General features: G+C 42.8%; 48 protein-coding genes and 1 tRNA gene (2 of these 49 running past the window's edge). 23 read left to right on the top strand and 26 right to left on the bottom strand.

Annotated elements, in window-relative coordinates; translation table 11 throughout:
- From HEQ19_18230 to HEQ19_31165, 5 genes are all read left to right on the top strand, one after another.
- Window positions 1–1017, top strand: partial view of a Rid family detoxifying hydrolase gene (locus tag HEQ19_18230; protein WYM01141.1) — the 3' portion only. 114 nt of this gene lie to the left of the window's left edge; the window shows 1017 of its 1131 coding nt (coding positions 115–1131); its start codon lies off the left edge, out of view; the stop codon is at window positions 1015–1017.
- 1025 nt (window positions 1018–2042) lie between these two features.
- A complete protein-coding gene (locus HEQ19_18225; GenBank protein ID WYM01140.1) occupies window positions 2043–3017 on the top strand; it encodes a phosphate/phosphite/phosphonate ABC transporter substrate-binding protein in 975 nt (324 codons plus the stop codon).
- 236 nt (window positions 3018–3253) lie between these two features.
- Window positions 3254–3982 (top strand): ATP-binding cassette domain-containing protein, encoded by a 729-nt coding sequence (locus tag HEQ19_18220; GenBank protein WYM01139.1) that lies wholly within the window; start codon window positions 3254–3256, stop codon window positions 3980–3982.
- Window positions 3983–3985: 3 nt separating this feature from the next.
- Window positions 3986–4780, top strand: coding sequence for a phosphonate ABC transporter, permease protein PhnE (gene phnE / locus HEQ19_18215; GenBank protein ID WYM01138.1), 795 nt, complete (start codon window positions 3986–3988; stop codon window positions 4778–4780).
- Between the two features lie 4 nt (window positions 4781–4784).
- The gene (locus HEQ19_31165) at window positions 4785–5366 is read left to right on the top strand and encodes a hypothetical protein (protein WZI66953.1); all 582 of its coding nucleotides are present in this window, start codon (window positions 4785–4787) and stop codon (window positions 5364–5366) included.
- Between the two features lie 70 nt (window positions 5367–5436).
- On the opposite strand, the gene HEQ19_18205 is transcribed toward HEQ19_31165, so the two are convergent.
- Window positions 5437–6051 carry a (2Fe-2S) ferredoxin domain-containing protein gene (locus HEQ19_18205; protein WYM01137.1) on the bottom strand — a complete coding sequence of 205 codons (615 nt, stop codon included), beginning with the start codon at window positions 6049–6051 and terminating at the stop codon, window positions 5437–5439.
- Window positions 6052–6103: 52 nt separating this feature from the next.
- Window positions 6104–6340, bottom strand: a complete 237-nt coding sequence (locus HEQ19_18200; protein ID WYM01136.1) for an Asr1405/Asl0597 family protein — start codon at window positions 6338–6340, stop codon at window positions 6104–6106.
- Between the two features lie 457 nt (window positions 6341–6797).
- Between HEQ19_18200 and HEQ19_18195 the strand changes: the two genes are divergently transcribed.
- The 8 genes from HEQ19_18195 (at window position 6798) to HEQ19_18160 (ending at window position 17175) form a co-directional block, all read left to right on the top strand.
- Window positions 6798–7352, top strand: a complete 555-nt coding sequence (locus HEQ19_18195) for a Dps family protein (protein ID WYM01135.1) — start codon at window positions 6798–6800, stop codon at window positions 7350–7352.
- A gap of 516 nt (window positions 7353–7868) precedes the next feature.
- Window positions 7869–11138 (top strand): carbamoyl-phosphate synthase large subunit, encoded by a 3270-nt coding sequence (carB, locus tag HEQ19_18190; protein WYM01134.1) that lies wholly within the window; start codon window positions 7869–7871, stop codon window positions 11136–11138.
- Between the two features lie 393 nt (window positions 11139–11531).
- Window positions 11532–12839 (top strand): NF041680 family putative transposase, encoded by a 1308-nt coding sequence (locus HEQ19_18185; protein WYM03489.1) that lies wholly within the window; start codon window positions 11532–11534, stop codon window positions 12837–12839.
- Between the two features lie 653 nt (window positions 12840–13492).
- Window positions 13493–14449, top strand: coding sequence for an RNA polymerase sigma factor, RpoD/SigA family (locus tag HEQ19_18180; GenBank protein WYM01133.1), 957 nt, complete (start codon window positions 13493–13495; stop codon window positions 14447–14449).
- A gap of 243 nt (window positions 14450–14692) precedes the next feature.
- The gene (locus HEQ19_18175; GenBank protein ID WYM01132.1) at window positions 14693–15058 is read left to right on the top strand and encodes a DUF760 domain-containing protein; all 366 of its coding nucleotides are present in this window, start codon (window positions 14693–14695) and stop codon (window positions 15056–15058) included.
- Window positions 15059–15159: 101 nt separating this feature from the next.
- On the top strand, window positions 15160–15588 hold the full coding sequence (mutT, locus tag HEQ19_18170; protein ID WYM01131.1) for an 8-oxo-dGTP diphosphatase MutT: 429 nt from the start codon (window positions 15160–15162) through the stop codon (window positions 15586–15588).
- Window positions 15589–15931: 343 nt separating this feature from the next.
- The gene (locus HEQ19_18165; protein ID WYM01130.1) at window positions 15932–16396 is read left to right on the top strand and encodes a CBS domain-containing protein; all 465 of its coding nucleotides are present in this window, start codon (window positions 15932–15934) and stop codon (window positions 16394–16396) included.
- Window positions 16397–16506: 110 nt separating this feature from the next.
- A complete protein-coding gene (locus HEQ19_18160) occupies window positions 16507–17175 on the top strand; it encodes a HEAT repeat domain-containing protein (GenBank protein WYM01129.1) in 669 nt (222 codons plus the stop codon).
- A gap of 451 nt (window positions 17176–17626) precedes the next feature.
- Here HEQ19_18160 and HEQ19_18155 read toward each other — a convergent pair whose 3' ends face one another.
- From HEQ19_18155 to HEQ19_18140, 4 genes are all read right to left on the bottom strand, one after another.
- Window positions 17627–18367, bottom strand: coding sequence for a PEP-CTERM sorting domain-containing protein (locus tag HEQ19_18155; protein ID WYM01128.1), 741 nt, complete (start codon window positions 18365–18367; stop codon window positions 17627–17629).
- A gap of 766 nt (window positions 18368–19133) precedes the next feature.
- Window positions 19134–19646: a DUF456 family protein gene (locus HEQ19_18150; GenBank protein WYM01127.1), complete on the bottom strand. Its 513-nt coding sequence runs from the start codon at window positions 19644–19646 to the stop codon at window positions 19134–19136.
- A 20-nt stretch (window positions 19647–19666) separates the two neighbouring features.
- Window positions 19667–20305 carry a cofactor assembly of complex C subunit B gene (locus HEQ19_18145; protein WYM01126.1) on the bottom strand — a complete coding sequence of 213 codons (639 nt, stop codon included), beginning with the start codon at window positions 20303–20305 and terminating at the stop codon, window positions 19667–19669.
- Between the two features lie 429 nt (window positions 20306–20734).
- Window positions 20735–21466: a response regulator transcription factor gene (locus tag HEQ19_18140; GenBank protein ID WYM01125.1), complete on the bottom strand. Its 732-nt coding sequence runs from the start codon at window positions 21464–21466 to the stop codon at window positions 20735–20737.
- A gap of 170 nt (window positions 21467–21636) precedes the next feature.
- Between HEQ19_18140 and radA the strand changes: the two genes are divergently transcribed.
- Window positions 21637–23163, top strand: coding sequence for a DNA repair protein RadA (gene radA, locus HEQ19_18135; protein ID WYM01124.1), 1527 nt, complete (start codon window positions 21637–21639; stop codon window positions 23161–23163).
- 137 nt (window positions 23164–23300) lie between these two features.
- Window positions 23301–24050 (top strand): Uma2 family endonuclease, encoded by a 750-nt coding sequence (locus tag HEQ19_18130; protein WYM01123.1) that lies wholly within the window; start codon window positions 23301–23303, stop codon window positions 24048–24050.
- Between the two features lie 188 nt (window positions 24051–24238).
- Here HEQ19_18130 and HEQ19_18125 read toward each other — a convergent pair whose 3' ends face one another.
- A complete protein-coding gene (locus tag HEQ19_18125) occupies window positions 24239–25918 on the bottom strand; it encodes a DUF1565 domain-containing protein (protein WYM01122.1) in 1680 nt (559 codons plus the stop codon).
- Window positions 25919–26664: 746 nt separating this feature from the next.
- Between HEQ19_18125 and HEQ19_18120 the strand changes: the two genes are divergently transcribed.
- Window positions 26665–27321: a PEP-CTERM sorting domain-containing protein gene (locus tag HEQ19_18120; GenBank protein WYM01121.1), complete on the top strand. Its 657-nt coding sequence runs from the start codon at window positions 26665–26667 to the stop codon at window positions 27319–27321.
- A gap of 78 nt (window positions 27322–27399) precedes the next feature.
- Here the strand turns inward: HEQ19_18120 and HEQ19_18115 are convergent, their stop codons facing one another.
- From HEQ19_18115 to HEQ19_18075, 8 genes are all read right to left on the bottom strand, one after another.
- Window positions 27400–27618: a hypothetical protein gene (locus HEQ19_18115; protein WYM01120.1), complete on the bottom strand. Its 219-nt coding sequence runs from the start codon at window positions 27616–27618 to the stop codon at window positions 27400–27402.
- A gap of 6 nt (window positions 27619–27624) precedes the next feature.
- The gene (locus HEQ19_18110) at window positions 27625–28236 is read right to left on the bottom strand and encodes a low-complexity tail membrane protein (GenBank protein ID WYM01119.1); all 612 of its coding nucleotides are present in this window, start codon (window positions 28234–28236) and stop codon (window positions 27625–27627) included.
- A gap of 124 nt (window positions 28237–28360) precedes the next feature.
- Complete coding sequence (locus tag HEQ19_18105; protein ID WYM01118.1) at window positions 28361–29587, bottom strand: transposase; 1227 nt, start codon at window positions 29585–29587, stop codon at window positions 28361–28363.
- 211 nt (window positions 29588–29798) lie between these two features.
- Window positions 29799–32966: a translation initiation factor IF-2 gene (gene infB / locus HEQ19_18100; protein WYM01117.1), complete on the bottom strand. Its 3168-nt coding sequence runs from the start codon at window positions 32964–32966 to the stop codon at window positions 29799–29801.
- A gap of 465 nt (window positions 32967–33431) precedes the next feature.
- The gene (locus tag HEQ19_18090) at window positions 33432–33701 is read right to left on the bottom strand and encodes a YlxR family protein (protein WYM01116.1); all 270 of its coding nucleotides are present in this window, start codon (window positions 33699–33701) and stop codon (window positions 33432–33434) included.
- Between the two features lie 148 nt (window positions 33702–33849).
- On the bottom strand, window positions 33850–35166 hold the full coding sequence (gene nusA, locus HEQ19_18085; GenBank protein WYM03488.2) for a transcription termination factor NusA: 1317 nt from the start codon (window positions 35164–35166) through the stop codon (window positions 33850–33852).
- A 182-nt stretch (window positions 35167–35348) separates the two neighbouring features.
- Window positions 35349–35810 (bottom strand): ribosome maturation factor RimP, encoded by a 462-nt coding sequence (gene rimP, locus HEQ19_18080; GenBank protein ID WYM01115.1) that lies wholly within the window; start codon window positions 35808–35810, stop codon window positions 35349–35351.
- Between the two features lie 265 nt (window positions 35811–36075).
- Window positions 36076–37497, bottom strand: coding sequence for a hypothetical protein (locus HEQ19_18075; protein WYM01114.1), 1422 nt, complete (start codon window positions 37495–37497; stop codon window positions 36076–36078).
- 329 nt (window positions 37498–37826) lie between these two features.
- Between HEQ19_18075 and HEQ19_18070 the strand changes: the two genes are divergently transcribed.
- Window positions 37827–38501: a peptidoglycan-binding protein gene (locus HEQ19_18070; GenBank protein WYM01113.1), complete on the top strand. Its 675-nt coding sequence runs from the start codon at window positions 37827–37829 to the stop codon at window positions 38499–38501.
- A gap of 13 nt (window positions 38502–38514) precedes the next feature.
- Here the strand turns inward: HEQ19_18070 and HEQ19_18065 are convergent, their stop codons facing one another.
- Complete coding sequence (locus tag HEQ19_18065; GenBank protein WYM01112.1) at window positions 38515–39663, bottom strand: transposase; 1149 nt, start codon at window positions 39661–39663, stop codon at window positions 38515–38517.
- 315 nt (window positions 39664–39978) lie between these two features.
- Window positions 39979–40236, bottom strand: coding sequence for a DUF3493 domain-containing protein (locus HEQ19_18060; GenBank protein ID WYM01111.1), 258 nt, complete (start codon window positions 40234–40236; stop codon window positions 39979–39981).
- Between the two features lie 33 nt (window positions 40237–40269).
- On the opposite strand from HEQ19_18060, the gene HEQ19_18055 reads away from it, so the two are divergent.
- Window positions 40270–40341 (top strand) — tRNA-Thr (locus HEQ19_18055).
- Window positions 40342–40347: 6 nt separating this feature from the next.
- Here HEQ19_18055 and HEQ19_18050 read toward each other — a convergent pair.
- The 3 genes from HEQ19_18050 to HEQ19_18040 form a co-directional block, all read right to left on the bottom strand.
- Entirely contained in the window at window positions 40348–41385 is a 1038-nt protein-coding gene (locus HEQ19_18050) for an SGNH/GDSL hydrolase family protein (protein WYM01110.1), read from the bottom strand.
- 194 nt (window positions 41386–41579) lie between these two features.
- A complete protein-coding gene (locus HEQ19_18045; protein WYM01109.1) occupies window positions 41580–42977 on the bottom strand; it encodes an S-layer homology domain-containing protein in 1398 nt (465 codons plus the stop codon).
- A gap of 285 nt (window positions 42978–43262) precedes the next feature.
- Entirely contained in the window at window positions 43263–43673 is a 411-nt protein-coding gene (locus tag HEQ19_18040; GenBank protein WYM01108.1) for a hypothetical protein, read from the bottom strand.
- A 306-nt stretch (window positions 43674–43979) separates the two neighbouring features.
- Here HEQ19_18040 and hslO point away from each other — a divergent pair, with 306 nt between their 5' ends.
- Together hslO and HEQ19_18030 are read left to right on the top strand one after the other, a co-directional pair.
- Window positions 43980–44885, top strand: a complete 906-nt coding sequence (gene hslO, locus HEQ19_18035) for an Hsp33 family molecular chaperone HslO (GenBank protein WYM01107.1) — start codon at window positions 43980–43982, stop codon at window positions 44883–44885.
- A gap of 361 nt (window positions 44886–45246) precedes the next feature.
- Window positions 45247–47307 (top strand): chromosome segregation ATPase, encoded by a 2061-nt coding sequence (locus HEQ19_18030; GenBank protein WYM01106.1) that lies wholly within the window; start codon window positions 45247–45249, stop codon window positions 47305–47307.
- 186 nt (window positions 47308–47493) lie between these two features.
- Here HEQ19_18030 and HEQ19_18025 read toward each other — a convergent pair whose 3' ends face one another.
- The 3 genes from HEQ19_18025 to HEQ19_18015 all read right to left on the bottom strand — a co-directional run bounded on the left by HEQ19_18025 (window position 47494) and on the right by HEQ19_18015 (window position 50012).
- On the bottom strand, window positions 47494–48177 hold the full coding sequence (locus HEQ19_18025) for a hypothetical protein (GenBank protein ID WYM01105.1): 684 nt from the start codon (window positions 48175–48177) through the stop codon (window positions 47494–47496).
- Entirely contained in the window at window positions 48177–48713 is a 537-nt protein-coding gene (locus HEQ19_18020) for a hypothetical protein (protein WYM01104.1), read from the bottom strand. Before HEQ19_18020 ends, HEQ19_18025 begins: the two co-directional genes overlap by 1 nt.
- Window positions 48714–49211: 498 nt before the next feature.
- Complete coding sequence (locus HEQ19_18015; GenBank protein WYM01103.1) at window positions 49212–50012, bottom strand: PEP-CTERM sorting domain-containing protein; 801 nt, start codon at window positions 50010–50012, stop codon at window positions 49212–49214.
- 1221 nt (window positions 50013–51233) lie between these two features.
- Between HEQ19_18015 and HEQ19_18010 the strand changes: the two genes are divergently transcribed.
- On the top strand, window positions 51234–52292 hold the full coding sequence (locus tag HEQ19_18010) for an S-layer homology domain-containing protein (protein ID WYM01102.1): 1059 nt from the start codon (window positions 51234–51236) through the stop codon (window positions 52290–52292).
- A 141-nt stretch (window positions 52293–52433) separates the two neighbouring features.
- On the opposite strand, the gene HEQ19_18005 is transcribed toward HEQ19_18010, so the two are convergent.
- Together HEQ19_18005 and HEQ19_18000 are read right to left on the bottom strand one after the other, a co-directional pair.
- Window positions 52434–52874: a CAAD domain-containing protein gene (locus tag HEQ19_18005; protein WYM01101.1), complete on the bottom strand. Its 441-nt coding sequence runs from the start codon at window positions 52872–52874 to the stop codon at window positions 52434–52436.
- A gap of 1114 nt (window positions 52875–53988) precedes the next feature.
- Complete coding sequence (locus HEQ19_18000; GenBank protein WYM01100.1) at window positions 53989–54444, bottom strand: pentapeptide repeat-containing protein; 456 nt, start codon at window positions 54442–54444, stop codon at window positions 53989–53991.
- 533 nt (window positions 54445–54977) lie between these two features.
- On the opposite strand from HEQ19_18000, the gene HEQ19_17995 reads away from it, so the two are divergent.
- Together HEQ19_17995 and HEQ19_17990 are read left to right on the top strand one after the other, a co-directional pair.
- Window positions 54978–55397, top strand: a complete 420-nt coding sequence (locus tag HEQ19_17995; GenBank protein WYM01099.1) for a DUF2358 domain-containing protein — start codon at window positions 54978–54980, stop codon at window positions 55395–55397.
- A gap of 7 nt (window positions 55398–55404) precedes the next feature.
- Window positions 55405–56319: a M48 family metallopeptidase gene (locus HEQ19_17990; protein WYM01098.1), complete on the top strand. Its 915-nt coding sequence runs from the start codon at window positions 55405–55407 to the stop codon at window positions 56317–56319.
- A 532-nt stretch (window positions 56320–56851) separates the two neighbouring features.
- On the opposite strand, the gene HEQ19_17985 is transcribed toward HEQ19_17990, so the two are convergent.
- Window positions 56852–57671, bottom strand: the 3' portion of a protein-coding gene (locus HEQ19_17985) for a transposase (GenBank protein WYM01097.1). Its footprint extends 584 nt past the window's final position; the window shows 820 of its 1404 coding nt (coding positions 585–1404); its start codon lies beyond the right edge, outside the window; its stop codon occupies window positions 56852–56854.

The following is a 57671-nucleotide window of genomic DNA, read 5'->3' as shown; positions in this document are numbered from 1 at the left end:
AGAGCCAGTTTGAATGGAGCAGACTTGAGTGAAGCAAGGCTAATAAAAGCTAGCCTATGGGAAACAAGCCTCTCTAGGGCATCCCTAATATCTACAAATTTGGTCGGTATCAAGGGTGGATCAATAAATTTGAGTTGGGCAGATCTCAGCGATGGGGACTTAAGTTATGCAAATCTAACTAATGCAAATCTGACGGGGGCAGATTTGACGGGAGCAAATTTAACGCAGGTAAATTTAACTGATGCTAATCTGACTGGGGCAAATCTTCAGAAAGCTAGACTTCGGGGAGTCAGTTTAGAGAATTGTAATTTGTCAAGGTTAAATTTAGCTGAGACAGATTTAGTTGGGGTTTACCTGGCAAATGCAAATCTCACAAACGCTAATTTAGCTGGAGCAAATGCAGAAAGAGCCTGTTTTTCAAATGCCAACCTAATTAACGCAAACCTTGATGGTGCAAACCTGAAGAAGGCAAATTTAACCGGGGCAAATATTTACGGCGCAAATTTGAAAAATGCTGACCTAACTGGTGCGATAATGCCTAATGGACAAGTTTACAAGCCGATCGCCTCTCAGGTGGAAGTCGGTAAACAGGAAGCATCGTTAGAAAAAGTGATATCTATGACTCGTGAAGTAATTAATACTGATAAAGCACCCGCTCCCGTCGGTCCATATAACCAAGCGATCGCCGCTTCTGGTAAGTTATTGTTCGTCGCTGGACAAATTCCCATCGATCCTCGCCTTGGTGATGTTGTCTACACTGATGATGTGGTAAAGCAAACCGAGCAGGTATTGGCTAACCTGCAGGCGATTTTAGAGGCAGGTGGAGCGACCTTTGCTGATGTAGTCAAGACGACCGTATTTTTAGCTGACCTGAAAGATTTTGCAGCGGTGAATGCAGTTTATGCCAAGTATTTCCCCGAAACTACAGCGCCGGCGCGTGCGTGTGTACAGGTATCGCGTTTACCTAAAGATGTGTTGGTAGAAATAGACGCGATCGCGGTGATTGGTAATAGTTAGGAAGCAATATTAATACAATACAAAATTATATCGTCCCATGTAGGGGCACGGCACTGCCGTGCCCTTACGAGTGTATTGGACTCAACCGATAACCCCTATGATGACAAAATTATATCGTCCCATGTAGGGGCACGGCACTGCCGTGCCCTTACGAGCGCTTTAGGGCACGGCATTGCCGTGCCCTTACGAGCGCTTTAGGGCACGGCATTGCCGTGCCCCTACTAATATATTGGTATCATGGCTAACTTGGAATAGTATCAACATTTGAGGCTGAAGTTTGAGCCTTTTAAGTATAAATTATAAAATTTGCTGGTAAATTTTCGCAAAATTACCAGGAAACATTGTTTAAATGTATTGGCTACCCATGTCTACCAACACAACACAACAGCTATGAGCAGCAACCTTGGAATTCCCATCAAGCAGCCTGTGTCCTTATTCAGCAAGCGTCTTAATGTGGTTCTTGCGTACTTAGCGTGCTTAATTATTAATTAAAGTCTATAAATTTGCTTTAAAAGTAAGGCTTACAGGCGTTCATAATTTAATTTTTAGCAATATGATATAAAATACAGAAAATAATGGCTATTATCTTAGCTCTGCAAGGGTTTCAAGCTGATTTTTTAATAAATTCAGCACGCTAAGTACGGAAGAGCCGTCATTCATCGATGACTTGGTGCATGAGGACAGACAGTCGGGAAGGGAGTAGTACTCTGTCAAGATAAAAATGATGGACTGTAGTGCGGGCATCTTGCCCGCGTGAGCGAGACGCTCACACTACCAAAAATCCCTCAAAACAAAATTGACAGACTAGTAGTCAGCGCCAGAGATTTGCTGAATTTGGTGATTCCTCAATAATTAACCCAACCGAAGAATCTACAGTACCATAGACTCCACTCTATGCTACCCATAGACTAATTGCTACAGGCTTCATATTGACTTTTATTCCTAAAACCTCTAGATTCATTTACGGAACTAATTGCAAATAATTTGCAAAAGGTTTGAGAAGAGTTCCCTATGGAGAGTTACAAATGAGTGTGAGCAAAAAAGGTTTATTCGGTGCTGGCGCGGCATTTGTAGCGCTTACTGGTATGGTTTTCAGCACCTTGGGGGGAATACAGGCGACTATTGCCAATGCTAACTCCAGTCAACAGACACCCCGCTTACTTGCCCAAAAACTGAAAACTTTAACAATAGTTTTTCCCAATCGTGCTGACTCCACAGATTTGCAAACTAAGGCAGATGCTGTAGCAGCGTTTGTATCCAAAGAATTGGGAATCCCCGTAAAAGCCCAGGTAGGCGATGATACCGCCGCCGTCGAAGCCTTGAGAGCAAATCGGGCTGACGTGGCTTTCTTAAGTAGCCGTCCGGCTTTGAAAGCTGAACAATTGGCGAATGCTCGTTTGTATCTGGCTGAGGTACGGGATAATTATTCTGGCAGATACACCTATAACTCAGTATTTGTTGTCCCCAACAAAAGCAACCTCAAAAGCAAAAATACGGCTAAAGCTACCCTAGAACAACTCCGGGGCAAAAAAATTGCATTTACTTCCCCCACATCAGGCTCAGGGTTTATTTTCCCGGTGAGTGAGTTGGTGAAACAGGGATTTGTCCCCAACCGCGATCGCTTGGATGGCTTCTTTAATCAAGTTACATACGGTGGCAATTACAGCAAAGCATTACAAGCAGTTCTCCGTGGTCAAGCGGATGTAGCCACCGTGTCAGAATATGCTTTATTTGCTCCATATATTACACCAGAAGAAAAGAATCAGTTACGAGTGCTGCATAAAATATCTGGTGTACCCGCCCACGGTATAGCCATTGATGACGACGTTCCCGCCCCTGATAGAGAAAAAATCATCCAAGCTCTACAGAAGTTAAATCAGGCACAAAATAACCAACTCCTACGTAATTTGTATAACTCCACAGAATTGGTGCGAGTCGATCACAATCGTCACTTAGCACCCATCAGTGATGCACTCAAACTCGCAGGAATCGAACCGTAATTTCAAAACTCCTCACTCCTCACTCCTACTCCCTTCCCGGTCTAAGATTACCTATAATTTTCCTTCTTCTCTGCGAGACGCTCCGCGAATGCGCCTTTGCGCCTACCCTGCGGGAACGGCTCCGCCGAATGCGTGAGCTAAAAATTATTTCCCTACGGGACGCTCCGCGAACGGTAATCTTCCAGGGGGAAGGGAGTAACTCAAAACTTTTACCTTCTAACAGTGATCACCCAGGAATGAAAGATTGTGTAATTGATTGTCACAACCTAGAGACAGCTTATACTGCATCTCTAAATCGTCCCATCCTCAATGGGATTAATTGTCAGATTAAGCAGGGTGAGTTTGTAGTTTTGCTGGGACTTAATGGCGCGGGTAAATCGACATTATTGCGATCGCTTGTTGGATTAGTCCCACTCAAACGTGGAGAAATTAACATTCATGGTGTGACGATGACTAAGCGCACACTTCCCCACATCAGGCGTGATATTGGGATGTTATTTCAGGGTGGTGGATTAATTCGCCAATTGTCAGCGATAGAAAATGTCCTGTGTGGAAGGCTAGGTGTGAGGAAAAATTGGCAAACTCTATTTGGATTTCCGCAGCGCGATCGCCTTTTAGCCCTAGAGTTATTAGAGCAATTGGGTTTAAGAGAGCAAGCATACGAGAAAACTGGTCATCTGAGTGGTGGACAGCAGCAACGGGTGGCGATCGCCCGCGCTTTAATCCAATCCCCCCAGATTCTCTTAGCCGATGAACCCATCACCGGCTTGGATATCATCGCTTCTCAACAGGTAATGCAAACTTTAGCCGAATTGCACTCGCAGCAAGGCATGACTATTGTTACAGTTTTGCACGATTTGTGTCTAGCTGCTGAATATGCCCAACGTGCGATCGTCTTAGATGCGGGACGCATTATTTATGATGGCCCTTGTAACAACTTGCAAGCCCAATTTTCTCAAGTATAAATCATGAATTACATCTTTAATTCAAAACTCCGACGCTATTACCCTTGGTTAACTCCCCTCATCATCCTGTTGATGTTAGTTCTGGTTTATACTTGGGCACTGCAAGGTTTAAAGGTCGATTTTGAAACCCTGAAAACTAGCTGGCCTTACATCACCGATTTTATTTCCCGGCTATTTCCTCCAGATCCAACAGTTTTAGATATCGCCATTAAAGCCTTAATTGAAACTGTGCAAATGTCTTTATGGGGAACCACCATCGGCGCAATTATTTCCTTACCAATTGCAGTTGCTAGCGCCAGCAATGTTGCACCCAAATGGCTACAATGGTTAGCGAATTTGCTGCAAAATGCAGTCCGTTCCGTTCCCTCAATTATTCTGGGGTTAATTTTCGTCGCTGCTACCGGACTAGGCGCACCTGCAGGAACTTTAGCTTTAGGAATTTACACTATTGGTTATCTTGCTAAGTTTTACCAACAAGCAATTGAAGCCGTTGATTCTCGTTCGATAGAATCTTTAGAAGTTACAGGAGCATCAAGGTTACAAATTGCCCAATACGGAATTTTACCACAAGTAATGCCCTTGGGATTAGGTTACACCTTCTGGATGTTTGAGTACAATATCCGTGCGGCTTCGGTGCTGGGTGTAGTCGGCGCAGGTGGTATTGGCTTCCAGTTGAAAAGTTATATTGATGGTTTTGAATATACCAAAGCTACAACCATGATGTTGGTATTATTGGTAGTTGTTACCGTAATTGACGCCTTCAGTAGTCAATTACGCCGGCGACTTGATGCAATGTAAATCGGTGCAAATAAACCCTACTCGAAAGGGTTGTCATTTGTCATTTGTCATTTGTCATTTGTCATTTGTCATTTGTCATTTGTCATTACTCATTACTCATTACTCATTACTCATTACTCATTACTCATTACTCATTACTCATTACTCATTACTCATTACTCATTACTCATTACTCATTACTCATTACTCATTACTCATTACTCATTACTCATTACTCATTACTCATTACTCATTACTCATTACTCATTACTCATTACTCATTACTCATTACTCATTACTCATTACTCATTACTCATTACTCATTACTCATTACTCATTACTCATTACTCATTACTCATTACTCATTGTCATTTGTCATTACTCATTACTCATTACTCATTACTCATTACTCATTACTCATTACTCATTGTCATTTGTCATTACTCATTACTCATTACTCATTACTCATTACTCATTACTCATTACTCATTACTCATTGTCATTTGTCATTACTCATTACTCATTGTCATTTGTCATTACTCATTACTCATTACTCATTACTCATTACTCATTACTCATTACTCATTACTCATTGTTACCTTCTTAACATATTCTCTTATTAAAAAGTAAAAATTCAACTAGGTTTTGATACCTAAATTGGCTGCAGGTATCACCATTTAGCTGCATTTATCTGGCTGATCAAAATATTTATCTATGAGTGCAGGGACTTGTGCTGCTTGAATCCGGTTATAACGGGTTTTATCTGGCATTACTAAGTTAGGGCCTGCTTTACAGTTTTTCATACAACCAGTACCTTTGATAGTTACTTGGTCTTCTAAACCGCGATCGCTCAATGTGGCCTCCAAGGCCTGACAAAGTGTTTTACCTCCACGGTTCATGCAATCAGACTTTTGACAAACTAAAATCGTAGCTTTAGTTTTAGCTGACTGTACTATGACGTTATTAATTGGTGAAAGTTCCTGTGCTGGAGTGATCAAGTTTGTAGATCCTCTGTCCCAGTCTCCCGTAGCCGCCATTACACGTTCGGCGACTAATTTAACTTCATCTTTTTTCCGGTCATATTTTTTTGTTCCCACCACTTGCAGCCATGTGCCTTTTGGTAAGCGCCAGTCAAAAGCTATCCGTAAATCTTTAGCGAGTTTAACGTAACATTCACCTTCAGCAGTGGCTAACAGCAAGCCTTTGAGCTTATAGCCGTCTTTAATCACAAAATCGAGAAACCGTCCCTCAAGGCAGAATTCTGCTACTTCTTTATTCTGTAATTCACTCATAATTTTCACTTATTTGTTACTCAAAATGAAACAGCGGGGTAGGATCTGTCAATTAAAACTGTTGGTAGCGATGTTGCCAACAATACTTAAGATTCTGAATTAAGTCTTGACGCGAAGCTGTAAATTGTCGTATCACACTCCAAAGCTGAATAGCCGCGATTGGATGGCAAATCTCAACTCTCAATGGCTGGTTAGTTTCACACCAACAAGGAATATTTAGGTCTTGCAAGCGTTGATAGACTTGCCAACGGTCTGCCCAATTAATCTCTACAATATGCGATTTTTGCATTTCTGACGGTTTCAAGTGATTTGCCCTCAAAGTGCAACAAACTTGCAGTAACTACGATGAATACCAATTCTCTGAGATTTTTAATTTTTGAGAGTTTAGCCTTTTTAACCAGGATAGCTTAAGTGCCAACTATTCTCAATAATTTTGCAAAAAAATTTCAAATTTTTGCCAGAATATCCCAACAGCAAGGGGAGGAGGAATAGACAAGCATAGGGGTTACACCTCGCGCTATTTAGCCTATGGGTGTCATCATATTTGATTAAGTATGTCAAGAGTAATTATCACTATATAATCTCTGACAGGTGGTCAATCATGCTCAAGAGGAGTTAAATCTGAGCTTTTAAGCAGAAAAAATCCATAGTCTGTGATGTGGCTCAGACTTGTTTTTATTTTGAAAATGTTAATATGTAGAAACTAAGCAGTTAAAAATAATAACTGCTAAAAAGCGAGGAGAATCATGTCACAAACACAAACTGCGTTACGTAATTTCGGTCATGTTTACGACAATCCTGTATTGTTAGATCACAGTGTAACCGCGCCAGTAACGGAAGGATTTAACGTTGTACTAGCTAGTTTTCAAGCACTGTACTTGCAGTACCAAAAACATCATTTTGTAGTTGAAGGTGCAGAATTTTACTCACTACATGAGTTTTTTAGCGAAAGCTACGAAGAAGTACAAGGACACATCCATGAAATTGGTGAGCGTTTGGATGGTTTGGGCGGTGTACCAGTAGCTAGTTTTGCTAAATTGGCAGAATTAACCTGTTTTGAATCTGAAGCTGATGGCGTATATTCTGCTCGTCAGATGCTAGAAAATGACTTGGCTGCCGAACAAGCCGTTATTGGTGTAATCCGCCGCCAAGCCGCTCAGGCAGAGAGTTTAGGCGACAGAGCTACACGCTATTTGTACGAAAAAATTCTGTTAAAAACTGAGGAGCGGGCTTATCATTTAGCTCACTTCCTAGCCAAAGATAGCTTAACTTTAGGTTTTGTGCAACCTGCTCAAAACTAACACTCACATAATTTAGATAAGTTTGCCATAAACTACTGAAGAAAATTTGGCATCTCCAATTCTCAAAAGAATATAAAACAGGGCAGAAAGGTAATAATACACCTTTCTGCATTTTTTATGACAAGTATATATGATTACCCAATTTCAATAATGAAAATTATGAGCAATTAGCTAATCAAAAAATATTTTCATTTATTTTTTATTTAAATCTGTCCATTAAAACTTAAATATGGGTCATGTCTGCTTGTATAAAATAGGTAATTTTTTGAAAAAAATTTCACTTCCCACAAAAAAATATCCAACTATTCAAAATATTTCTCAATTTTTCTCAAAAATTACAGAGAATTTTTCACACAAAAAAGAGGGAAAATGGGAGAAACTTTCCCCCCATCCTCAGAGCCGCTTTTGCTCGTCTGTGTCACCAAACCTGTAAAACTTGCTAATAAACGACATGAGCGGGGGAAAAGAATCTTAAAATAATCTGGATTTGTATTCTCGTACTCCAAGGCCACGACTATGCCCCGCCGCCAAGACCTCCGGAAGATTCTACTATTAGGCTCAGGTCCAATTGTAATCGGACAAGCCTGTGAGTTTGATTACTCTGGCACCCAAGCCTGTAAAGCGTTGCGAGAAGAAGGCTATGAAGTAGTGCTGGTTAACTCCAACCCGGCGACAATTATGACCGACCCGGAAACAGCCGATCGCACCTATATTGAGCCGCTGACACCGGAACTGGTTGAAAAAGTCATCGCCAAAGAACGTCCCGACGCCCTACTCCCGACAATGGGAGGACAAACCGCCCTCAACCTGGCTGTGGCTTTAGCAAAAAGTGGCGCCTTAGATAAATATAATGTGGAGTTAATTGGCGCCAAACTCCCAGCGATAGAAAAAGCTGAAGACAGAAAACTGTTTAACGAAGCAATGGCCAAGATTGGGGTGAATGTTTGTCCCAGTGGTACAGCCTCAACTTTAGAAGAAGCAAAAGCGATCGCCCGCCAAATCGGTACCTATCCCCTAATTATTCGCCCTGCGTTCACAATGGGTGGTACTGGTGGTGGTATAGCCTACAACCAAGAAGAATTTGAAGAAATGGCGCAGGTAGGTATAGACGCCAGTCCTGTGTCCCAAATTCTCATTGACCAGTCCCTACTCGGCTGGAAAGAATATGAGTTGGAAGTGATGCGCGATTTGGCAGATAATGTAGTAATTATTTGCTCTATCGAAAACCTTGACCCGATGGGCATCCATACCGGCGACTCGATTACCGTTGCTCCCGCTCAAACCCTGACCGACAAAGAATATCAGCGGTTGCGGGATATGGCAATTAAAATTATCCGCGAAATCGGCGTAGAAACTGGTGGTTCTAATATCCAGTTTGCCGTGAATCCCGTCAACGGGGATGTGGTGGTCATTGAAATGAACCCCCGTGTTTCTCGCAGTTCCGCTTTATCTTCTAAAGCCACAGGTTTCCCCATTGCGAAGATGGCTGCAAAACTGGCTGTGGGTTACACCTTGGATGAAATCAAAAATGATATTACCAAAAAAACCCCAGCATCCTTTGAGCCGACAATTGACTATGTAGTGACAAAAATTCCCCGCTTCGCCTTTGAAAAATTCCCTGGTTCCGAACCAGTGCTGACTACACAAATGAAGTCAGTCGGCGAAGCAATGGCCATTGGCCGGACCTTTAACGAATCCTTCCAAAAGGCGCTGCGTTCTTTAGAAACAGGACGCGCCGGCTGGGGTTGTGACCAAGCCGAAAAATTGCCCAGTGGTGAACAAATCCGCGCCCAACTGCGGACACCCAATCCTGAACGCATCTTCGTTGTGCGCCATGCGATGCAGTTAGGGATTAGTAATGAGGAAATCTACGAACTCACCGCCATTGACCCCTGGTTCCTCAATAAATTGCAACAACTGCTAGAGGTGGAGAAATTCCTCAAACGGACAGCCCTAAATCAATTGACAAAAGAGAAAATGTATGCTGTAAAGCGGCATGGATTTAGCGATCGCCAAATTGCCTTTGCCACCAAAAGCACCGAAGATGAAGTCAGGGTCTACCGTAAACAATTAGGAGTAATACCAGTTTACAAAACCGTCGATACCTGCGCCGCTGAGTTTGAGGCGTTTACCCCTTATTATTACTCCACCTATGAATCAGAAACCGAAGTTTTACCCACCACTAAACCAAAGGTGATGATTTTAGGTGGTGGTCCTAACCGCATCGGACAGGGAATTGAGTTTGACTATTGTTGTTGTCACGCCGCCTATGCGCTGAAAACGGCGGGGTATGAGACGATTATGGTCAATTCTAACCCAGAGACAGTTTCTACAGATTACGACACCAGCGATCGCCTTTACTTTGAACCGTTAACCAAAGAAGATGTACTCAATATCATCGAAGCCGAAAATCCTGTAGGAGTTATTGTCCAGTTTGGCGGACAAACACCACTGAAACTCTCTGTTCCCCTCCAGCAATATCTCACTGCTATGGATGGGGAGAAAACTCATCCCACCACAAAAATCTGGGGTACATCACCAGATTCTATCGACATGGCAGAAAACCGAGAGCGGTTTGAAAAGATACTTCACAAGTTGAATATTGCTCAACCGGCTAATGGGATTGCGCGGAGTTACGAAGATGCATTGATTGTCGCCAAACGCATTGGTTATCCAGTGGTAGTGCGTCCCAGTTATGTATTGGGGGGACGGGCGATGGAAATCGTCTATTCCGATAAAGATTTAGAACGCTACATGACTTTTGCGGTACAGGTGGAACCAGAACACCCAATTTTGATTGATAAATTTTTGGAAAATGCGATTGAAGTCGATGTAGACGCGATCGCCGATCATACGGGGCGAGTAGTGATTGGCGGTATTATGGAACACATCGAACAAGCAGGGATACACTCTGGAGACTCCGCTTGTTCTTTACCTTCTATTTCTCTGTCACCAGCAATTCTCAATCAAATTCGCACCTGGACAGTACAGTTAGCCCAAGAGCTTTCAGTTATCGGGCTAATGAACATTCAGTTTGCTGTTGTCGGCGCCAGTAGCTATTCTCCCCAAGTTTACATCCTCGAAGCCAACCCCCGCGCCTCCCGGACAGTGCCCTTTGTTTCTAAGGCTACTGGTGTGCAGCTAGCGAAACTGGCATCCTTAATTATGTCAGGTAAAACTTTAGAGGAGTTAAACTTCACCCAGGAAGTCATCCCCGCTCACATAGCAGTTAAAGAAGCAGTCTTGCCATTTAATAAATTTCCTGGTACAGATACCATACTCGGTCCAGAAATGCGCTCCACAGGCGAAGTTATGGGGATAGACACCGACTTTGGCCGCGCCTTTGCTAAAGCCGAAATCGGTGCTGGGGAGCGTTTACCCCTCAAGGGAACCGTATTTGTCTCCATGAGCGATCGCGACAAAGCCGCAGCGGTCAGCGTCGTCAAGGAATTTATTGATTTAGGCTTCACAGTCATGGCTACACTTGGTACACGCCAATTCCTGCAAGAAAATGGCTTAGATATTGAATTAGTCCTCAAACTCCATGAAGGTCGTCCCCACGTCCTAGACGCCATCAAAAACCAGAAAATCCAACTAATTATCAACACACCTTCTGGGGAAGAAGCTCAGACTGACGCTAGATTAATCCGCCGCACAGCCTTAGCCTACAAAATTCCCATCATCACCACTATCGCCGGTGCCAAAGCCACCGTCGCCGCCATCCATTCCCTGCAAACTACCACCTTGGACGTAAAAGTCATCCAAGATTACTGTCCGATGCTATAGGGATTGGGGATTGGGGATTGGGGACCAATACTGCGTAGGTTTTGGAATTTCTTGGTTGAGGCAAGCAGGGGGCGCAGGGGGAGAAATGGAGGTAGGGGAAGAGTTTTGCCTCCCCTGCTTCCCCTCTGGAGTTTAGACTAAAAGCGATATGATAGAACGCAAACCAAATGGAATTAGCGGTTAAAAATATTCGAGAAGTCAGCCTCAAAGCATCCGCAATCTTTAATAATTATGTAGTATGCATGTTTAAAAAATAAAACAATAATGATTATCATTATCAACACGCTGGAGATTAGATGGGGAATGATCAAGAAAAAAAGGGGAGTCTGATTGAACACAGTCCCCATGAAGGCAGAAGCTGAGATAACGAACTACCATTACTCACCTGCCAATATGAAACGTGCCAGACTTGAAGAGTTTCGTCAATTAGCTTACAAACATTTAGGTAGAGCCAAAGACGCGACATTTGAATTAACAGATGCCATATTGCTGACCCGGAATGTTTACTCCTTAGCCGACTTATCTTTATCACCAGTATTTAGACGCAAGTGGTCAAGTATCTATGAGGCGCTACAAGATAGCCGACCGCAGCGACAGAAATTAATGCAGTTATACATCAAACAAATGCCAGTAGAGGGGCGTCCACTTTTGGCTGGAGATCATACTAACTGGTCGCGTCCGGATGCCGTAACACTGCAAGAGAGAACTTATGAGCATAGTGGCACATCCATAGCAGGAAATAAACCGATTACCATTGGTCAAGGATACAGTACAATTGCTTGGATACCAGAGGATTCCGGTAGTTGGGCATTACCTTTGAGACATGAACGGATCACAAGTGGGGAAAGTCCAATCTCAAAAGCGATTTGGCAACTAAAACAGGTGTGTAAATATTTACCCACCAGAGCGATTTCAGTTTGGGATAGTGAATATGGGTGTGCGCCTTTTGTCTTAAAAACTGCCAGTATTCCCGCAGATATTTTGGTACGATTGCGCTCAAATCTTTGTTTATGGGGTGAGCCTGAAGCTTATTCGGGTAAGGGACGTCCCAAGAAACACGGGTCTAAATTCAAACTTAATGAATCCACGACATGGAGTGATGCAGAATCTGTTTTAGAATTGGATGATCCGAAACTACAACGAGTAAGGGTTAGCCTCTGGAAGAATTTACATTTTCGTAAAGCGGCAGCGCGTCCGATGTTACTCATTAGGGTTGAACGTCTCGACGCACAAGGCAATGAACGAGTGTCCAAACCTTTGTGGTTAGCTTGGGTTGGAGAAGAAATGCCACCACTAGAGGAAGTTTGGTGTCTTTACTTGCGTCGCTTTACCGTTGACCACTGGTATCGTTTTTTGAAACAACGCTTACATTGGACTGCGCCCAAGTTAAGTACTCCTAAGCAGTGTGAGCGCTGGAGTGACCTAATGCCTCTAATGACTTGGGAATTGTGGTTAGCCCGTGATATCGTGACTGATAATCCTTTACCTTGGCAGAAGTCACTCGATAATTTGACTCCTGGACGAGTCGCTCAAGCTATGGGTGGAGTTTTTGCGGTGATTGGTACTCCAGCCCTTCCACCCAAACCTCGCGGAAAGTCCCCTGGTTGGGAAGCAGGAAAAAAGCGCCACCGTAAAAACCGATGCCCGATTGTAAAAAAAACCGTAACACGACCACGTAAAGAGCCATCAGTTGCGGTTTAATACTAAAGATTATTCATAATTTCGCTAAGTCTCTGATTAACTCAGCCCTGCTGGGTCGTTTTGCATAGCTTAGTCTAAACTCCAGTTCCCCTGCCTCCCCTGCCTCCCCTGCCTCTTTTGACTTTCTCATCTCCCCCCATCCTTCTATACCCATAGACATAGAACCGACACCCCAGAGATACTGGAAAAATTAAGTAATTGTTATAGGAAAATCATTATAGTTAGCATTGATTTATTTTAAGAAATATAAGCAATTTATTGGCTGATATACCTACATAAATGCGATCGCTTCCTAGATATAGTCTTTAGGATAGATATTAGGGGAATTGTTGACACTGCCACAGCCTCGAAATTTTTGGCTGTCACATGTCACGATTTTTCTCAGAAATGTTACAATCGTTAATAATCGCAAAGTACATAAAATGTTCTACTCGATACCTTTTATCTAACTATGGATACTTGTAAATCGGGTGAAATAACTGTAACCTCTAGCAGTTAAGAACCTAATTTGATTAGTATAAGCAGCCGAGTTTCTCGGTGGCGCAAATTGCAAACCATAGTAAGGGTTCCCAGTTAGACTGGGTAGCCCCTCGCAAAGCACACATCAGTTAATGACCATACTGTCAAGTCCATCATTACCAATGAGTAGCGCCATGAAGACCGCTCAGACAGCAACAGACCTCGTGCGGACTTACCTGCGTGAGATTGGCCGTGTGCCACTCTTAACCCACGAGGAGGAGATTTTTTATGGCAAACAGGTGCAACGTGCAACCGGTTTGCACGATGTGAGGCAGTACCTGTCCACCGAATTAGGGCGTCAACCGACCTTAGAAGAATGGGCAAAAGCGACACAGTTAGAATCCGCTGAATTAAACGAGGCGATCGCTGATGGAGAAATTGCCAAACGCAAGATGGTAGAAGCCAATTTGCGGCTGGTGGTATCCGTAGCGAAAAAATATATTAAGCGGAATGTGGATTTACTAGACTTAATCCAAGAAGGCAGCATTGGGATGCAAAGGGGCGTGGAAAAATTTGACCCCACAAAAGGCTACAGGTTTTCGACCTATGCCTACTGGTGGATTCGTCAAGCCATCACCCGTGCGATCGCCGAAAAAGCTCGCACCATCCGCTTGCCTATCCACATCACCGAAAAATTGAATAAAATCAAAAAAGCACAGCGCCAATTATCTCAAAAACTGGGACGAGCGCCGACAGCCACGGAACTAGCTGATGAATTAGAATTGACGCCCAAGCAGGTGCGAGATTACCTAGAAAAAGCCCGTCTGCCCCTATCTCTAGATTTGCGGTTGGGGGATAATTACGATACCGAACTCGGCGAAATGTTAGAAGATCCAGGAGCAACTCCGGAAGATTTTGTCATGCAATCTTCCCTATCCTATGACTTAAATCGCCTGATGGAGGAACTCACCCCACAACAAAAGGAAGTCATCACCCTGCGTTTTGGCTTAATAGATGGGCAAGCTCTGACTCTAGCAAGAATAGGCGAAATCCTCAACATCAGCCGCGAGCGAGTACGCCAAATCGAACGGGAAGCCTTAATCAAACTTCGCAAGTCTAAAGCCAACATGGATGAATACTTCGCGAGTTAGTACTTTGTCATTTGTCATTTGTCCTTTGTCATTAGTCTTTAACAAAGGACAAATGACAAATGACTTTTGACCAACAGGTGATAAAATCCGCTGCGGTTGGTACGGTTACACCGACTTCCTCCCGAATAATATTTTGTTAGATTGGATGGCAAGAACAGTGTATAGCCAGCAAAATAAAACAGAAGTCTTTATTCTTAAAATCGCAAGTACTCTAGCGAATACTAGTCATCTAGGAGGCAAAACGTGAGTAACCCATCCAATCGAGTCTCTGAATTCTTCAATAGCGAATCCGAAACCAGCAATTTTCTCTGGCAATATGTTAAATCTTTAAGTCCAGAAACTGTTACCCAATTATCCAAACCCACTTCACCAGAAGTTTTTCAGGTAATGGAACGTAATATTGTGGGACTCTTGGGAAATCTGCCTTCAGAACACTTTGGCGTTACCGTCACTACCAACCGAGAAAATCTCGGTCGCCTTCTCGCCTCAGCGATGATTAGTGGTTATTTTTTGCGGAACGCCGAACAGAGAATGGACTTTGAAATAGCTTTGCAAGGAACTGAACCTAACAACAGCGATAATATTGGGGATTTTACCCTGGATCAATAAACTCAAAGTGTTTCATTCACAATACAATACAAACTCGGCAGAAATCAAGTTAGACTGCCGAGTTTTGTCATTTGTCATTCTCCCCCATTTCCCCAGGAACGATGAGTCAACCTACTTCTCCCCCACCCCATAAAATCATTGGTGTTGCAATAATTTGGAACGACCAACAGCAAATTTTAATTGATCGCCGACGTGCGGGAGGAGCAATGGGTGGTTTGTGGGAATTTCCTGGCGGTAAAGTCGAGCCTGGTGAAACGGTTGAAGAATGTATTCGACGGGAAATTTCCGAAGAATTGGGAATAGAGATTGAAGTGGGAGAACATCTGATCACTATTGACCACACTTACACCCATTTACGAGTTACCCTCACAGCACATCACTGCCGTCATCTTACAGGCGTTCCTCAACCCATAGAATGCGATGAAATTCGCTGGGTAGGCTTGACTGATCTCGATCAGTTTACTTTTCCCCAGGCAAATTTTCAAATTATCGCCGCTTTGAGAGAGCGAGGAGTTAGGAGTGAGGAGTAATGAGTAAGGAGTAAGGAGTAAGGAGTAAGGAGTCAGGAGTAATGAGTAAGGAGTAAGGAGTAAGGAGTAAGGAGTAAGGAGTAATGAGTAAGGAGTAATGAGTAAGGAGTAAGGAGTAAGGAGTAAGGAGTAAGGAGTAAGGAGTAAGGAGTAAGGAGTAAGGAGTAAGGAGTCAAGAGTAAATTAATCCAATCCCCAATCCCCAATCCCCAATCCCCAATCCCCAATCCCCAATCCCCAATAGCGTAACAATGTATGAACTGTGTTAGCTGAAGACTCGCTATTTTCTACAATAATCGCAGAGGCTTTAACAAAAAATGTTAGTAAGTAAGTAAGTAAGCAAATGCCTAAAACTGTTGCCGATGTGATGAGTCGTGATCCAATTGTCGTCCGGGCTGAGACTCCACTGAAAGAAGCTATTCAAATTCTGGCAGAACGACGCATCAGCGGGCTACCTGTTGTGAATGATGTCGGTAAGTTAGTGGGCATTATCTCCGAAACTGACCTGATGTGGCAAGAAACAGGAGTAACTCCGCCGGCGTATATTATGTTTCTTGATAGCGTCATCTATTTACAAAATCCCGGTGATTATGAACGGGATCTGCATAAAGCACTGGGACAAACTGTTGGGGAAGTAATGAGTAAAAATCCCATCAGTATTTACCCAGAGAAAACTTTAAAGGAAGCAGCCCAAATTATGCACGATCGCAGTGTTCATCGTTTACCAGTACTTGACAGCGCGGGTCAAGTAATTGGTATTCTCACCCGTGGTGATATTATTCGGGCAATGGCGGCTAGTCAAGATTAGTCAAGACTTTTGACTCTTGATTCTTGATTCTTGATTCTTGACTTTTGACTCTTGACTCTTGACTCTTGATTCTTGACTGTTGACCAGCTTTGAAAATTTAGGATAAAAAAATGAGTATTACTCCTGAGTCTGTTAAGCAATTGCTCAGTTCGGCGGATTTAGGCGATCGCTTGCGAGCTGTTAATCAAATTCGTCTATTAGAACCTGCGATTGGCTTTGAACTAATTCAAAGTGCGATTACCGATTCCAATTCCCGCGTGCGATATTCAGCTGTGAGTCAGATAGATACGCTAGGTACACAGGACTTAGACTTATCTTTAAATCTATTGCGTGATTTACTCAAAGACCCTGAACCTGATGTACAAGCAGCTGCTGCAGACTGTTTAGGCGCTTTGAAATTACACGCAGCTTTTGAGGATTTGCAGCAGCTTTACGATCAAAGCCCCGAATGGGTGGTAAAATTCAGTATTATCGCCACTTTAGGAGAGTTGGGCGATCCACGAGGCTTTGAACTACTCAAACAAGCACTGTCTTCAGAGAATGAATTAATCCAAACTGCTGCTATTAGTTCCTTGGGAGATTTGGGAAATCTACAAGCTATTCCTCTATTGGCACCCTATGCTACTAATCCAGATTGGCAAATCCGCTACAGAGTTGTGCAAGCTTTGATTCGTTTGGGTAGTGCCGATGTTAAATCTTTATTAGAGGAACTGGCTAATGATGAAGTAGAGGCGATCGCATCTGAAGCAAAGAAATTTTTGCAATCAGCTGTAGTCTGAGATTACAACAAAATTCGACCTATCGGATAAATTGAGGTTACTTTTAGCTTTCCCGACAGAAGCCCCACGCTCACTCGAATGAGCGTGGGATGAATGGCGCGTGAGTGACGAATTGACCAACGAGCGAAATTGAGCATAGCGAAATCAGCAATGTTGGTCGGTGAGGAATGAACACTTTCTTCTTTTTTTTTTCAAAATACTTGTTATAATTTTAACCAGTAGGTGTAATCCAATTAAATGCTGAAAAGCAGCCTATTAAAATAAAAGCTAATTGTTTGGCTTAACCAAAGAACCGTGGTTAGCACAGTCTTAAAGCTCAGTCAATGTCTTCATAGAAGAGTCGCACAGAAGCCCACACTCACCTGAAAGGGAGTGTGTGGACTATCTATAGAGGTATAGTCTTGCGATCAAGGATGAATTACGAATTACGAATTAGTAATTATTTTTAGGTCTATTGAGCTACGTTTTTGCGACGACGAGATATAACCATACCAGCGCCAACTAACCCTAAACCTAGTACTGTAGCTGGCTCAGGAACGGAAGTGGTGAAGGTAGCACCAGAAAAGGTCAAATTCGCCAATGAGCTACCACTATTGAGAATTTGATTTGCCTGAGCAACAGTAGTATTATTCTTTTGGAAAGTTAAGTTTCCGAATGCCTCAGTTATCTCCCCAGTAATGCTGGTAAAGTATCCAGAAAGTTCAACGTCTATACCCAGGTTTTTACCACTTTGTGCTAGATTATATTTGGAAGATGTCAAAGTAAAAGTATTCTTGTTATCGCTGAGAGAGCTAGTATTTTCTCCACTGTTAATTACACCAGGAAAGGCGAGGTTTCCAAAGTCTAGAAATGGATTTTGTACAGTGTTGTTTGTGAATGAGATGATATCTCGAATACTGGCTGAATTGAAACCTAAGAAACTTCCGGTCTGAGCGGTAACAGCGACTGGGGTACTCTTTGCATCTGTCAAACCTTTAATAATGCTATCAGGAGTGAATGTTAGTGAATCTTTTTTCAATGTCACTAAGCTGACGCTAGATGGAGTCGTCAAACCACCGTTAAAACTGAATTCACCTGTGAGTCCAGCAGCTTGAGCAGAACCTGCAGAAGTAAACAATGCAGCAGTAGCTAAGGGGATTGCAGCGGTAGCAGCTAAAGCAATTGTTAGTAATTTAGATGTCAAATTAATCATGATTATTTGAGGCTCCTAATAATAAGGTGAAGAACAGGAATTGCTTGATTTCTGGTATCAGTATTTTCTGGGAAATACTGTCAGGACTAGTGAAATCCCTGTGATTTATTTGTTATTTCCATAAAATCACATATAACGGGATTATGCAATATTCACTTAAGTATCTTCATCACATCTTCAATTGCTTAAGTGTCTTCATAAAGTTTTAATTTTACACATAACTTTTCTTGGTATGTTTATCGTTTCAGTTTATGGAAATCGTTGGTAATAAATTGAAATCCAAGTAATTCATTTGAGTAAATATACACGAACTATGCAGATTTTTATGGAAATTTACTCAACCATTTTTTAGAAAAATAGAGTAATAACAATTCACGAAAACCCTGATATATCTCAGTTTGTCGTAGCAAACAGTGTTTTCGATGAATGTATTTGCGTAGCAATCCGGTTTGATTGGGGAAAGGTCTCAGTATCTCTAAGTAGGTCGGCGCAAATAAACCGTACGGTCGAGGCTCGTCATTTGTCCTTTGTCATTGGTCATCGGTAAGAGTTTCAGGCTTGTTTACTTTTCTTAACATAGTTTGGTTTATTTCTGCCTACTTACTTAGCAACTAAGTCAAGTCAATTAAACATACAAAACTCCACCCAAATCAATGGTTTAGACGCTACGCGTAGGACAAGCGCTGTTACCATAAGGGGGTGGAGTTTGTAGTTTGAGCGATCTTGATCAGCGGATTCTCGTAGCAGAAGTGCAATTACGAACAAATCAATATACCTGCGGCCAAGTTGTTACCAGAAAAACTATAACTGCGGCGATCGCTAACAACCCCTGAATCAAATTACCAATTAATGTACCTACCACAATTCCGATACCAGCCTTAATCGCGGTCCCTAATTGGCGTCGGTAAAGGTATTCGCCGATAATCGCTCCTAAAAGCGGCCCTAGTAAAATTCCTAGCAGCGGACCGCCAAAAGGTAAAGCTGGTAATAATCCCAAAAAACCCAGTATTAAACCAACAAAGGCACCAATTTGTCCCCATTTGCTGGCTCCTGCTTGTTTTGCTCCCAAATACCCGGCTAAGAAATCCACTCCGATACTCAGCAGCAAGACGATAACTGTTACAATGAGTGGTAGTTTGATAGCCACAAAGGAACTACTGACCATTCCCCAGATAATAATTGCTATCAAAATTAAACTGGTTCCGGGAATAGCAGGAACCACAGCACCGATGATACCCACTACCATTAGCGCAACTAGTAGCCAATAGATAATTTGCATAACTGCTAACTCCTAACTCTTCACTCTTGAAGAGTAACAGCTAATTTATCGGCTATTCCAGCAATCCAGTTTTCATCTTGTTTGGTGTAGCTGCGAGGAGCATTGGCTGCTAAAATCAGGACTCCTTTGTCGCCAATGGGTTGACAAATGACGCCTTGAGTGTTTTCTGGTAGATAATCAAATTCAATTTTTCCGGGATACACTTTTAAAGCGACTAAATAAATTGCTTTTTGTGTTTCCAGTACTCGCTTGATGATGGGGCCTGGTATAACTTCAGATTTATTAGCCAGAATACCGCGACGCAACAAAACTTTACCTTCATAATAAACAACGAGCGATCGCGTGACTGTATTAGTCAATAATAAATGAGATGCCCAGGCTAGTTCTGTTTTCACGGCTTCTGGTAAATCTGCTGCTAGCTCAAAACCTTCTTCTCCCATCAGTTTTACAACTTCAGGCGATCGCGGCTGTACCTGTTGCCAAATTAATCCTGTTAAGATCAACACCGCACTCAAAATCACACCCAGCACATCTCCACGTGCTTGGGATTCGGTCAGTTGCGGTGTTAACAAACGGTTAGCTAGCAAAAGCACAGCGCCTAATCCACCGACAACAAGGGGTAGACGCCGTAAAACTAGATTAGGATCAGGTTTAGCCATGCTTGTGAATAGTTGTCAGAAACCCCACGCCTTTAGGCGTGGGCTTGAAAAAGCCCTAATCTGACCAGACTCAGTACCCTAACGGTACTACGTTAGAGGCGAGAGTTAAAGACCTACCAGGGAATGCGTAGCTAGTTCCCTGCTCTAGAACTGAACGATTAAACAGGCTTAACGGGGTTAAACCAGTGTCGTTTGGATAGTTACCGACCTCTAACATTGTCTAAGCTAACATTACTGGAGTAGCAAGGCAATTCCCGGCATACAGGGAAATGGATAAGTACTACTCCTCTGCTTATCCAGCCCCGAAAGGGGGACAGCGATTAAAATCGCCTGCGCCTTACCCCCATGCATGAATGCAGGGGTTTCCACGGCGCGAACGCGCAGAGCGTCACGAAGTGAAGACTCTGATGAGTTATGAGTTGAAGAAAGTTATAACTCTTCTCCAGGTTCAATAATCCTCTGAAACAGATAACCAGTACCACGGGCTGTGAGAATCAATTCTGGGTTACTGGGGTCATCTTCTAGCTTGGCGCGTAATCGGGATATATGCACATCTACTACGCGGGTATCAACATGACGCTCTGGTGTGTAACCCCAGACTTCTTGCAAAATTTCTGAGCGGGAAAAGGCTTCTCCTGAACGACTGACTAATAATTCTAGTAAACTAAACTCCATACCTGTCAAGCGAATGCGCTCATCGCCTTTGTAAACTTGACGTTTATTGGTATCGATTTTGATATTACCGACATGGATCACCCCAGAACTGGGTATACCAGAAGCACCAGTTTTGTCAACTCGTCGTAGCACTGAGCGAATGCGTGCTTCTAGCTCTTTGGGGGAAAATGGTTTAACTACATAATCATCAGCTCCCAATTCTAATCCGGTGATGCGATCAGCTACATCCCCCAAGGCTGTTAGCATAATAATTGGGACATCTGATTCCTTTCGTAATTCTTGACATACACCGTAGCCATCTAGCTTTGGCATCATGACATCCAAAACCACTAGGTCAGGTTCAGCTTTACGAAATGTGTCTAAAGCTTCTTCACCGTCGCCAGCGGTGACAACATCGTAGCCAATCATCGACAGGCGCGTTTCCAAAATCCGGCGAATGCTGGCTTCGTCATCTACCACCAGGATCTTTTCTTTATGATTTTCCAAGTTTCTCAATGCTCCTTAACTAAAATTTTTCATGATTAATTTTTAATACCATAATATTAAGATATCATTCCATGAATTGATTTGGAAAAAGCTGCAACTATTACCATGATTGGATTTCACTTTTTTCCAAAAATTAAGGAATAATTAAGATTATTGAAGTAATTTTAAGAATGGCAAAGTCAAAAACCGTTTTTATTTGTAGCAATTGTGGAGCAGAATTCTCCCAATGGTTTGGAAAGTGTTCAAATTGTGACACCTTTGACTCTTTAGTAGAGCAAAACGCCAGCCCATATACAGTAGATATACCAGGTCGTGGGGGTGTCGGTAATTGGCAAAATACGCTAAATAATGGCAAATCTCCTGCCAAACCGGCTAAACCACGAGCCTCCTTGACATTTGACCAAATTAGCGATCGCCAAATTACACGCTGGGAATCTGGTTATGGAGAATTAGATCGGGTGTTGGGAGGCGGGGTTGTCCCTGGTTCGATGGTGCTAATTGGCGGTGATCCCGGAATTGGTAAATCTACTTTGCTGCTACAAGTATCAAATCAACTAGCGCAGAGGTACCGTATCCTTTACATCACTGGAGAAGAATCAGGACAACAGGTAAAATTAAGAGCCACTCGCTTGGGAGTATCGAAAACCGTGAGTGTGGTTGGTGACGAGAGTAATACAGTAGCTACAGATTCAGATGGTTCGGTAAACCCTGAGAATACAAATGCCGATCTATATATATTACCAGAAACAGATTTAGAAGAAATTTTACGGGAAATAGATTCCCTCAGACCAAATGTTGCAGTTATTGACAGTATTCAAACCGTATTTTTTCCCGCTCTCACCTCCGCACCGGGTTCTGTAGCCCAGGTAAGGGAATGCACTGCAGCATTGATGAAAGTGGCGAAACACGAAGATATTACCATGTTAATTGTGGGACACGTCACCAAAGAAGGAGCGATCGCAGGTCCGAAAGTCTTAGAACATTTAGTAGATACCGTATTGTATTTTGAAGGCGATCGCTTTGCATCCCATCGATTATTAAGAACAGTCAAAAACCGTTTCGGGGCAACCCACGAAATTGGTATATTTGAAATGGTTTCCCACGGACTGCGGGAAGTACCTAATCCCTCAGAGCTATTTTTAGGGAATCGTGATGATCCAGCCCCTGGTACCGCCATTGTCGTAGCTTGTGAAGGAACGCGCCCGATAGTTGTCGAATTACAAGCTTTGGTCAGTCCCACTAGTTATCCTTCCCCGCGACGTGCAGGAACTGGTATAGACTATAACCGCCTAGTGCAAATTCTCGCCGTATTAGAAAAGCGGGTGGGGATACCCATGTCAAAATTAGATTCCTATGTCGCTTCAGCCGGTGGGTTAAATGTAGAAGAACCAGCGGTAGATTTAGGAATAGCTATTGCTATAGTAGCCAGTTTCCGCGATCGCATTGTCGATCCAGGTACAGTATTAATCGGGGAAGTAGGGTTAGGGGGACAAGTGCGATCGGTTTCCCAAATGGAACTCAGGTTAAAAGAAGCAGCCAAACTAGGATTTAAAAGAGCGATCGTTCCTAAAGGGACAAAATTCCCCGACCTGAATATCGAGATTTTACCAGTTTCTAAAGTAATAGATGCAATTATTGCCGCCATTCCGCACCAAACTTTAACAGATGCGGATTTAGCACCCGATGAAGAAGAATAAACTTCCATATCCCTGACTCTTTGTAGGGTGCTAGGAGAAGCACACAAATAATTTGCTTTCAATATTTTAGGTCTGAAGCACCCTACGCCTATGCCTTTGCGTGACATAAATTCATATAATCAAAAGGAAAACCCACCATGACAGCCACCCTCACCCAGCAATACCAAATCACTTGGGAAAAACTACCCGATGATTACGTACTACCAGATGATCCAGTGGATAATATTAACCAACCAGCCCTAGCAGCAGCACTAACAGAAAGCCTACAACTAGCCGACAAAATCCCAGCCAACGCCCTGACATCAACAAATTACGGCATCTGCGCCACCTTAAATGGCAAAATTGTTATAAAAGCGCCTGATTGGGCATACGTGGCTAAAATCAAAGTTGATAGAGAGGAAATCATCCGCAGTTACACCCCCCAACTACAAGGAGATATTCCCGTAGTGGTGATGGAATTTATTTCTGATACCGATGGGACAGAATATTCCATCAAACCAAGCTACCCTCCTGGTAAATGGTTTTTTTACGAGCGTATTTTGAAAGTGCCAAACTACGCCATCTTTGAACCTCATAGTGGGACTATAGAGATGTATTGTTTAGATAGCACAGGGCAGTATATTTTGCAAGAGCCTAACGAAAATCAGCGCTACTGGATAGGGGAAATGAATCTTTACCTTGGAGTATGGCAAGGTATTCGTGAGAACCGTCCAGGGAATTGGTTACGCTGGTGGGACCAAGACGAACAACTGTTACTGTGGGGTGCAGAATTAGTTGAACAAGAACGCCAACGTGCGGAACAAGAACGCCAACGTGCGGAACAAGAACGCCAACGTGCGGAACGACTAGCAGCACAATTACGAGCTGCGGGGATTGAACCAATATAGTAGCATTGCCCACCAAAACCCGGATCTGGTGGGCAATACTCACCCTACCTGTAATTCAAAACTCAAAATTTTTTTGAGAAAAAAGATTTGGATAATTGATTAATTATTAGACATCACGCAAAATAATTCACCCTTTCCAGAACCCCGACTTCTTGAATAAGTCGGGGAGCTAATTGTTCACAAACAATTTAAGGAACTTTCACCAAATAGGGTGAAGCAATTGCTGGCGCACGTCCAGCATTTACCAATGCTTGGTAAACAAAGGCTGCAACTTCTGCCCTTGTAGCTTGACCATTAGGATTAAGTTGCTTAACTGTGGGATAATTGATGACTATTTGTCGCGCAGTTGCTGCAGCTATTGAAGCCGTCGCATAATTGGGAATTTGACCAGCATCTGTGTAAAAAGAAAGGACATTTTGATTGTCAGCAGTTAGTCCTAAACCGTTAGCTAAAGCGACTAAAGCCTGCACTCGTGGAATTTGCTGCTGTGGTTTAAAAGTACCATCAGGATAGCCAGAAACAAATTGACCTTTGTAAGCTGATTGAATAGCAGCGTAAGCCCAAAAATTGCTTTTTACATCCTTAAATTCAATCGCTGCGCGTTTCGCTGCGGGTGTTAAAGCTTTGTTGATGATGGTAGCGAATTGGGCGCGGGTAACTGGTTCATTGGGTTTAAAAGAACCATCAGGAAAGCCGGCAATAATATTGTTAGAAGCTAACGCTTCGATATAGGCTTTAGCCCAATAACCTGTAGGCACATCTTTGAAGGCGACAGGACCACCTGGTGGTGGTTGAACTGTTGCAGCTACAAAGTCTACCGCACCAAAAATGCGTTTTTTATCAATATCGTTACCAACAGCCAGAATTTTTTGAGTTTTCGTGGCATTATTTACGTCATAACGAGTGTTACCACGAATGAGATTACCACCAGGACTTTCATTGGTACCGAGGTCAGGGGCTGCATCAATAGTAGCGACGACGCCATCCCGCTTATTGTTCTGAATTACATTCTTACGTAATACAGGTTTAGCTGTTTCGGAGATAAACAGACCGTCTTGGTTTTGCACTATCTGATTTTCGATGATTAGAGGTGTGGATGTCCCACCAATCGCCAGACCAAAACCTGTATCTTGAAACAAGTTATTCCGAATCTCTCCTTGGGCGGATCTAGTCACTGAAACCCCGTTACCTTTGTTTTGCACAAAGATGTTACCTTCAATTTTGGGATTTCCTGTACCAGTGACAAAAACGCCCTCTCTTAAACTGTTGCTAAAAGTATTGTTTTTGATAATGGGGTTAGAAGATTCCACCCAAACACCCGTACCTCGTGAATTTGGGTTGGTGACGGTGACACCTGTAATAGTAGTTCCGTTATCAGCCAAAATTGTAATATCCTGTCTGGCAAAGAAGCGACTAGTGTAGAAGCCGCCACCTGTAATCAATATCCCCTGACCTTGGTTCGATTCCTCGCCTCGCAAGGTTACACCTTGTTTGAGCAAGAGTGGGAAGGTTTCACCAGTATCTTTATTATAGCTACCAGGTGCTAATTGAATTATTGTACCTGGTTGCGCTTTGCTCAGGGCGAAGGTAATGGTTTTGTAGGGCGCTGCTTCAGTTACACCAGCCGTAGCCGTATCTCCACCTGTGGCTGGGTTAACGTAAATCACGGTTCCAGTTGCGGGAACTTGGGCGGTGAGCGTGGGAGCAGCACCAGCATTTACCGCACCAGAGACTAACATCGACCCACCACCAGCAAGAACTAACAAAGCAGTTAGTCCAGCTTGCAACGGTAAAGTAGATCCTATGTGACTGCGAGAAAGAAGGCGAAGATTTTTGCCTGAAAAAATGTCAAAACCCCGATATTTCATTTTTTATGTCTGTGATGATCTACTGAATGACGGTTCGTTGAGCAGAGTTGACGGTAGCAGCTATGTATACCTGTCAAACCTTTGCCAAACTATACCCGAAGACAAACACATTATCAGCGATGTTCCGCAATAAATCCCACATTTGAGAACAAATTTGTTGGTTTTGCTAAATATATTTGATGTGCTGATCACCAAGCGTATCAGCACAAAGTCAAAACCCCAGTTTTGGAGAAATTACGGGGATTCTGAATCACACAAAATACCGTGAAAACCAAGGGTATTGCCTTACCTTATATGCCGAGTTTACTAAATATATTTTTAGCTAAGTAAAATATATGACCTTGTTGAAGATAATTCCCCTAAGTTTATTTTCGATAAAAGTATAATGGAAAACTATTTTTAAATGTCATCAGAATATATACTTATGTAATAACTCAGAGAAAAAGAGGTTATTAAGTAACACACATGTAATAGATTTACCTCGTTTATTACAGAGGTCTATCCGACAAAACCTAAACATACAAGACTTGGAGCAAATTCAGATCTGCATATTTGATGTGTTTTAACTAATCAGTTATCAGCTTCATAACGAGAAACTAGACACCAATTGGCGTCTGGCTTTGCTGCGAGAAAACACGGTTAACATACGCCTAATAACTGATACCCAATTTCTGTATCTGTCATCTCTAAGCAGTGTCAATACCCTTATTACGTGTAAATTTTTGACTCTTTTGGATAAAAACTACATGATTACCTCAAATTTCATGAAAAAGGTATCGCTGGCTTGTGCTGGAACAGTATTGATTGCGCTGGGAACACTAGGAATGAGTCAAGCACAGGCGGTTGTTGTGACGTTTGACGATTTGTCTGGTAATGAAGCACCAATTCCCAACGGCTACCAAGGATTGAATTGGAATAATTTTTATTACTTGAATGGGACGCTCAATATTTATGATTCATCAGGTTATGACAATGGAATCGTCTCCACACCAAACGTCGCGTACAATGGATTTGGAACCCCTGCCAGTGTAAGTGTTGATCATGGTCAATTTGACTTCAACAGTACTTATCTCACAGGCTCTTGGAACAATGGTTTGAATATTTTGGTTAAGGGATCTTTAGGCGGTGTACCTAAGTATTCACAAACTGTAACTGTAAATACTACATCCCCAACAAAGTTCACCTTCAACTACCTTGGCATCGACAATTTAAAATTTACTTCCTCTGGCGGTGTTAGTGCAGGTTATAATGGTGATGGCAAGCATTTTGCTTTAGATAACTTCGAGTACAATGCTGCACCTGTCCCCGAACCATCAACAATATTGGGTTCATTGATAGCGGGTGGTTTTGTGCTTAGTCGCTTCTGCAAACAGAAGAATCTTAAAGCTAGCGCCAAAGTTTAGGTTAAATCTTGTTTATCGTTTAGATGCAACACCAGGGGCACGGCAATGCCGTGCCCCTACTAAAATAGACAGGTATGTTTAATAAGCTAAAGTTTCTAGAGTTTCCCGCAAATAGCGCTGTACCTGGTGTTCTAGGGGAAGCGCGTGTAATTGGGCACTGTGTTCTAGTTGCCAGCGTTGGAAACCAGAACTAGCGGCGATCGCGAATTTGAGACCGTCCCAAATTTCGCTATCATGAGCAAATGGGCGATGGCTACGCCCGCCGAAGGCATCGCTAGAAGCTTGAATTTGAGCCATAGTTTTTCATTCCTCAGTTTTAACTTTAACAGTCAACTGGGGCAAGATTTTATTAACCCGCACCCCTAAAATCGTGAAATTCTGTTGAATCTTCTCTAAAGGTAATGGTTCTAGGGCAGCAAATTCTGTGTCATTCGTCACCAAAACTCGTGCTACACTCACGGGAATTTGCAAAAACAGATTGCTGACCAAAAAAGCTATAGCTGCAAGCAATAATCCGACGCTGCGCCATTGGGGTAAAAAACTGGCCACCTTGGCTACCAATGGTGCAACTTGGTAAATTTGCCACAGCACCCCTATTAAAAACACGGCTGCCAATACAGCCAGCACACGATTAAAATTTGTATTAATTAAACCAAGAATTTTCCGTTGCTGCTCAGTCAGATTTTCTGGTTTGAGCGCTACACCCAAAATAGCAAATATATAAAAAGGGCGACGAAATTGCATCCACAGTAGGGGAACAACGCCAATGGCGGCGACTAAAGATAGCTCCAACCATACAGGTAAAAGCGGCTCACCTACTGATAAAAACAATAAACACAGTAGCAAAGAAATCGGCAGCGTCGCTAATCCAGCGACGTGAATCCATAAGATTGGTTCCAAGCGAAATGAGCGCATATTAAAATTAGGAGTTAGGAGTTAGGAGTTATGAATTGTTAACTCATAACTGATCTTTTTTGTTGGACTTCTTTGTTCGTTCTAACCACCGTTTGACTAAACCTACTCAAACCTACTCAAAGGCTTAAAGCCTAGTCATTCGTAGCGGATCAACCACCACAGGGTTAAACGGCAAACCCTTTATTCCTTGGTCTAAGACATCAGGAATTACTTTTCTGATGATATTAAATGACCCATTCACATCGGCATTTAATAATCTATTATCAACAGTCTTATACAATCCTCTCGCTATCCTATGCCCTTGAAATTGAGGTTTTTTCTCCCCATATTTAGGTAGAACATCCCCATCTATTGCACTGGCTTGGGATGTATAAGACTCTTCCGTAATGATGACTTTTATTCCTTTTAATTGGGCTTTATAGGTTAACATTTTTATTAACCGTTCATGTGGAATATTCACAAATTGTTGATTATTCTTTTTGCCCAAATTAATTCCTTGTTTCCACTGGATATTATGCCCAATCACCAGGATTCCTATTTGATGCTGTACACACCAGTCGATGACTCTTCTACTTGCTGTATGTAGATAGTTTTCTACTCTACAGTTTCGTTTATGAGTCAGATTTTTTAATCTTTGGGAATTGGTTTGATGATGCTGAATTAAAGCTCTAGATTGTAACCGGGAACGTTGTTTGTTATAAAAGGTATTAATTGCTTTTAGTGGTCTGCCTTTAATCAGTATAGGTGCTACACCTGTCTGATTTGTAGTTACAGCCATTAAGTTATTAACTCCTAAGTCTATCCCCGCTATTTGTTGATTATTGGTTGTCGATTCTACTTTTTCATAAACTATTTCTATCAAATAACAACTACTTTTAGGAACAATTCTCACCTCAATTATCACATTTTGGGATGTGGGAATTTGTATTTCACTCATGGACAGGTGACAAATTCCTTTTTTTAAGGCTTTTTTTGAGATGGCTTCATCAGGATATGGTAAGATGTTTCGCCCTTTGGTTTTGTCTTTATATTTAGGAATTTTCGGTTGTCCTAAAAATTTATCTGGATGTTGTTTCCAGGATTTCAAGGCGGCAAAATAACTTGTCCATGCTGAATCTAATCTTCTGATGATTTGCTTACTAACTTTGGTGGGTAAGGCTTTGTAGTCGTTGGTTTGAGATAATTGGTGATAGAGTTGGTTAAAGTTTAGTTTCTGGTGGTGTTGAAAAAAGTGTTGACGATAATGGTAATTAGCTAAGTTAAACAAATTTTTCGACAAAAAAGCTCTGTGGTCAATGTCTGTCCAAAAAGGATGGTTTTTTGTGATGATATGACGTTCAACTAGCTTCATGTATTGATTATACTATTGAGTTGATCTGGCTCACAATCAACAGCCAAAAAACCTCCTTATTATTCACGTCTAGCTATAAAAATGAGGAGTATTGAGGAGAATTAGGTAGATTTTCAGGAACTGCATTTACCCCCATTGAGGGAGTTAGGAGTTATGAATTGTTAACTCATAACTGAATCATTCCTAACTCCTAACCATTTTATCCTCACGACTACTTAGTCAATGTGAGGGTGCGGCGCTTAGTTACCATTTGGTAGGCTTCGATGATGTCACCTTCAGCCCAATCATGGAATTTATCAACGCCAATACCGCATTCATAACCAGCATTGACTTCCCGTGCATCTTCTTTGATCCGTTTGAGGGAGTCAAGGACGCCTTCATAGACTACCTTACCGGAACGACGTACCCGCAGTTTGCAGTTACGAACCAGTTTGCCAGATTGTACGTAACAACCAGCAACCGCACCCCGACCGACTGGGAAGACGGCGCGGACTTCGGTTTGACCGAGAGATTCTTCCACCAACTCTGGTTCCAAAAGACCTTCCAAGGCATCTTGGATATCTTCTAGGAGTTTGTAGATGATGTTGTATTCACGAACATCAACACCCGCTTCATCGGCGGCTTGTCTGGCGCCACTGGCAAAGGTAGTATTGAAGCCAATGATGACCGCGTTACTGGCTGCAGCTAAGTCGATATCTGTTTCGGTGATTTCGCCAGCAGTAGCCAACAGCATCCGAATTTGGACTTCGTTTTGGGGGATTTGCTTGAGCGATCCCACAATAGCTTCCACCGAACCTTGCACGTCTCCCTTCAAGATCAAGTTGAGTTCTTTTAACTCGCCTTCTTGAGCCTGAGCTGATAGGGTTGTCAGAGTGACACGTCCTTGTAACAGGCGGGATTGACGTTGTTTGTCGGCGCGTTCAGCGGCCAGGGATCTGGCTTCTTTTTCATTAGCAAAGACCTCGAAGTCATCACCTGCGGCTGGCACATCGCTTAACCCCAGGACTTCGACAGCAAAGGAAGGACTAGCAACGTCTACCCGTTTACCTCTGTCGTCAACCATTGCGCGGACTTTACCGAATGCTGAACCGGCGACTAGCATATCTCCCACATGCAGGGTGCCATTCTGAATCAGCAGGGTAGCAACTGCTCCCTTGGCTTTATCCAGGTGTGCTTCAATAACGGTTCCTTTGGCAGAACGATCTGGGTTGGCAGATAGTTCTCCTACTTCTGCTACCAGCAGAATCATTTCCAGGAGGGTATCCAGGTTTTCGCCCCTGATAGCGCTGACGGGAACCATGATGGTTTCACCACCCCAGTCTTCGGCGGTCAGACCATACTGGGTGAGTTCTTGTTTGACCCGCTCTGGCTGTGCCCCTTCTTTGTCGATTTTGTTAATAGCGACGACAATTGGCACTTCAGCGGCTTGAGCATGGCTAATAGCCTCAATGGTTTGGGGACGGACACCATCATCAGCAGCTACTACCAAGACGGCAATGTCTGTCACCCTTGCGCCTCGCGCCCGCATCGCCGTAAAGGCTTCGTGACCAGGGGTATCCAGGAATACTATTTGGTGTGGTTTACCTTCATGTTCGATATCGACATGGTATGCACCAATGTGCTGGGTAATACCACCAGCTTCACCGGCTGCCACTTTGGTTTTGCGAATCGAGTCGAGGAGGGTAGTTTTGCCGTGGTCTACGTGACCCATAATCGTCACTACTGGCGGACGACGATGGAGGTTTTCCAGGTCGGCCACGTCAATCATTTCCGTGATTTTCCGGGCTTCTGCTTCTGGTTCAGCGGTTTCAACTTCTACTTCTAGTTCTTTAGCTACCAGGGTAATAGTCGCAATATCCAGGTTTTGGGTGATACTCACCGCCATGCCCTTCATAAACAGGATTTTCACAATCTCTGTATCGGCTACGGTCAAGACTTCTGCCAGTTCTTGCACTGTCAGCGGTCCTGTGATCACGACTTTTGCTGGACGTTCGACCTTGGTTTCTGTTTCTTGGCGACGGTTTTGATCGCGCTCCCGATCACGATCGCGAGAAGAAGATTTTTTACTACCTTTAGCAGTTGGAGCGGCTACAGCTAATGCTGGTTGCTGTGCAGGTCTGCTAGATTTTGGTTTGGGAGGACGGGCAATAGAAAGACTGACCTGAACAGTAGCCGGAATTTCCAGACCTTCTTCTTCAAAATCATCTTCTTCAAAATCATCATCCAAGATCGGCTTGACTCGCTTACCTTTGACGACTCCCTTGCCAGCCTTTTCTTTGATTTCATCAATAATTTCTTCTTCCTGCCACTTTTTACCGCCCTTAGCTAGTCGGGGTGGTGTGGGGCGTTTCAAATCAATGATGTCGCCAGGGATCACAGCATCGTCACCCGGCGCAGTTTTCGCTCCACCACCAGGCATAGGCCTTGGTGGAGTTGCGATCGGCATGGCGGCGACAGGTTCTGACGGACGGACTGGACGGCTGGGTCGCTGTGGTTCTGTGAATGATGGTGCTGGCCCCGATGGTCGATTTCCCCGATGCTCCGGTTTTACTGGTGCCGAAGTGGGACGACTCTGTTTTTGCGGTAATGTTGGTGGGGCCTGGTCAGTTGTCGGTTTAGCGATCCTTGGTTTTCCTGTTTCAGGTTTTCCTTGATCACTACGTTCTTCTTCGCGCTGTAACTTTTCGCGTTTCAGGATCGGTTTGATTCCCGTACTTGGCGACTCCACGGCCTGTGGTTCTTCTGCCACAGGTCGAGAAGGTGGGGCTACCAGTTGAGGTTTTACGGGCTTTTCCGGTTTCGGTCTGGGTGTGCCGGTTTTTTCCGGTTTTTGGGCCGCTATTTTCTCTGGAGGCTGGGTATTAGGCGCTGGTTTGGCATCTGAGACAGACACAGCTGGTTGCTGTGGGGTTTCAGACAAATTCCGGGGTACTGGTCGAGTTGGTGCCGTCGGCTGCATGGGTGAGACAGGTGTAGCGAAAGGCTTTGGAGGTGAAGCAGAATTAACTTCGGAAGAAGCAACTTGGCTATTAGTAGCAACTGACGCCTCTGGGGCGTTGGAGGTAGGATTTCTCAATATTTTGGGTTTACGGATTTCCAAAATTTGTTGTTTGTGAGGTGGTGGAGCAGGTCGGTTTCGAGAGCCAGTTTGAGGTGAATTTGGTTTATGACTAGTAGGACCAATATCTTTTTTGGGGGACCCATTCGTAGCGGCGAGTTTTTCCGCCGCCGAACGGATGTGTTCTGCCTCTGAATCTGAAATCGTGCTGCTATGGCTTTTGACTGCAATGTTGAGCTGGTCGCATATTGCTAATAGCTCTTTGTTATCCAAATTCAATTCCTTTGATAATTCGTAGATTCTAACTTTGCCGTTGTTCATCCACTCTTCCCCTTTAATTTACAGTTTTAGCGGATGGTTGCCTGGTATGCGACATCTCCATCCTTTGATTACTGTTTCTTGGTAGCCGTTACAGATGTTGCCGGTGCCTCCAATCAGGAAAGAGAGATGTTTCGGTTTAAGACTGGCATCCCCACCGGGAATGATGGGTGAGGGGTATCGATAAGAATTTATTATCTATCCCTTTGACGCCGAACTGCGCCTGAGCGCTACCAGGAAGCCAATTTGTAGTTTCTTGTTTTGCTGATTCTGAGTCTTCCACAACACAATCTAGTAAAACTTTTTGGGGGCATTGCTTCTAGCTCTTTTTTTTGGAGAGGCTTTGGCTAACTACACCCATTTACTATTTTGGCACTAACCCTAGCAAACCAGAGGGTATGTTGCTAGCTCGACTAGTTCGGCTATTGGCACAACTCCTCTGGGGATCACCGCGACAAATTTTTGACATTAAATTTGATTTTGGGTATTGCTTTGGGCTAGTCGCTGCCACAATGTTTGGTACAGTGTTTCTGGCACTGTTGCATGTAGCGATCGCCCTAGCCGATTTTTTTTCCCAGCCGCTTGTAGGCAGCTAGCTTGAGGACAAACATAGGCAGAACGGCCCATGCCCTGATCTAATTGTACCTTTCCCGACCCAAAGACGCGGACAATCCGCCAAAACTCTTCTTTCAAGCCTACTTGGCGGCAGCTAATACAACGCCGATAATTCGGTTTCATTGGTCTTCTGCTACCTTAAGTTAGCAGTTTGCTGATGAAATCTCATTGTTACTCGCCTATCTTATCTCATCGAAAACATAGGGAATAATCAATAGTAAAGGAACTGTTTATTTGCGCCAACTTACTGACAATCTCTCAGGCTGATCAATTATTCATCTTCGTTGCTATCATAACCACTGTCATAACTGGTTCCATAACCAGTTCCATAACTAGTGTCATAAGATTCATCCTCTAATTCTTCCTGGCTATCATCTTCTAGATCATCATCTTCCTCCTGTTGCTCTAGGTTATATTTGGCTCGTGCGGCGATAAATTTGGCGTCTTCGCCGGCGTAGTCATACTTAGCTTTGTCTTTGATATCAATTTTCCACCCAGTCAGACGAGCTGCCAAGCGGACATTTTGTCCTTCTTTTCCAATAGCTAAACTTAATTGGTCTTCTGCCACTAATACGTGAGTTTGGCGAGTTTCTGGGTCCATGAGCCGCACCTCATCTACCCGTGCTGGACTTAAGGCGTTGGCAATATATGTTGCTGGGTCTGGAGACCAGCGAATCACATCGATTTTTTCACCGCGTAATTCGTTCACTACTACTTGAATGCGTGATCCCCTAGCGCCAATACAAGCACCAACTGGGTCAACATCGCGATCAAGGGTATCAACAGCAATTTTTGTCCGCGGACCTACGTACCGCGAAGGAGGATTAGCTTCCCGCGCTACGGCGACAATCCGCACTACCTCATCTTCGATTTCTGGTACTTCGTTGGCGAACAAATAAACCACTAAACCAGCATCAGCACGAGATACCAGCAATTGTGGTCCACGTTGCTGCCCTTGGGACACTTTCTTGAGATATACCTTAAAGGTGGCATTGGCTCGATAATTATCATTAGGTAGCTGTTCACGTTTTGGTAATTCGGCTTCTACTTCTGGCTGACCAAAGCCACTGCTAACTGCTAAAATTACCGATTGCCGCTCAAACCTTAAGACCCTGGCTTGTAGAACACTGCTCTCCAAATCTTGGAACTCTTCTTGCACCATTTGGCGTTGCTGATCCCGCAGTTTTTGCGCCAAGACTTGCTTGGTTTGCATCGCCGCCATTCGACCAAATTCTCCTTGATCTGGGGTGACATCTAGCACCACTGAGTCACCCAATTGTGCTTCAGGAGCTACTTGTTGCACCTCGTCTAGGGAAATCTGATGGTCGGTGTTACCCACCTGTTCAACAATCGATTTGGTAGAAAGAACACGAAAACCTTCACTTTCAATATCGAGTTCTACTTCAAAATTATCAAAGTAATCTTCATCAAACTGTTTGCGTTCCAAATTTTGGGCACGACGATAACGTTCGTAACCTTTGAGTAATGCTTCTCTAATAGCCGATTGAACTGCTAACCTAGGCAAATTACGTTCACGACTTATACTTTCGATTAATTCTTTTAATCCTGGCAAACTAACCATTGACATAAGCAATCTCCTGTAAAAATTAGGGACTAGGGACTAGGAAATAGAGATTAGGAATTAGGAATTAGAGTCCAGAGAATAGAAACTATGAATCAGGGACTAGGGATTAGAGAAAAGTTTCACTCTAGTCCCTAGCCCCTAGTCTCTACCACCTACCTCCTAACCTCTAGACCCTAGTCCCTGATTTACCTACGCTCATCCAGTTGCACCCTGGTAATTAGGGAGCGGGGAATTTCTACTACACGCCCTTTTTGGTTTAAGTAAACTGTTGTCTGGTCCCGGCGAATTAATTGACCAATCCACTCTTGCTGTCCTTCGTAGGGTTCAGAAGTAGAGATGATTACAGGAAATCCTTTAAAAGAAATAAACTCTCTGTCGGTCACCAATTGTCGCGAAATACCAGGACTTGACACTTCCAAGACATAGCTATCTGGAATGATCAGGGCCGCATCTAAGGAAGTTTCTAAAGCACGGCTCATTCGTTCGCAATCATCTAACCCAGTGTCCTGATCAGGATTGCGGATGTCTACCCGCAAAATTGGCGGCCGTTGGTTGGTGTGAAAAACTACGCCAACAACTTCTAATCCCAGTTGTTCTGCAACTGGTGTGGCCAAGTCAATAATTTGTGGCACTAAGGGATGAGTCATGCGAGAATTCAATAAAAAAAGTGGGCTTCGACCCACTTCCTGCGATAGGGATATCTTCCAAGAAGTCTTGTGCCGAACCAAAGATGGTTCGACTCTTAATTGAGTTTAGCGCATTTCTTTGGTGGCAGTAGGGAGAAATTAACAATAGGCAAAAGTCAAACGATTTTGGATTTGGGATTTGGGATTTTGGATTGACCCCGACCACCCTTCTGGTGCGGACACTACGCATAGCTGGCTTCCACGTAGTCCCCATTTCCCCATCCCTCTACTTTGCCCTAGTATCTGGTAGCACAGGTGCTTGTGTGCGTAGCTGTCGGGTTTGAGCCAGAATTTGCTCTATATTCTCTTGGGATAAGCGCTGGACGTAGTTGAGCTTGATTTCTTCCAGGAAGTCAAAAAGTAAGCTTTGAATTTCTGAAACTACGTGTTTTTTCTGAACTTGGGCACCCAAGGCGGTGCTGAAACTTTGTACTAGTTGACTGGTGAGTTTTGCTGAGACGGGATCTTTGACAGCACTGACCAAAGTGTTATATAGATTAGTGGTGATTTGAGTTGCTAGTTGCTCACTGATCTGGTTTTGTGCCTGTCCTAAACCTGGAAGCAGTTGCAAATTACGGTACATTGGCACTTGATGGAAGACGGTTTCAATATTGTGGCGCAATATGGCAGTGATTTCTGGTTGGATTTTGGGTAAAACTTCATAGACGATTGTTTCTACCAAAATATTGGCGATCGCTTCTACTTCGTTGACATTATTAATATCTATGTAGGGACGCACATTCTCTTGTTGTGATAGCCACCGTGTTAACTCCCCTCGGTTAATAGACCCCTGGATCTGGTTAATTACTCTCACCACCACAATTTCTGTAATATCTTCAGCGAAATTGGCAACAATACCCTGATTAATTTGTCGCCACACTGGGTGCAGATTCAATAACTTTGCTTGATCAAGTCTAATTACTACAGGAATGATTCGCAGCCATCGCCACAACGGTATTACCAGAAACAGGTCGTACCAGCGCCACAACACAGCATCTAACCAGCCAAAACCAGGATTTCGGCGTCTGATATAAACAGTACGTCCCAGTAATTCTATAGCAAAAATCACCACGAATGGTATGTCAATTAGCCAAAAATCATCAATGAAGTCGCCATTTTCACCGATTTTGCGATAGTAGTTGCTGGATATCAACGGTCTGATTTTTTGGTTGAAAAAATTAATTTCTTGGTTCCAGTCTTTAGAAGATAAATACGCCCGGCTCCAAAAAATGTTAAAAGATTTTTTGGCAGATTCTTCACCGACGCGATCGCGCATCCGATTTTTGATTTTCTCTAGACTACCACTTTTACCCGCCGCCGCAAAAGGATTTGTGTCAATCATTTCGCTGCTAAGACGGCTGATTTCATCCAGCTTTGAGAGTACCTGCTGCGACTGTAACCCTGTTTCAGTTACCTGTTTTTCTAGTGCGGCTATTGTGTCCAGATATTTTTTTGTTTCTCGATGGGCTTCAATCCCCTTCACTTGGTCATAAATATGGGTAACTTGGGGAAATTTCCGCCAGTAAAAATCTCGCCAAGGAACGTAACTTAAATTAAACAAAACTAAACATAAGTTTACTGTGGCAATAATTGCCATCAATCTTTCAAAGTAAACTTGCTCCCACTTAGAAGATTTGAGTTTAGACATATTTGTATTTTATAATACACAATATACGCATGTTCATCTAAATTATATAATCTTGAATGTTTTGCGAACATCACCACTGTTAATTGGATAACAATCTCTCGATGGATGAAAAAATTATTAAAAATATGTTATGTAAAAAAATTCAGCAACCCCTAATTAATCAAAAATCATGAATAATCAGCAGAAAAGATGTTAAATACACTTAAAATGCACCTGTAAATCCAATCCGGTTCGGTCTATTTGTTCAAGAGGTTATCCGAACCGTATTGCTGATATACCTCTATATCCGGCTTATATTCTGCTGACTTAATACAAAGGAGTTTTAAATTATGTGGTGTGGGTTTGGAAAATCAAGTGTAACTATTGCTACTATCTGCATGGTTACGGCTAGCATAACGATTTCAGACACAGCTTTTGCCGCCAGTCAAGTTAACTATACACCAAAGCAATTCCGGGCTGTGTTGCGGGGATTGGGCTATAAAGTCAACGTGACGAATGCACCGTTGACGGATGCGGAAACTAAAAAGGCAATTCAGGAATTCCAGAAGGGCTACAAGCTACCTGTTGATGGGGTAGCAGGCCAAAAAACCCAAAATTTTGCTGGGCAAATAATTCAAATTTTGCAGGCAAATTTAAATGCTGTACTTAAGCCCAAAACTCCCCTAACCCGCGATCAATTTTATGGACCCCAAACAGAAGCAGCGGTGAAGGAATTTCAGAAAAAATTCCAGCTAAAAGAAACCGGAATTGCCGATTTAGCATTGCGCCAGAAGTTGAATGAGGAGGCTAAGAAAGTAGTCCCACAGCCGACTACCACACCAACACCTAAACCAACAACTAGCCCAACAACTAGCCCAACAGCTAAACCAACAGCTAAACCAACAGCTAAACCAACAGCTAGCCCAACAGCTAGTCCAACAGCTAGTCCAACAACTAGTCCAACAGCTAGTCCAACAGCTAGTCCAACAGCTAGTCCAACAGCTAGTCCAACAGCTACCCCTTGACATACTCCCCGCCCTAAAAGGGCGGAGATTCTGGGGTCAAACAGCAATTGCTGGCTCTTGCCAGTCTAACATCACCTAACCCAATGGTTGATGCCCCAACCATTTGAATATTTCTCGCGGCGTTTTCATCACGTCCATTAATTGATTGACAAGATGGACAACGCCACTGTCTTATGGATAAATCTAGATTTTCTAAAATATGCCCACAATGAGAACAAGTTTTACTAGATGGATACCATTGATCTATATAAACAAGTTGTTTGTTTTTCTTTTTAGTTACCCATGACAATATTTGGAGAAATTCTCCAAAAGCCACGTCTGATATTTTTCTACCCCAAAGACGTTGCATACCTTTGAGGTTTAGGGTTTCAAAACATAAAACATCAAACTTGTCTGTCAATTCATGAGCTAATTTCCAGAACCAATCACGTCTACGGTTACAAACATTTTCATGTTGACGAACTAAATTTTTTCTAGCTCTTTCACGATTATTTGACCGTTTTACCTTTTTGGAGTGGTTCTTACTAGCTTTCTTAATAGCATTCAGAGATTGCTTGAGAAATTGTGGAGAATCAATTAAAGTTCCATCAGAGCAAGTTAGAAATGTCTTCAATCCGAAATCAAACCCCGCTATTTTACCAGTCGTTGATTTAATTTCTGGTTCTAACTCATTATCAACTACAATCACCATAAATAACTCACCTAGTGCAGTGCGTTTAATGGTTAATGTTTTAATTTTGCCCTCTACCTCTCTAGATTTCCAAAATTGATAAACTCGATTGGCAATTTTAATTCTATTCCCACTTAAGAGTTTATAACCTGCTTGTTTAAGCGTGAATGATTTGTATTTTTTAACCTTTTTAAAACCCGGTGGTCTGACTCCTTTCTTATTATGTTTAAAAAATAATTGGTAGGCTTTCTCTATGCGTTGACAGATATCTTGCACTGCTTGAGAACCTATTGATTGCCAAAATTGATGACGTTTTCTTAATTTGGCAATATGAGACTGGAGTTTTGCACAGTTTAAGTGTTTGCCCCACATGCGATAGTACCGTTTATGTAGAGCAATACAATGATTATAGATCACCCCTGCGGCGTTGATCATCCGTTTCAGGTGTCTATTCCTTTTGTGTTCATATAGCTTAAACTTTAGTGTAATCATGGCAATATTATATCAAAGTCGCCCTAGAAGGGCGAGGCTTTAAACCCATTTCTTTGGTAAGATTAATTCAGAGAAAGTATCTCAATCGATTCAAAGCTGGTTTGCTCATTTAGAGCATGGAGATACTTGGCAATTGCGCCAACAGATATTTACCGAAAGCTTGGGTCTAGAGCCGCCGTTCTTCTAGGACGGCTTTTTGGTAAAATAGTGGCAACAGGCAGGGCATTGTCTGTCGGGCTAGGTGATGTAAGACGGGCTATGCCTGCTATTGCTGTTTGAATCCAGAATCCCTGAACTTTCAGATCAGGGAGTGTGTCAATACTTTTGCTCCCAACGCCAGAGGAATACCATCAGAGCAACAATTCCCACCTGAAGTGCGAAGTTAGGCAAAGTGCTGTCAAGCTCTCGCCCTGCAAGCAGTTTAAAGAAAAACACAAATGCACCAATCAAACCAGAAGCACCAACACCGATATAGATAAATTTTCTGATGCTGCGATAGGGCGCAGCTATTTCTGCTTTGAGGCGGGCATATTGTTCTGGGTTAAGGCGATTTTTAGGATTTTGTTCTACCATTAGTAAATTATGCTATAATGATAAACGGTATGCGCCGATGTGGCTCAGTGGTAGAGCAGCTGATTCGTAATCAGCAGGCCACGGGTTCAAATCCCGTCATCGGCTTTAATATTATCGGATGATTGTCGTCAACGCTGACTTTTGGCGTTTGCGCTTCCGCACTGCTACAGCACCCCAAGCACCAATTAGCAAACTTCCCAAAGTTGTTGAAGGTTCAGGGACAGACTTAGCCTCAATCGCCGCCAGGGCTTTGTCTGCTACCAACTTATAAACAGTGGTGCTTGGGTGAACATTATCCCAATACAAATACTTATTCGGTTCATCACAAATTGTTTTAGCAGTGAGCTTTAAACAAGCATCAGTCACATTTTTTAAACCGAATTGTTCCTTATTTGTAGTTATCTGGTTGAGTAAAGAATTAACATCAACAGATATGATGTTGAGTTGTGGTTTTTGGCTCAAAGCGTCTAAACCTGCGGCTAAAGTCGAGTTAAATTCAATAGTTGATTGACTAAGGCTATCAGGATTGCGATTGTCAATTTTTGCTAGTGGTGTTTTTCCTAAATCTGACAAATTAAACACCAAAATATTTTTAGCCCCGGCTGCAGCCAGAAGGTTCACAGACTGCAATATATTCTCGAATGGCTTGGGCTGAGTAGAATTTTTTGACTGGGGAAATAGATAATCATTCGCCCCTCCCTGCACAGTATAGAGGGCATTGGGGTCAATCTTCTGATTAGCATCGATGAAGGGTTTTGTAAACAAGCCAACTTGCTGTAAAACTCCCGGCAAATTTCGATTAGGATTGATATGACCTATACCAGACCTAGCACCAGCAATAGCGTAGTTAATGCCTTGGGTACGAATAGTCTTATTTAAATCAGTCGATAGAGTAGGTTGTAATCCTAGATTTTCTCCCAGATAATCCACCCAGTTCGGACCATTAGAAAAACGCCCATTGAAATAGGGTGGACTTGCGGGAGTAGCTGCTGTTGGATTAACAGACCCTCCAGTAAACTTGAAAACATTACCAGTATCCGACAGGCTGTCACCAAATACATAAAGTCCACTAAATTGTGCAGCCGAAGCTTTTAGCGGCAACATAAAAGAGAAAAGAACAAATCCTGCCGCTACAAACTCTTTTTTCATCTTATTAAACTCTCATATTATTTACTGCGAATCACCATTGAGAACTATTCCCTGCCAAAATAAACCGTAGACTTATCTTGTTGTTATTTATCAGAATTTAGCACAAGTAAGCAAAAATATCTACGAGATTTTACGTAAAATGCCAAAATATTAATTCAAGGGCATAGGGCATAGGGCATGGTACTGCGGATAATTTATTTTTTGGAGTTCCCTAACTTCAAAGCATCAGCAGCCGATATCCCCTCACCCTGAGTACCGAAGTACCACAAAGCTGCAGCCGCCTCCGCGCGAGTCACTGGTTTTTTGGGTTGAAATAATGTTGTATAGCCAAACACCCGCCGAATATTCGATTGTTCAGCATTTTGGAAATCAGCTAACACAGCTCTTAAAGCCTTCGGATCAATTTTCCCAGCATCCTGAAAACCCCAGGTTTGTCTGACTGCATCTAAGTTTGCCGAAGGTAAGGCTTGGCGGGTATCCAAAGGTAATTTCCACAACAATAACTGCTCCCGCGTCAGAGGTGCATCAGGACGAAACAAAACTGTGGTGGAATCGCCAGACAAGGAACTAGGAACTAATCCAGCTTCGGCTAATCCTTGAATTGAGGGAAAATCAGGGTCTTTTGACGACACATCACTAAAAGTTGCTTGATTGCTTACTGATGCCAAGCGAATCTGTTTAGCTGGATTATTAGCATACATCGCGTTGTTTGCAGCTACGAGCCAACGGGCATATTCCCGACGGGTGATAATTTTATTGGGTTCAAATTGGTTCCCTGTGGCATTAGAGTTACTCTTAGTTGCCTGGGCATCTAGAGAGAAAATACCATTAGCTGCCAAGTCTTGAATATGTTGTCGCAGTTCTTGCGGTGCTTTATTAAGATCTTGAAATTCCTGTGTTTGAGATGTCGCTACAGTATTTGTTTGGTTATCAGAAGCACCCCCTGACGGTGTGGCTACATTGGCGGATGGTAGCGGACCAATAAACTGTGGATCTCCGGGTTGGGGAACGTCATTAGGAGTTTGAGCGTTAGTTTTTGGAGTCGGTTGTAGCGTTGCGGTACTATGAGGTTGGTAGGAAATCACTACTTCCGTAGCAGTTTGTGGTTGATTGGGTGCAGGGTTTGTGACGGTTTTAGGCTCAATAGTAACCAACAGATGCAAATCATTGCGCCGCGCCTCAAAAGCACCTCCCATATCATCTGGTGGCTGTTGCAAAATCTGCCAGCTGTTTTTCTGCAACTGGTTACGGTAAAAACTGGCAATAAAATTGCTAGGCTCAGAACTTAGCCAGCGAGTGGATATTCGGTTTTCTGAATTACTTGACGGTGTAACTTCCTGTAGTTGGACACCGGGATATAAGGGAATATCTTTGGGAAAATCAGTTGGTAACTGAACCTTTGGTTCCTTCGGCGTTGCTTGTGGTTGATTAACCTTAGTCGTCCCAAAAACATCTGGATTATTTTGCAACTTGGGATCTGCAGCCAAAGACTCTTCCAGGTTTTTGGCGACCGGTGTGTTAGCACAGGCTGTTAACGAAGATAGTAAAACAGCTAAACTCAGAAGAAGAACAGGACTTTTACAGGGCAGCACAGGAAATCACAAATCGAGTGTCATTTCCTACCCTAACGCAGACAGTCTCACCTTGCAGGTATCTTAGCGGTAACACCGATTTTGTCATTTGTCATTTGTCATTTGTCATTTGTCATTTGTCATTGGTAAGGATTTGGGGGATATTTATGTTTCGTAATATAGTTTGGCGCAATTAGCGACTTACTTACTACGGTAGGGGCGCAAAGCCTTGCGCCCCTACGTACTGAATTTAACTTCCCAAAGCTAGGGGCGCAAGGCTAGGGGTGCAAGGCTAGGGGCGCAAGGCTAGGGGCGCAAGGCTAGGGGCGCAAAGCCTTGCGCCCCTACTAGAAACTGACGTAAGCTCAACAAATTTAGGGTTTGCCCCAAATTCAGGGGTAAAAATGATACGCCTTCTAGACGGGACTGCACCCAACCTTCTCCCCAGTACCATTCATGGAAGCCGTCAATACCGCCACTCAGCAGCAATCGCAAACAATTGGACCTTGCGACGTTCACTTGATGATGAATCGGGACAGGTCCGGTCCAGGTAGTAAATTCAAATCCTGGATGCAATTCTTCTGGCATTCCTGGCGCAAAGCGTTGCCCAATGAGCCATTTTTCCAGTTGTTTTGGACGCAGCAGACTGTCATGAATGGCATCTGCTGAGGCTTCGATTTCTATCCGCAGTTGGCTTTGTTGAAAATTACCCAGCATGTTTTGATCTCCATTTCATTAGTTCTGATGGCTGGTTCGTAGTTGCGCTTTAGCGTTCTTAATTGTTACAGCGCTATTAGGGCAGCTTTCTCGTAGGGTAGCGCAACTACGAACAGTACTCTGTGCCATTAATTCTGATGGTTTGGTAGTAAGTACTGGTGAATGCTTCTAAGTAGGACTCATGAACCAATATCTTTTTTTCATCAAATACAAGTTTACATTAACTTTTGTTATACTGAACTAATGCTTTCATTCCCATGCCTAAAAGCAGGGACTTTCAATCAGACACTATTCGTAAGGTTCTTCATGGCGGATCAGTTAATTCGCGCCACAGCAGCCGAAGGTGGTATTCGTGCGGTAGGCGTGATCACCACGCGCCTGACAGAAGAAGCACGCCAGCGCCACAAGCTATCTTATGTGGCAACAGCAGCACTGGGTCGGACTATGGCAGCAGGCTTGTTAATGGCCTCTAGCATGAAGCGAGCTGGATCTAGGGTCAACGTGCGTGTCAAGGGCGATGGTCCCTTGGGTGGCATATTAGTAGATGCTGGGCTAGATGGAACGGTACGCGGTTATGTGGCAAACCCATCGGTGGAATTGCCCCCCAAGGCTAAAGGTAAACTAGATGTTGGTCGTGCAGTGGGTGGTGGCTACCTCTACGTTGTTCGCGATATTGGTTATGGCTATCCTTACTCTAGTACTGTTGAACTAGTTTCGGGGGAAATTGGCGATGATGTGGCTCATTACCTGGTGACTTCTGAACAAACACCCTCAGCTGTGGTTTTAGGGGTGTTTGTGGGAGCAAGTGGAGTAACCGCATCTGGCGGGATATTAGTACAAGTGTTGCCCAAAGCTGCAAGAGATGAAGCCCTCGTAGCCACTTTGGAATCACGGGTATCTGCTTTAGCCGGATTTACACCCTTGTTGCAAGCAGGAAAGTCCTTGACGGATATATTTGGGGATCTGTTAGGAGACATGGGACTGAAAATCTTTGCCGAAACCCAAATGCTGCGTTTCCACTGTGGTTGCTCCTTTGAACGTGTTTTGGGGGCACTAAAGATTCTGGGAGCAGCCGAACTTCAAGACATGATTATTAAGGATGATGGAGCTGAAGCCACTTGTGACTTTTGCGGCGAAGTGTATCAAGCAAGTAGTGATCAGTTGGCTCAATTAATTGTCGATTTGCAAGCAGAATCTTCAGTTTCAGGATAAAGTATAAAACTGCACGGAAATTTTCGTAAGTTAATGCTATTTGTGGATAGAGATCATGCGACAATACTTGTTCTGGCTATGGACATATACATGCCTTACGAAAGAACTTGTTTTCAATGGCTCTAAATCCTTGGTATTAATAGAGATTTAAATGCTCAAAAACCTTGCTTCTAGCATGGTTAAACCCCGGATGGCTATGTCGGGGCTGGACGTGGAGGGAATTGATCAGTCAACTTCACCCGATGAAACGTCAAGCAAATTCTAGACGACTATTCTTGTCTAGAATTTGGGTAGCATAAAAAAACAAGAAAAGAATTATCGATCGCCAACAGATCGCTATTCAATTATTTTGGTGTGAGAGATGACAGAGCGGGATATTCCAGACAATTGGTCCCCAGCCAGAGCAAGACAGCCAGATAAAATGACAAATTTATCCCGAGAAAAATTCGGTGATACTCATGCATTTGGTATCCCAGCTACTGGTTCTAACTCGAAGTCAGTGAAGCAGCAAACAGAAAACAATCCCGAAGAATTACCTTTAAACCGGGTATCAGAGAAAACAGACACACTCAGTAATATTGCCAGGAAATTACCACCCTGGATGCAAAACTGGGTGGCAGGTTTAATCTTGTTAACTTTCGTACCAGGCAGTGTAGCATTTTTGGCGATGGCAATGCTGCTGAAGTTACCAGCAGCTCCCAACTGCCCGAAGATTTTCTGGCCCTTGGCTAGCGAGTCGGTGCGCCTGCATTGCGCTCAATTGGCGGCTTCTAAGCAAACGGTGTACGACTTACTGCAAGCTATCGGGCTAGTAAGGCAACTACCAGAAAATCATCCACTCCGTCAAGAAGCAGATCGCTTCATCGAACGATGGTCAAAGGATATTTTGGAGTTAGCCGATCAAAGTTTTCAAGCCGGGCAATTAGAGGAAGCTATTGAGACTGCGCGTAAGATTCCTAATGAGGTTGCTGCTCATCAATTAGTAGAAGAGCAAATTGCTAAATGGCAGTCAATTTGGTCGAAAGCAGAAGGAATCTATAAAGAAACCGAAAATGAACTGCGACAAAAGCGTTGGCAATCAGCGTTTATGCTGTCTGCTAGGTTGTTGCGTGTGGACAATAAATATTGGACAACTACGAAGTACGACCAATTGAATCGTCTAATTGCCACCGCACGGGAAGATGGTGAAAAGTTAGCCAAAGCCGACAGTCTAGCAAACAGCGGCGTGGTCGATAATTTACTCAAAGCTATAAAAATCGCCGAATCGATTGGAACTGACAGTTACATTTATCAAAAAGCGCAAGAATCGATTCCCGCATTTGGCCGCAAGATGCTGGAGTTGGCACAGAAAAAGCTAGATAGGCGGGATGCGGATACAGCCCTAGACATTGCCCGACAAATTCCTGAAATTACTAAACTACAGGCGGAAGTCACAGACTTTATAGACTTGACAGAAGCCCAAAAAAGTGCATGGATAGGTAATGTTTCCGGGTTAGAGACGGCAATCTCCCAGGCACAACAAATTTCTCCCAACAGAGCAGTGTACGAAAAAGCACAAAACCTCATTGCCCGTTGGCAGTTAGAAATTGAAGACGTTGCCCGCTTAGACAAAGCCGAAGCATTGGCAAGCCAAGGAACAATCGGCGATTTAACAGCAGCAATTTCCGAAGCCCAGCTAGTCCCTTATAGTAACCCCCGTGGTTCAGAAGCTAGAGACAAAATGGGGCGCTGGCAAGGGCAGATAGAGACAATCCAAGACCGACCTTTCTTGGAGCGAGCCGAACAAATAGCGCTGTTAGAGGATATGAACTCCTTGCAAGCGGCGATCGCCGAAATCAGTCAAATCCGTAGAGGTCGGGCATTGTATCCAGAAGCACGGAAACGAATACGCTCTTGGACAGCCAAGATTGAGCGTATTCAAGACCAACCTTACTTAGATCAGGCACGACAACTAGCCGACAGTGGGAATTTACCCGCAGCTATTAGCGCCGCTCAACAAATTGCCGCATCAGGAAGGGCACTTTCTCTGGAAGCACAAACGGCTATCGATGATTGGCAAGGGCAAATCCGCGCCAAAGAAGACTGGAAGCAAGCACGGGAAGTAGCACTTGCTGGCACACCAGAAGCCTTGGTACAAGCAATGCGGCTAGCGGAACGGGTGCCCAAGCGTAGCATCTTACGCATGGATGCCAATATAGCCATTGACCAATGGAGTCAGCAATTGTTGGATATAGCGCGTTCCCAAGGTGAGTCAGATATGACCAGAGGGATTGAAACTGCCAAGTTAATACCACGAGGTACTTCTGCTTACAGTGCAGCACGGGAGCAAATCCGCACTTGGCGAGAATTTCTCAATCCTCAACCAGTACCGACGCCAGAGATACCACAAATTGAGCCGTCAACAATTCCTAGTGGGGAGTAATTTCCCATTTGTCTAAATTTAGTGAGGGGCACAGCAATGCTGTGCCTTGCCAAAAGATACGTGATAATAGCAACCAAAGTGTTCTGTTGTTGAACAGCTTTAATCGCTAAAGTTACTCGTTTATGCTTCTTAATGACATACATATTGCAGGTTTTTGGTCATATCTGGGATCAATATATAATTAATTCACTGTTGATGAGCTTCGATTAACAGTGAGGCAATATCATAGAAACTACTTTCCTCTGCTTCATAAAGTTCATCAAACACCATCACGCAAAATGAAGAAGTTTTGCCATTTGAACCAACAATTACTGGTTCCCAACCTGAGCCATTATTATCTCGTTTGATTAGCCACTGTCCATCAATAGCTGTTTTGACCACCTCTCCAACATACGCTATCAGCGAACCTAAAATTTTTCTGTTACTACTATCATCGATATAACCTTGTCGGTTTTTGCTTTCAATGACTTGATCTACAATTAATAGACTTTCCAGAGTCTTATTCATCTCGGACAAATCTAGTTCAAGTTCTCTAGCCAAATTTGAAACTAGATATGGAATCTCCTGGATGAATCGCTCCGGACTGGGGATTTGATTGTAAAGAATGTGAACTGGTTCGCGTTTCCCAAGTTCAACTAACTTATCAAGCTCAGATTGCCAATCTCTAGTCGAGCCATAGAGATTGCCAGTGCCAGCCTTACTGACTGCCAAAATTTTTCCATCAGTACATCGATAAATTTTATCAAAAACAAATAGTAAGTCGGTTGGTGTTTGAGAATTTAGGGATGTGTCGAGGGAACAATCATTATCTTTAATATAAGCACGAACCTGTCGCTTGTTAAGTCGTTGTAGTGAACTATTTTTAGTCACTAATATCCTCCCTCTGCATCTTCTAAACCTGCTGGAGCAGTTCCGGGTAACGCTAAGTCATTAAGAACACCTGGCGAAACTGGTGATGGTATATTTGGCGCGTAAATCTCTGGATTTAATGGAACGGCTGGACCCACTTGTAATAACCCACCAGGTTGAGCCGTTGTACAGACAATCGCTTTCCAAATTCCGATGCCTAGCCTATTTGCCTCTGCTATAGTGTCAGGAGGTGAAGCAGTAGTATCTGATGTAGTAATGAACAAAACACGTGCAGCACCTCTACCAAATCTTGCTGCTGGGCGCCGTGAAACAGCATCGATATGACCTAAGATTTGATATCGATAGTAACTTAAGTTGAGAACAGCTCCAGTAGCTTTAACTTCGACAAAGCTACCCTGGTCGTCAGATCGTACATTACCCGCAGCATCAAGATTAGTTACTCTCTCTGTAAAGTCAGGTCTAACAGAAGCCACACCGCTCTGCGCCTGTCTAGCAGGAGAGGCAAACAAATACCAGTTTTCATTAGGGTACGCCATGCTTCTTTGAACAAATTCCTGAAATGACCTCCCTATACGGCGATTCTGCGTCAGGGTAGACATACTATTATTGCTGAGGGGGTGACAACTTAGTCTCAAAGCCTTATCAAATAAGGATTATCAAAGGGTGAGCCCAATACGGTTCGGTTAAGAATATTCGTAGGTTGGGTTGAACGTTCGCGTAGCGTCCCGTAGGGAAGTGAAACGCAACAAACCCTCGCAAATGTTGGGTTTCGTTCCTCAACCCAACCTACACATTTTTATTTTTTAGCCTTAACCGAACCGTATTGAGGGTGAGCCTTGAAACGCTCAAAACAAATTGGGAACCTATCCCAACAGAAAAATCAGACTTTTGGGCTGTGATTATTGAGAATGGAATCAATAAAGCCGAGAAATGATGTTGATCTTTTCATGGCACAAGCGTTCAAAACCCTTACTGCGTCTTTGGTTCAAAGGGTTTTGTCACCCCCTCAGATTCATAGGAGATTCCAGACTTGTTTAAGATATCTTTTTTGTTAGGGCTGCTTTGGCTTGTTTACATTTAAAGCCAATACCGAATCCGAGTGCTGTTATTGAACCTAAGATGGTAAGAGGTTCCGGTACGCTACTAGCTTTAGCTTGTACGGTAATAGTAGTTCCATTTTTATTAGTTTTGCTTTCAACTTGAATCTGTTTGGAAGTGCCTTTATTTGTCTCCTCATATTTTCCTTTTATACCAGTGGAAAAGCCGTTTTCAGAATCTTTACTAATGCTTCCCAATAAATCATACTTTCCTCCTCTGTTGCCAACCTTATCAGTTATTCCCCCGCCTAAACTGAAATCATACTTAAGCGGTTGGTTTCCACCTAAAGATATTTTCAACCCGCCTTTCACTTCCCAGTCGGGGTTAATAGAACCATTGCTATTCCAAATTATTTCTTCATTATTATTTTGAAATTTAGCAGTACCAGAACTACTCCATGCCCTTTGTCCATAGTTTCCTGTCATAGTCCAATTAACTAGGTCACTGTTGGAGTCAAAAGTTCCAAGATAGTTAGCAGTATAATCTGTGTCCTTAATTGTTCCTTGTGGGTTTAAAGAAAAGCTTGACGAATTCAAAAATCCACTCTGTATTCCCTGATTTTTAGTCTCACCATCTAAAAATCCAGAGAGAAAAAATAAATCCTGAGCTTGTGCTTGTGTTGCAACTAGTTGTAACTTTTGTGTTGTACTAAGTTCAAAGGCGTGGGCAGAAGAAGGAGCAAAAATGCTCGCAGATGCGAGTGTTGACAGGGCTATGAGAAGAGCAGGTTTTTTCATTTGAAAGTCCTATTAGGTAAAGCTTACAAAGAATGTGAGATTTTTTTGTCGAAAATACACCTGTAGCAACTAGCTGCAGACTGCCGCATTACCTACCCGTCAGGCACCGTAATCACGGAAAGAATCTCACTCAGCGCGGAATACGTATAACCCGCACTCAGCATAGGAAACTTTCGCCAAATAGAATTACAGAAAATTACCCACTGTAAAACAGCAGTCAATTAAACTCTTATCACTACCTCAAAGTAGCGAATAAGGTTTAATCCAAATAATTTTCGCAGCCTAAAAAGCGCTTTCTGAACAACAGAAGCCGATAGATATATTGTTTGTGACCAAAAGCCAAAAGCGCCAAAGAGCAATTACAACAAATTGCCAATTACTTCAGGATACAAGCCGTCAATTACATTTGGCTTGACAAATAATTGCTGCAGAATCGCAGACTAATACAGCGCGTCCAAAATGGAATACCCATTCAAAATTTCACAAAAGCTGACAGCGATAAATCGTTCGCTACATAAACATCATCAGATGCATACCTCCTATTACATTCACAATACATTCTTAATCCTTGATTTATCTCGGTATATTTATCATATTACCTTCTTATTTTAAGTTGTCAAGCACTTAATCTCAGTATTTTCTTTAGGTAATCCCAAAACCAATCCTCCGAAAAACTCCGAATAGTCGAGAATGCTTGAAAATAGCCAAACTGACAATTTTGTTCACAATTACGAATTGCAAAGAGAAGAATCTATTCACGGTTAAAAAAAAACCTGATTTACGTATATTCATCAAAACTTTATTTCTATGATGAAATAAAAATAAATGCATAAAAGTAGATGTTTGTGTTTAAGAATATCGTGAATTTTTCCAACCAATTTATTAATAAATGTAAAGTAAGTAGGAATAATTTTTCACCCGGCTTTCCGCACTTCATCGTGTAATACGCATAGATTTCCAAAACCTGTTTAGTGATGGTTAAATCAATAACATAGAATCCGACTTAAGCTAGTATTAATACTTAATATCTTGAACATTATTAGAAATTTTTATTGAAAACAGAGATAATACATTTTGAAGTGCGGAATGTGGGTTATAAGCGATCAACCGAACATGATATAACTTTTTATTTTTTGTATCAAACAGGGAGTGGTGTAAAACAGTCATCTATGGCTTAATTGAGGTTATATGCAAATTACACTGCTATCGGGGTAACTTACGATGACAAATATACCTCCTACCGATCCTAAGTCATCTGGAACCACTGCCCTTGGCTTTGATGAATTTATCGCCGTTCTGGTTGCTTTCACTACTATCGGCGCAATTCTGTTTTGGTCATTTTCCCGTCGGGACGAAGGCTGGAACTTAAACCTGCTGTCACCTCCTCCCTCGACTCCGATGGAGAGCCTACAGCCAAATCCAGCAGCGGGTTCTGTTCGGAATGGGGAAGCAAATGCAGATCCTAACCGCAAGGATTCACCAACGCCAATAACTACGCCTGTTACCGAACCTAGCACGGCTCCATTTGTAACTAACTTGGTGACTCCTGCCCCAGTATTACCATCTACCAACGTCACCCCCGATGATTTGCAAAGTAAAGCACCTGTAGCACCTGCTGTCAAGGCCAATAAAGTACAATTTTCTTTAGTAATTCCCGCAAAGAAGAAGTCAACCATTCCCCCACCAATTGCGTTTAACGATGTACCCAATGATTTCTGGGGAGGGCGTTTTATTAATGTTCTTTCTTCTCGTGGTATTATAAAAGGTTTTCCAGATTATTCCTTTAGACCCAATCAGGCTGTTAACCGTGCGGAATTTGCTGCTATACTAGAACAAGCCTTTGACAAAGACCTTGGCAAAACGGCAATAGAATTTAAGGATGTTGCAGCAAAATTCTGGGCAACTCCAGTAATTAACAAAGCCATCGGTAGCGGATTTTTATCAGGCTACCCTGATGAAACGTTCAAACCAGAACAAAAGATTACGCGGGTACAGGTTTTAGTTTCCCTGGTGACAGGGTTGAATTTGAAAGCACCTGGTGCTGCTGACAAAGTTTTAAATATCTATCAAGATGCCAAAGATATCCCTAAATATGCTACTGAGAAGGTAGCAGCGGCTACAGCCAATGGTCTTGTAGTTAACTATCCCGATCCAAAAGTTTTTGCTCCCAACAAAGAAGCTACCCGTGCTGAGGTAGCGGCTATGATTCATCAAGCTTTGGTACGCACCGGCAGATTGGAAGCCTTTCCATCTCAAAACATTGTGCGATCGCCTCTATAACCCTAAAAGTGAAAGCGGTCAAGTTGTTTGAGAGTTCCACTTGACCACTTTCACCAGCATTCATAGAAAGCAGGCGCAATGTTCAGCCCCATTAGGCTGCAAAATTACGTTTTGCACTACATCCGTAACAGATGATGCTCCCTAAGCTTCTTTACCAACAACTTGTGATTTGAGTGTTGTAATTTCATGAGTTAACTCTTGTCTGGTTGAGGCTTTGAGTAAATAGCGATAGACAAACCAGCTAGAGTAACCAATACCAATCAGCTCAAAGGTAGGTGCTACTAAGGGAATATCATTCAAAGCATCCAATATCGCCAAGAGTACCTTAACGGCGACAATTGCTCCGACTATTAAACCAACGGAAATTAAGGGCTGCTTGTATTGATTAAAGAAGCTTCCCAGGTATTCGGGTAGTGTCCCTAAAAAAGCAGAAATTTGCTCACCGTATTTTAACCATTGCTCTTGAGACTGCGCCGGAGGCTGGAGCTTGGTTATAGTTCCTGTTTGGTTGTTGATATCTGGCATGGTTGCCTCTGGAGTCTTGGTTTCTGTAAAATCTGATTCTGGCATTTTCGCTCCCATTAAATTGTGACAGTTGAGTTTGTCTAATCCGGACAATGACAAGCAAAAGGCTGTTGATTAGGTGATGCGCGAGAGAGAGCATCAGCACAACTGAGTTTCGTCCAAGGGTTTTAGTGTCCTATCACCATAATTGCTCCTTAGCCACTACTTCATCAACTACAAGGTAGAAAGTCTGTAGGCGGATAGAAGTCGAAAGGCGGTAGGAGATATTAAAATCAGCGCTTTTCTGAGTTCTGTTTTTTAAATCAACTCGAACCCTGATGTTGCGATTATCCCATACCATGTCAGTTGCCCATAATCGTACTCATGCAAGCACAAATCATGCAAAAATCAGTCCACCTTTCATAGAACCTCGTGGGATGTGGGAAACTCAGCGTCTTTAGACCTGAGAGGGAAACGACTCGGCGACTTTAGTCGCAGTTAATCTTGTTGATCCATTACCGCCTTGGGATTGTTTAATTTGGTGTGCTTTTGTATTGCACTTTCAATGGGACAATTACCATTTCAAATCTCCCAATCCTGTACGCATAATGGTTTTGCTCCGTTCGCGCAGCGTGGCGCAGCCAGGAGCCACCCTTTCGGGGTAAAGTTAGCTTCGACCAGTTATAAGAGCTTGTTAGGCTTGCAACACTGTTCCAGTGACCTTAGAACTGTTTAATCACAAGCGACAGAGCAGGGAACTAGCTAGCCTTCGGCAACGCCAAGGGCGAACGCATTCCGAGGTGTCGTGACTCAAATAACGGCTACCTATTGCTAGGTGGTCTGGTCAGCACATCTTGCTTGATTTCTCTTACAAGCTCAGTCCCTTTAGGGCTGGGTTGCTGACTTATACAGGCATAAAAGCTGATTTTATCTGATATTAAAGCTATCTTAAGCTGCGATCGTCAATTAACCCACATGGATTGATATTAAATCTGTAATATAAGTTCTTCTGTATTCAAATTGCCTAGACAAATAAGCTTTTTTATGGTATGGACACCTGCCTTAATCAAAGGGTTAGGTGAAAAATGTGTTAACTGATAAGCTCGTAGTTGTGCTAAACCGCTAAAGCGCAACTACGAGCTATAAGAGCTATAAAATCTATAAATTTGAGAACACCAGCACTTAGTTGAGCCTATTTCCAATCGGGAAGTTGTGCATCCTCACCACCAATACCGATTCCGGTGTTAAATATTTCCGCACCAGTGATATTGAGATTGTTCATTGATGCTTTGTAGACATTAGAATCATGAATTGTAGCGCGAGTTAAATTAGCCTCGTTGAGATTGGCTAGCTTCAAATTCACATTGGTTACATAAGCTGAAGTTAAGTTTGCACCATGCAAGTTTGCGCCAGTTAGGTCAGCACCTTCTAGGTTAGCTTTTGTCAGGTCTGCTCCTTGAAGATTTGCGCCTCTGAGGTCAGCACCAATTAAATGAGCGCCACTGAGGTTAACTCCCGATAAATCGCAACTTACACATTCACGAGTGGTCAACAGCCTTTGTAAATCTCGTGGATTCCCAGCTTGTACTGAGCTAATAAAAACTAGGGGAGTAGCTAAGGCTAGAGCCGCTAAAAAGTGGAGTTTCATATTTTCCCCCTTTCTCTTGAAGATATGTCCGTTCTTTACCTCACAATCTTATTATCTCACGAAATTACAAAAATGGGTTGATTCATAGCACAAACTTGTTGTGATACCAAACAGCATTGGTAGTGAATCCACAAATCCTATTGCTTCAGGGTTTAAGCGATTTTTGATTGATAAATTGTCAAAAAATGCCCCGGTTAAATCACAATACAGTTCAGTTAAGGAAAATTGTCGTAGGGGCACGGCACGAATAAAATTGTCATTAGAACAAAAAATTTTGGATGCCGTGCCCCTACAGTGTATATCATTCGAGCCTAACTGAACTGTATTGGGTTAAATCAATATTAAATCTTGTTAAGAGACTGCACCACTTCCCAACATTTGTTATCAAATCTTGATGCGTCTTGACTTTTTGCCGAGTTAGGTGAACCAATCCCACCTTGTCGGATTTAAGTAGAGGTGGTGTAATTAGTAGGAGGACATCTTCAATTTGGCAACGGGTGGAGAGGTTTTTGAGGAATCTTGTTTAAGCAGGTGTGGGGAATACAATGCAGGTAGAACAGGTAATAGCAACTCTCAAACATGATTTACCGACACTTTTTGAGAAAGATATCTCCTATGCTATATATAGCAAGGATATCTATTTTCAAGACCCAGTAAATACATTTAAATATAAATTTAACTATCGGATTATTTTTTGGACGCTGCGATTTCATGCACGGCTATTTTTTAGCGAAATTTACTTTGATGTACATGAAGTTGAGCAGTCAGCCGAAGATACGATTTTAGCTAAATGGACAGTGCGGGGTGTATTGCGTGTTCCCTGGAAGGCGAAATTATTTTTTAATGGTTATTCCACGTATCAATTTAATTTAGATGGCTTGATATATCAGCATATTGACACTTGGGATAGGAAACCAGGGGAAATTTTACAGCAGTTTTGGCAAAAAGGATGATAATTTAATGACACGAAAAGTATTTGACGGATTAAATATAACAAGTTACCAGCATCCTTTTGATCAGAAAGCTTTAGCTTCTTTGAATAAAATGCCTGGGCTGCCTTTATTGTTGAAGAAGGTAAACGAATATGGAATTGATCGTTTACTGAGAATGCAAACCATCGGCTGTGAATTTAGAGTCACACCGCGAAACTTTCCGAAATTGTATGATGCATTTGTAGAAACATGTCAGATTTTAGATTTGTCCCCACAGCCAGAATTATACCTGTTTCGAGGTCATGGATGTATTGAGTCCTATGCTATAGGCGTAGAAAAGCCGATGATTGGTGTGAATTTAGAAGCAATGGAATGGTATTCACACGATGAATTATTATTTGCTTTTGGCTATGAAATTGCTCGAATTAAGGGTAAATACATAGTTTATCAGCAAATGGCAAATGTCATGCCACTTATAAAAAATCTCATCAGCAGCACAACATTGGGATTCGGGGGTTTAGCAGCAAATGGGATAGAAGTAGCTCTCTATAATTGGATTATGATGTCTAGATTGACTACAGATCGCGCAGGTTTGTTAGCGTGTCAAAATATTGATGTAGCAATCACCTCATTGATGAAGCTAGCTGGTTTACCGAGTGATTACCTGAATGCAGATACCATAGCAGATTTTCAAACTCAAGCTCGTGAATTTTCTAACATTAATCTTGATAATTTAGATCAGATTACCAAAATCTTCAGCTTCATGGAATACCGTTTTCCGTGGTCAGTGATGCGAGCTGCTGAGTTGTTAAAGTGGGTTGATTCAGGAGAATATGAGAAGTTAATGCAAGCTGAAAATTACTCCGAGCCAAAAGACGAGCCAAAAGATGCAGTAGAAAACACAGAAGATTCTGCAGATTGGAATTTCATGTCTTCTTGGTAGTCTGGTGGTGCGTTAGCCGCAAAGCTGTTAGGACTTACGCATTGACAAAAAATACAAAATATGGCCTGCAAAAAACCGGAGATGTCGTAGGGGTTTAGCATTGCTAAACCCCTACAACGCGGGTCTGTTTACCATCAAAGTAATAATTAATCAAAGCCTGAAACGACGTATTTTGGTAAAAGCATACCATGCCAAATTTGTACAGTGCGTTAGCCGCAAAGCTGTAACGCACCCTACTGGTTTGATCGACAGCGTTAGCTAATTATGGTCTATCAAAGTCTCAAAAGAAAAAGTAGCAGCCATAGAAAATGTTGGATTTGAGATCTTGGTTGATGAGACAGGGATTAGGGATGGCGTACTTTTATTTTGAATTTGGAAGTGCTTAAGCCCATTTTAGCCATTAGCTTGGATGATACTCAGAAAAAATAGAGTGCTAGAGCTAAGGGTGCTAACAGCAAACATCAGCGATCGTAAAATAGGTATATTGAACGCACCCCATCTAAATCAAAGATTATAGATGGGGATTCGTGCGCTAAGAAGCTGTAATACTTCTCAACGAATCCAGAGTTACTGGCGTTCTCAGTGTGTCGTTAGAACTTTGGCTGACGAACACTCTAGAAAAGGTTTTATCACCTACAATCAGGCAATACCAATATCTAGCACCAATGTTATAAGATGCTGACAGATCGGCATTATAAAGCTTGCCTGTTGCAAATTTTGCTAGAGAATAATTATTTTTATCGCGCTTAACTTTACCGCTTCCATCAAAAGCATAAGCACTGGTATATTTGGGATTGATAGCTTGAACTTGTCCCCCTAATTCAGACCATCTATCTGTGACTATCTCAACAATTTTGGCGTGACACCACAGATGAAATTTCTGTTTTAGAAGAGAACCTTTCTTTCCAGCTTTCGCCTTCCAGCCAGCTAAACTCTCAATCACAATTATTTTGACGTTATGAGCCTTTGCGAACTCAACAATACAAGAGCTAACTTGACGTGAGATTTCTAAATTAATGTGTGAGGACTTGCGGTAAAGTCCTTTACAGAAACCCTTTTTCCGCTTAGAGTTAGTAATATTTTGAGTCTGTTTAGACTTTTTAGCAATCATCATTCGGCGTTGATTACGACGGTCTATGTAAGAAGCAGGATTAACGAATTTCCGTGCCTTTACAGTACCGTCTTTCCCTACTACCGCGCAGGTTGCTGCGTTATTAATGCCCAAATCAACACTCACTACATAATCAAAATCCTCCCGGTTAATTTTCTCAATTTTTACTGGCATTGATAGTTGGCATTTGTTTTTGTTCACCACTAATGCAGGTGAACATATTTCATTACCATCTGTTAGA

The organism is Gloeotrichia echinulata CP02, from assembly GCA_038087035.1.
GTDB lineage: Bacteria > Cyanobacteriota > Cyanobacteriia > Cyanobacteriales > Nostocaceae > Gloeotrichia > Gloeotrichia echinulata.
This window is presented reverse-complemented; position numbering and strand designations above follow the sequence as displayed.

What these genes read in the sequence shown, in the direction of transcription:
- HEQ19_18070 (WYM01113.1), top strand. Translation starts at nt 37,827, where the DNA reads ATGTGGTGTGGGTTTGGAAAATCAAGTGTAACTATTGCTACTATCTGC.
- infB (WYM01117.1), bottom strand. Translation starts at nt 32,966, where the DNA reads ATGAACAACGGCAAAGTTAGAATCTACGAATTATCAAAGGAATTGAAT.
- HEQ19_18040 (WYM01108.1), bottom strand. Translation starts at nt 43,673, where the DNA reads ATGCTGGGTAATTTTCAACAAAGCCAACTGCGGATAGAAATCGAAGCC.
- HEQ19_18205 (WYM01137.1), bottom strand. Translation starts at nt 6,051, where the DNA reads ATGAGTGAATTACAGAATAAAGAAGTAGCAGAATTCTGCCTTGAGGGA.
- HEQ19_18150 (WYM01127.1), bottom strand. Translation starts at nt 19,646, where the DNA reads ATGCAAATTATCTATTGGCTACTAGTTGCGCTAATGGTAGTGGGTATC.
- HEQ19_18065 (WYM01112.1), bottom strand. Translation starts at nt 39,663, where the DNA reads ATGATTACACTAAAGTTTAAGCTATATGAACACAAAAGGAATAGACAC.
- HEQ19_18015 (WYM01103.1), bottom strand. Translation starts at nt 50,012, where the DNA reads ATGAAAAAACCTGCTCTTCTCATAGCCCTGTCAACACTCGCATCTGCG.
- HEQ19_18195 (WYM01135.1), top strand. Translation starts at nt 6,798, where the DNA reads ATGTCACAAACACAAACTGCGTTACGTAATTTCGGTCATGTTTACGAC.
- hslO (WYM01107.1), top strand. Translation starts at nt 43,980, where the DNA reads ATGGCGGATCAGTTAATTCGCGCCACAGCAGCCGAAGGTGGTATTCGT.
- HEQ19_18165 (WYM01130.1), top strand. Translation starts at nt 15,932, where the DNA reads ATGCCTAAAACTGTTGCCGATGTGATGAGTCGTGATCCAATTGTCGTC.
- HEQ19_18005 (WYM01101.1), bottom strand. Translation starts at nt 52,874, where the DNA reads ATGGGAGCGAAAATGCCAGAATCAGATTTTACAGAAACCAAGACTCCA.
- HEQ19_18120 (WYM01121.1), top strand. Translation starts at nt 26,665, where the DNA reads ATGATTACCTCAAATTTCATGAAAAAGGTATCGCTGGCTTGTGCTGGA.
- HEQ19_18010 (WYM01102.1), top strand. Translation starts at nt 51,234, where the DNA reads ATGACAAATATACCTCCTACCGATCCTAAGTCATCTGGAACCACTGCC.
- HEQ19_18145 (WYM01126.1), bottom strand. Translation starts at nt 20,305, where the DNA reads ATGGCTAAACCTGATCCTAATCTAGTTTTACGGCGTCTACCCCTTGTT.
- HEQ19_18160 (WYM01129.1), top strand. Translation starts at nt 16,507, where the DNA reads ATGAGTATTACTCCTGAGTCTGTTAAGCAATTGCTCAGTTCGGCGGAT.
- HEQ19_18155 (WYM01128.1), bottom strand. Translation starts at nt 18,367, where the DNA reads ATGATTAATTTGACATCTAAATTACTAACAATTGCTTTAGCTGCTACC.
- HEQ19_18050 (WYM01110.1), bottom strand. Translation starts at nt 41,385, where the DNA reads ATGAAAAAAGAGTTTGTAGCGGCAGGATTTGTTCTTTTCTCTTTTATG.
- HEQ19_18200 (WYM01136.1), bottom strand. Translation starts at nt 6,340, where the DNA reads ATGCAAAAATCGCATATTGTAGAGATTAATTGGGCAGACCGTTGGCAA.
- HEQ19_18020 (WYM01104.1), bottom strand. Translation starts at nt 48,713, where the DNA reads ATGGCGTACCCTAATGAAAACTGGTATTTGTTTGCCTCTCCTGCTAGA.
- HEQ19_18115 (WYM01120.1), bottom strand. Translation starts at nt 27,618, where the DNA reads ATGGCTCAAATTCAAGCTTCTAGCGATGCCTTCGGCGGGCGTAGCCAT.
- HEQ19_18180 (WYM01133.1), top strand. Translation starts at nt 13,493, where the DNA reads ATGAAGACCGCTCAGACAGCAACAGACCTCGTGCGGACTTACCTGCGT.
- HEQ19_18030 (WYM01106.1), top strand. Translation starts at nt 45,247, where the DNA reads ATGACAGAGCGGGATATTCCAGACAATTGGTCCCCAGCCAGAGCAAGA.
- radA (WYM01124.1), top strand. Translation starts at nt 21,637, where the DNA reads ATGGCAAAGTCAAAAACCGTTTTTATTTGTAGCAATTGTGGAGCAGAA.
- HEQ19_18130 (WYM01123.1), top strand. Translation starts at nt 23,301, where the DNA reads ATGACAGCCACCCTCACCCAGCAATACCAAATCACTTGGGAAAAACTA.
- carB (WYM01134.1), top strand. Translation starts at nt 7,869, where the DNA reads ATGCCCCGCCGCCAAGACCTCCGGAAGATTCTACTATTAGGCTCAGGT.
- rimP (WYM01115.1), bottom strand. Translation starts at nt 35,810, where the DNA reads ATGACTCATCCCTTAGTGCCACAAATTATTGACTTGGCCACACCAGTT.
- HEQ19_18125 (WYM01122.1), bottom strand. Translation starts at nt 25,918, where the DNA reads ATGAAATATCGGGGTTTTGACATTTTTTCAGGCAAAAATCTTCGCCTT.
- phnE (WYM01138.1), top strand. Translation starts at nt 3,986, where the DNA reads ATGAATTACATCTTTAATTCAAAACTCCGACGCTATTACCCTTGGTTA.
- HEQ19_18000 (WYM01100.1), bottom strand. Translation starts at nt 54,444, where the DNA reads ATGAAACTCCACTTTTTAGCGGCTCTAGCCTTAGCTACTCCCCTAGTT.
- HEQ19_18075 (WYM01114.1), bottom strand. Translation starts at nt 37,497, where the DNA reads ATGTCTAAACTCAAATCTTCTAAGTGGGAGCAAGTTTACTTTGAAAGA.
- HEQ19_18060 (WYM01111.1), bottom strand. Translation starts at nt 40,236, where the DNA reads ATGGTAGAACAAAATCCTAAAAATCGCCTTAACCCAGAACAATATGCC.
- HEQ19_18185 (WYM03489.1), top strand. Translation starts at nt 11,532, where the DNA reads ATGAAACGTGCCAGACTTGAAGAGTTTCGTCAATTAGCTTACAAACAT.
- HEQ19_18110 (WYM01119.1), bottom strand. Translation starts at nt 28,236, where the DNA reads ATGCGCTCATTTCGCTTGGAACCAATCTTATGGATTCACGTCGCTGGA.
- HEQ19_18105 (WYM01118.1), bottom strand. Translation starts at nt 29,587, where the DNA reads ATGAAGCTAGTTGAACGTCATATCATCACAAAAAACCATCCTTTTTGG.
- HEQ19_18225 (WYM01140.1), top strand. Translation starts at nt 2,043, where the DNA reads ATGAGTGTGAGCAAAAAAGGTTTATTCGGTGCTGGCGCGGCATTTGTA.
- HEQ19_17990 (WYM01098.1), top strand. Translation starts at nt 55,405, where the DNA reads ATGACACGAAAAGTATTTGACGGATTAAATATAACAAGTTACCAGCAT.
- HEQ19_18220 (WYM01139.1), top strand. Translation starts at nt 3,254, where the DNA reads ATGAAAGATTGTGTAATTGATTGTCACAACCTAGAGACAGCTTATACT.
- HEQ19_18090 (WYM01116.1), bottom strand. Translation starts at nt 33,701, where the DNA reads ATGAAACCGAATTATCGGCGTTGTATTAGCTGCCGCCAAGTAGGCTTG.
- mutT (WYM01131.1), top strand. Translation starts at nt 15,160, where the DNA reads ATGAGTCAACCTACTTCTCCCCCACCCCATAAAATCATTGGTGTTGCA.
- nusA (WYM03488.2), bottom strand. Translation starts at nt 35,166, where the DNA reads ATGTCAATGGTTAGTTTGCCAGGATTAAAAGAATTAATCGAAAGTATA.